Source organism: Microcoleus sp. MOSTC5, assembly GCF_036701825.1.
GTDB lineage: Bacteria > Cyanobacteriota > Cyanobacteriia > Cyanobacteriales > Microcoleaceae > Microcoleus > Microcoleus asticus.
The window spans coordinates 1-57,671 of the sequence record NZ_JAUBRK010000029.1 but is presented as its reverse complement, the minus strand read 5'-3'; the positions used below and the strand labels follow the sequence as shown (position 1 = coordinate 57,671).

At 45.8% G+C, this 57,671-nt stretch carries 42 protein-coding genes and 3 pseudogenes (1 of these 45 running past the window's edge); 16 read left to right on the top strand and 29 right to left on the bottom strand.

Annotated features, from left to right (window positions below; all coding sequences use genetic code 11):
• Window positions 1-40, bottom strand: the beginning of a protein-coding gene (locus tag QUA54_RS17505; RefSeq protein WP_333415615.1) for an NB-ARC domain-containing protein. 1,352 nt of this gene lie to the left of the window's left edge; only the first 40 of its 1,392 coding nucleotides appear in the window; its start codon is at window positions 38-40; its stop codon lies beyond the left edge, outside the window.
• Between the two features lie 250 nt (window positions 41-290).
• On the opposite strand from QUA54_RS17505, the gene QUA54_RS17500 reads away from it, so the two are divergent.
• Both QUA54_RS17500 and QUA54_RS17495 read left to right on the top strand, forming a co-directional pair.
• Entirely contained in the window at window positions 291-1,253 is a 963-nt protein-coding gene (locus QUA54_RS17500; RefSeq protein ID WP_333415614.1) for a GTPase, read from the top strand.
• Window positions 1,254-1,256: 3 nt separating this feature from the next.
• Entirely contained in the window at window positions 1,257-1,835 is a 579-nt protein-coding gene (locus QUA54_RS17495; RefSeq protein ID WP_333415613.1) for a GTPase, read from the top strand.
• Between the two features lie 134 nt (window positions 1,836-1,969).
• On the opposite strand, the gene QUA54_RS17490 is transcribed toward QUA54_RS17495, so the two are convergent.
• The gene (locus QUA54_RS17490; protein ID WP_333415612.1) at window positions 1,970-2,215 is read right to left on the bottom strand and encodes a Uma2 family endonuclease; all 246 of its coding nucleotides are present in this window, start codon (window positions 2,213-2,215) and stop codon (window positions 1,970-1,972) included.
• A 141-nt stretch (window positions 2,216-2,356) separates the two neighbouring features.
• Between QUA54_RS17490 and QUA54_RS17485 the strand changes: the two are divergent.
• A pseudogene (locus tag QUA54_RS17485) lies at window positions 2,357-2,463 on the top strand (transposase); the annotation flags it as partial.
• Between the two features lie 269 nt (window positions 2,464-2,732).
• Here the strand turns inward: QUA54_RS17485 and QUA54_RS17480 are convergent.
• Window positions 2,733-3,476, bottom strand: coding sequence for an SIMPL domain-containing protein (locus tag QUA54_RS17480; protein ID WP_333193148.1), 744 nt, complete (start codon window positions 3,474-3,476; stop codon window positions 2,733-2,735).
• 156 nt (window positions 3,477-3,632) lie between these two features.
• Between QUA54_RS17480 and QUA54_RS17475 the strand changes: the two genes are divergently transcribed.
• Window positions 3,633-4,016, top strand: coding sequence for a YkvA family protein (locus QUA54_RS17475; protein ID WP_333415611.1), 384 nt, complete (start codon window positions 3,633-3,635; stop codon window positions 4,014-4,016).
• Between the two features lie 208 nt (window positions 4,017-4,224).
• A complete protein-coding gene (gene pcrA, locus QUA54_RS17470; RefSeq protein WP_333415610.1) occupies window positions 4,225-6,591 on the top strand; it encodes a DNA helicase PcrA in 2,367 nt (788 codons plus the stop codon).
• 141 nt (window positions 6,592-6,732) lie between these two features.
• Here pcrA and QUA54_RS17465 read toward each other — a convergent pair whose 3' ends face one another.
• Complete coding sequence (locus QUA54_RS17465) at window positions 6,733-8,004, bottom strand: FGGY-family carbohydrate kinase (RefSeq protein WP_333415609.1); 1,272 nt, start codon at window positions 8,002-8,004, stop codon at window positions 6,733-6,735.
• 628 nt (window positions 8,005-8,632) lie between these two features.
• Between QUA54_RS17465 and QUA54_RS17460 the strand changes: the two genes are divergently transcribed.
• Window positions 8,633-9,040 carry a hypothetical protein gene (locus tag QUA54_RS17460; RefSeq protein WP_333415608.1) on the top strand — a complete coding sequence of 136 codons (408 nt, stop codon included), beginning with the start codon at window positions 8,633-8,635 and terminating at the stop codon, window positions 9,038-9,040.
• A 58-nt stretch (window positions 9,041-9,098) separates the two neighbouring features.
• Window positions 9,099-10,205, top strand: coding sequence for a hypothetical protein (locus QUA54_RS17455; protein ID WP_333415607.1), 1,107 nt, complete (start codon window positions 9,099-9,101; stop codon window positions 10,203-10,205).
• Between the two features lie 392 nt (window positions 10,206-10,597).
• Here QUA54_RS17455 and ilvB read toward each other — a convergent pair whose 3' ends face one another.
• Window positions 10,598-12,433, bottom strand: a complete 1,836-nt coding sequence (gene ilvB / locus QUA54_RS17450) for a biosynthetic-type acetolactate synthase large subunit (RefSeq protein WP_333415606.1) — start codon at window positions 12,431-12,433, stop codon at window positions 10,598-10,600.
• A gap of 592 nt (window positions 12,434-13,025) precedes the next feature.
• The gene (locus QUA54_RS17445; RefSeq protein WP_333415605.1) at window positions 13,026-14,324 is read right to left on the bottom strand and encodes an MFS transporter; all 1,299 of its coding nucleotides are present in this window, start codon (window positions 14,322-14,324) and stop codon (window positions 13,026-13,028) included.
• Window positions 14,325-14,675: 351 nt separating this feature from the next.
• Here QUA54_RS17445 and QUA54_RS17440 point away from each other — a divergent pair, with 351 nt between their 5' ends.
• Window positions 14,676-15,014, top strand: coding sequence for a P-II family nitrogen regulator (locus QUA54_RS17440; protein ID WP_006633346.1), 339 nt, complete (start codon window positions 14,676-14,678; stop codon window positions 15,012-15,014).
• Window positions 15,015-15,182: 168 nt separating this feature from the next.
• Here the strand turns inward: QUA54_RS17440 and rdgB are convergent, their stop codons facing one another.
• From rdgB to QUA54_RS17400, 8 genes are all read right to left on the bottom strand, one after another.
• The gene (rdgB, locus tag QUA54_RS17435) at window positions 15,183-15,770 is read right to left on the bottom strand and encodes an RdgB/HAM1 family non-canonical purine NTP pyrophosphatase (protein ID WP_333415604.1); all 588 of its coding nucleotides are present in this window, start codon (window positions 15,768-15,770) and stop codon (window positions 15,183-15,185) included.
• A gap of 15 nt (window positions 15,771-15,785) precedes the next feature.
• Entirely contained in the window at window positions 15,786-16,406 is a 621-nt protein-coding gene (locus tag QUA54_RS17430; protein WP_333415603.1) for a hypothetical protein, read from the bottom strand.
• 256 nt (window positions 16,407-16,662) lie between these two features.
• Complete coding sequence (locus tag QUA54_RS17425) at window positions 16,663-18,087, bottom strand: phosphoglucomutase/phosphomannomutase family protein (protein ID WP_333415602.1); 1,425 nt, start codon at window positions 18,085-18,087, stop codon at window positions 16,663-16,665.
• Window positions 18,088-18,359: 272 nt separating this feature from the next.
• A complete protein-coding gene (gene folE, locus QUA54_RS17420; protein WP_333415601.1) occupies window positions 18,360-19,094 on the bottom strand; it encodes a GTP cyclohydrolase I FolE in 735 nt (244 codons plus the stop codon).
• A 124-nt stretch (window positions 19,095-19,218) separates the two neighbouring features.
• Window positions 19,219-19,944 (bottom strand): SDR family oxidoreductase, encoded by a 726-nt coding sequence (locus QUA54_RS17415; protein ID WP_333202150.1) that lies wholly within the window; start codon window positions 19,942-19,944, stop codon window positions 19,219-19,221.
• 244 nt (window positions 19,945-20,188) lie between these two features.
• Complete coding sequence (gene accA / locus QUA54_RS17410; RefSeq protein WP_333202152.1) at window positions 20,189-21,169, bottom strand: acetyl-CoA carboxylase carboxyl transferase subunit alpha; 981 nt, start codon at window positions 21,167-21,169, stop codon at window positions 20,189-20,191.
• 540 nt (window positions 21,170-21,709) lie between these two features.
• The gene (locus QUA54_RS17405; protein ID WP_172191000.1) at window positions 21,710-22,732 is read right to left on the bottom strand and encodes a long-chain acyl-[acyl-carrier-protein] reductase; all 1,023 of its coding nucleotides are present in this window, start codon (window positions 22,730-22,732) and stop codon (window positions 21,710-21,712) included.
• A gap of 149 nt (window positions 22,733-22,881) precedes the next feature.
• The gene (locus tag QUA54_RS17400) at window positions 22,882-23,574 is read right to left on the bottom strand and encodes an aldehyde oxygenase (deformylating) (protein WP_172191002.1); all 693 of its coding nucleotides are present in this window, start codon (window positions 23,572-23,574) and stop codon (window positions 22,882-22,884) included.
• Between the two features lie 70 nt (window positions 23,575-23,644).
• Between QUA54_RS17400 and QUA54_RS17395 the strand changes: the two genes are divergently transcribed.
• Both QUA54_RS17395 and QUA54_RS17390 read left to right on the top strand, forming a co-directional pair.
• The gene (locus tag QUA54_RS17395) at window positions 23,645-23,836 is read left to right on the top strand and encodes a hypothetical protein (protein WP_333415600.1); all 192 of its coding nucleotides are present in this window, start codon (window positions 23,645-23,647) and stop codon (window positions 23,834-23,836) included.
• A gap of 231 nt (window positions 23,837-24,067) precedes the next feature.
• A complete protein-coding gene (locus QUA54_RS17390) occupies window positions 24,068-24,886 on the top strand; it encodes a carbohydrate ABC transporter permease (RefSeq protein ID WP_333415599.1) in 819 nt (272 codons plus the stop codon).
• Here QUA54_RS17390 and QUA54_RS17385 read toward each other — a convergent pair.
• A complete protein-coding gene (locus tag QUA54_RS17385) occupies window positions 24,876-25,010 on the bottom strand; it encodes a hypothetical protein (protein ID WP_333415598.1) in 135 nt (44 codons plus the stop codon). The two genes, QUA54_RS17390 and QUA54_RS17385, sit on opposite strands and share 11 nt — an antisense overlap.
• A gap of 218 nt (window positions 25,011-25,228) precedes the next feature.
• On the opposite strand from QUA54_RS17385, the gene QUA54_RS17380 reads away from it, so the two are divergent.
• Window positions 25,229-25,477 (top strand): transporter suffix domain-containing protein, encoded by a 249-nt coding sequence (locus QUA54_RS17380; protein ID WP_333202159.1) that lies wholly within the window; start codon window positions 25,229-25,231, stop codon window positions 25,475-25,477.
• A 60-nt stretch (window positions 25,478-25,537) separates the two neighbouring features.
• On the opposite strand, the gene QUA54_RS17375 is transcribed toward QUA54_RS17380, so the two are convergent.
• Window positions 25,538-26,566, bottom strand: a complete 1,029-nt coding sequence (locus tag QUA54_RS17375) for a hypothetical protein (RefSeq protein WP_333415597.1) — start codon at window positions 26,564-26,566, stop codon at window positions 25,538-25,540.
• A 91-nt stretch (window positions 26,567-26,657) separates the two neighbouring features.
• Between QUA54_RS17375 and QUA54_RS34490 the strand changes: the two are divergent.
• Window positions 26,658-26,807 (top strand): annotated as a pseudogene (locus QUA54_RS34490) (hypothetical protein); the annotation flags it as partial.
• A 54-nt stretch (window positions 26,808-26,861) separates the two neighbouring features.
• Here the strand turns inward: QUA54_RS34490 and QUA54_RS17365 are convergent.
• The 7 genes from QUA54_RS17365 to treZ all read right to left on the bottom strand — a co-directional run bounded on the left by QUA54_RS17365 (window position 26,862) and on the right by treZ (window position 42,359).
• Window positions 26,862-30,065, bottom strand: a complete 3,204-nt coding sequence (locus tag QUA54_RS17365) for an efflux RND transporter permease subunit (RefSeq protein WP_333415595.1) — start codon at window positions 30,063-30,065, stop codon at window positions 26,862-26,864.
• 205 nt (window positions 30,066-30,270) lie between these two features.
• Complete coding sequence (locus QUA54_RS17360) at window positions 30,271-32,058, bottom strand: efflux RND transporter periplasmic adaptor subunit (protein WP_333202171.1); 1,788 nt, start codon at window positions 32,056-32,058, stop codon at window positions 30,271-30,273.
• 277 nt (window positions 32,059-32,335) lie between these two features.
• Window positions 32,336-32,938 carry a PadR family transcriptional regulator gene (locus tag QUA54_RS17355; protein WP_172190133.1) on the bottom strand — a complete coding sequence of 201 codons (603 nt, stop codon included), beginning with the start codon at window positions 32,936-32,938 and terminating at the stop codon, window positions 32,336-32,338.
• A gap of 612 nt (window positions 32,939-33,550) precedes the next feature.
• Window positions 33,551-34,063: a DUF4112 domain-containing protein gene (locus tag QUA54_RS17350; RefSeq protein ID WP_333202173.1), complete on the bottom strand. Its 513-nt coding sequence runs from the start codon at window positions 34,061-34,063 to the stop codon at window positions 33,551-33,553.
• 197 nt (window positions 34,064-34,260) lie between these two features.
• Complete coding sequence (gene dnaK, locus QUA54_RS17345) at window positions 34,261-36,177, bottom strand: molecular chaperone DnaK (protein ID WP_172190135.1); 1,917 nt, start codon at window positions 36,175-36,177, stop codon at window positions 34,261-34,263.
• 1,315 nt (window positions 36,178-37,492) lie between these two features.
• Window positions 37,493-40,288: a malto-oligosyltrehalose synthase gene (gene treY, locus QUA54_RS17340; protein ID WP_333415594.1), complete on the bottom strand. Its 2,796-nt coding sequence runs from the start codon at window positions 40,286-40,288 to the stop codon at window positions 37,493-37,495.
• 241 nt (window positions 40,289-40,529) lie between these two features.
• Window positions 40,530-42,359, bottom strand: a complete 1,830-nt coding sequence (treZ, locus tag QUA54_RS17335; RefSeq protein ID WP_333415593.1) for a malto-oligosyltrehalose trehalohydrolase — start codon at window positions 42,357-42,359, stop codon at window positions 40,530-40,532.
• A 317-nt stretch (window positions 42,360-42,676) separates the two neighbouring features.
• Here treZ and QUA54_RS17330 point away from each other — a divergent pair, with 317 nt between their 5' ends.
• Both QUA54_RS17330 and QUA54_RS17325 read left to right on the top strand, forming a co-directional pair.
• The gene (locus QUA54_RS17330; RefSeq protein WP_333415592.1) at window positions 42,677-44,737 is read left to right on the top strand and encodes an amylo-alpha-1,6-glucosidase; all 2,061 of its coding nucleotides are present in this window, start codon (window positions 42,677-42,679) and stop codon (window positions 44,735-44,737) included.
• 35 nt (window positions 44,738-44,772) lie between these two features.
• Window positions 44,773-45,813, top strand: coding sequence for a glucokinase (locus QUA54_RS17325; protein ID WP_333415591.1), 1,041 nt, complete (start codon window positions 44,773-44,775; stop codon window positions 45,811-45,813).
• 303 nt (window positions 45,814-46,116) lie between these two features.
• Here QUA54_RS17325 and QUA54_RS17320 read toward each other — a convergent pair whose 3' ends face one another.
• From QUA54_RS17320 to QUA54_RS17300, 5 genes are all read right to left on the bottom strand, one after another.
• On the bottom strand, window positions 46,117-46,578 hold the full coding sequence (locus QUA54_RS17320; protein WP_333415590.1) for an EVE domain-containing protein: 462 nt from the start codon (window positions 46,576-46,578) through the stop codon (window positions 46,117-46,119).
• A complete protein-coding gene (locus QUA54_RS17315; protein ID WP_333415589.1) occupies window positions 46,575-48,935 on the bottom strand; it encodes an FHA domain-containing protein in 2,361 nt (786 codons plus the stop codon). Before QUA54_RS17315 ends, QUA54_RS17320 begins: the two co-directional genes overlap by 4 nt.
• A 77-nt stretch (window positions 48,936-49,012) precedes the next feature.
• The gene (locus tag QUA54_RS17310; RefSeq protein ID WP_333415588.1) at window positions 49,013-50,905 is read right to left on the bottom strand and encodes a P-loop domain-containing protein; all 1,893 of its coding nucleotides are present in this window, start codon (window positions 50,903-50,905) and stop codon (window positions 49,013-49,015) included.
• Window positions 50,906-51,083: 178 nt separating this feature from the next.
• Window positions 51,084-52,121, bottom strand: coding sequence for a M20/M25/M40 family metallo-hydrolase (locus tag QUA54_RS17305; protein ID WP_333415587.1), 1,038 nt, complete (start codon window positions 52,119-52,121; stop codon window positions 51,084-51,086).
• 365 nt (window positions 52,122-52,486) lie between these two features.
• Entirely contained in the window at window positions 52,487-53,065 is a 579-nt protein-coding gene (locus tag QUA54_RS17300; RefSeq protein ID WP_333192513.1) for a hypothetical protein, read from the bottom strand.
• A gap of 332 nt (window positions 53,066-53,397) precedes the next feature.
• On the opposite strand from QUA54_RS17300, the gene QUA54_RS17295 reads away from it, so the two are divergent.
• Complete coding sequence (locus QUA54_RS17295) at window positions 53,398-56,739, top strand: EAL domain-containing protein (RefSeq protein ID WP_333415586.1); 3,342 nt, start codon at window positions 53,398-53,400, stop codon at window positions 56,737-56,739.
• Window positions 56,740-56,790: 51 nt separating this feature from the next.
• A complete protein-coding gene (locus tag QUA54_RS17290; RefSeq protein WP_333415585.1) occupies window positions 56,791-57,135 on the top strand; it encodes a hypothetical protein in 345 nt (114 codons plus the stop codon).
• A 355-nt stretch (window positions 57,136-57,490) separates the two neighbouring features.
• Here QUA54_RS17290 and QUA54_RS17285 read toward each other — a convergent pair.
• A pseudogene (locus QUA54_RS17285) lies at window positions 57,491-57,671 on the bottom strand (transposase); the annotation flags it as partial.

Sequence of the window (57,671 nt, the reverse complement as noted above, 5' to 3'; positions counted from 1 at the left end):
CCAGGTCGTCGGCAAATCTCAAGACTTCTTTCACGTCCATTGGTCGGGTAGGTGTAGTGGTTTTGCTTATTTTATCAGACTTTTTATGACATTTTCTGATATCTATTACAAAATGTGACTTTCTTCGGTAGAGATCTTGTGTAACATTAATTACATTTGATTACACTTGAGCATAGACTCAAATGAAAAATTATGTATATGATATATTTACGGAATTAAAGGCTGTAATTTAATGGCGAGAATTGAATACCAGGTTGTTTATTTCGTTGGTCAATTAGGAGAATCAAGCTATGTCTGTATTCAATAGCAATGATGAAGAGCAAGCAAAAAAGTGGTTAGAAACTCTGAAGGAAAAACTGCAAGTAACGCCGGGCAAAAAATTCACTTTTCTATTGGTTGGTCGTACAGGAGTTGGAAAGTCAAGCACTGTAAATAGTTTGATGGGTAAAACAATTGCTGTAGTCGGTGACTATGAACCTTGTACAATGGATATTAAAAAGTATGAGAATAAACTCAATGGGATTAATTTCACTATAATTGATACTCCTGGCTTGTGCGATGATCTTGAGGAAGTTGGAAATGATTATGAATATTTAGAACGGATGCGTTCCGATGTCAGCCATGTTGACTCTATGTGGTTTGTCAGCCGTTTAGATGAAACAAGAGTTACTAATGACGAAAAACGAGGAATCAAACTGATTTCTGAGGCTTTAAATTCAAAAATGTGGGAACAAGCTGTTATTATATTTACTTTTGCAGGTGCAAAGAATGCCTCAGACTATCCGATTGCATTGGAGAAAAGGACGGAACTCATTCGGAAAGAGATCGCTAAATACACTGGGATTGGAATAGCAAATAACGTTCCGTCAGTTGCAGTTGATAACAAAAGTGAGAGAACTCCCGATGGACAAAAATGGTTAGGTGAACTTTATACGCAGATATATGCAAGAATTTCTGCTAAAGGTGCAGCACCATTTTTTATGGCAACTGTAGAGCGAGTCAAACGACCTGATAAGGAAAGAGAAGTTATAATAGAAAAAATTTATGAGCCAGCCCCAACATATACACCTATTGAGCTTAATGAGAGGCAGGCTGCAGTAGTCGCAAATAAGACTTCTGAGGTGCTAGGGCTTGCAGCGATGGGAGGAACTGTTGGGGCTACAATTGGCTCTATAGCTGGGCCTGTCGGTGCTGGTATCGGGGGTGCAATTGGTGCAGCAATAGGATTTTTAGGTGGGTTTTTCCGTTGGTAAACTATGCGTAAATTCCTGCTAGTGGGACGAACAGGTGTTGGCAAATCAAGTTTTATCAATGCCGCGTTTGGTAGTTACATTGCTGAGACTTCAGAGTATGAAGCTTGTACAAAAATTGTTGAGCATTATGCTTACAAAACTCCTCTAGGCGATGTGTCTCTTATCGATACACCTGGATTAGCCGAGGATGACGAAGCCTGTGATGAAGCCTACCTATCTTTAGTACGGACTAAAGTTAATTTAGCTCAGATTTATGCAACCATCTATGTGAGTAGGCTTAACGAAACTCGTTTTCGTCCAGACGAAAAGCGAACACTACGCCTTTTGACTAATCGACTTGGTGCATCTATTTGGAATCGCTCTATTCTTGTTTTAACGTTTGCTGCATCTATACCTAACGATCAACTAGAGATAGTTGCAGACAAAAGGAGTCAACAAATTTTTGAGTTTCTCCAAAATCTCACCAAACAACAGGATATTGACAAAATATTTCAAGGATTTGAGCAAACATGGTTAGTGGATAATATTGTAGAAAATTGGACATCGGATGGATTACCTATTCTCTCAGTATTAACAGGTTGATCTGTAATCGCTTCCTTTCGCCGTTAATGACACTTATCAAGTCCTTAGACAAGAAACTTGCGATTGAGTTTACCATAACCTCATCCCCAAGTGCGATCGCCCTTCCTGAACCGAGGTGCGATCGCACTTTCCATTTATCCCTTAGATCGCAGTTCATCAAATTCTGCTTCTGAATCTTCCTTAGTAAAAATTACCTCCTCATAAATAGCATCAATACCTGTGTGGAAATCTACGCTAGCCAAGTGTAGTTCGCTTCCTTGATTATAGGAATACAAAACCCACAAGCCTTCAGCATTAAGGCGAAAACACTCTACCCTCTGCCGTTTTTTGCTAATTAACACATACTCTTGAAGCGTTTCTAATTCTTGATAGTCAGCCAAATTATCGCCCCATCGAACCCTTCATTACCATTTGACAAAACCTCGACAATTAAACGAGGATATCTTTTAAAAGATTGAAATGCTTTGTCCCGTCAAAATTATTTCCTAAACAGTCAGAAGATAATTATTATATGGTTGTAAGAAATTATTTCGTACTTTTATCGTAGAACAACCAGTGGGTGGTCGAGGAAATTAATAATAAGCTGAAACTGATTAAACGTTCGGGTTATGGATTCAGAACTTTTTAAAACTTTCAATCCCGATGTTTACTGAAATGGCATTTTAGCTAAAACTTTAGCATATTATATACTGAAGAGCCAAAATTGTTAATGCTTTGATTGTTGTGGCTCTTCCGGGCGAAGATTCGGAAATATTTGTCTTGGAACGCGAACACTTGCTCGACTACTGGCAGAAGTGGTTAAAACGGCTAAAGTTTTTTGTAGACAAAGCTGCTTGATAATCGAGAAATAGTTAGGGTCAAGCTGAGGTCGCCAGTTCAACCCCTAACTATTTAATTTTAATATCCAATTTGCAAAGTCACAGAAGCTTCTACCTGCTGTTCTCCTCCCACCACTGGCGTTGTGGCATCAGCAGCAGCGCGAGCACCAGCAAGTTGCCGATACATAGGAGTAGGAGGCGGCGGGCTCGCACCGTTGACTTGAATGCCCAGAATCTCTCCCCGCTTCAGGTTGAGCGCGCTAAAGACTGCATCCGCTTGCACTTGAGCGTCTTGAGTTGCTTTTTTGAGTGCTTGTTTTTGAGCTTGTTCGATCGCACTGTCGGCGGCCACAAAGCTCACACCTTGAATTCGCGTTGCTCCCGCTTGCACTGCATCGTCGAGCAAAGTGCCAGCAGATTGAGTATTAAGGCGAAAACTGACGGTATTCGTAGCAATATACCCTGTTAGGCGCTGCTGGTTGTTTTCGTAGCTGTAAGTCGGGTTCAGGGTGATGCCGGTCGTTTCGAGTTTTTCCACTTGGCGCGATCGCAGCAATGCTACCACAGCGGACGATCGCCTCGCCGCTTCCTGCTGCACCTCGGCCGCCGTTTTCCCCTGCACCTCAACCCCCAAAGCAACTTGAGTTTGGGTTGTCGGAATTGCTTCCACACCCCGCCCAGTGACACTCAGCGTTCTCATCCGCTGTTCTTGAGCAGCCGCCGGATCTAATCCCGCGAAACTGACGAGAGTTAAGGTTAAACACAACGCTGTTAACAGACTGCGGAAATTAATGCGATCGCCACGTTGCAAATTTGAATTCATAAACTTGATGCTCCTCACATACGACAGATGCTATACTTTACCTTCTCACTGAAATTGCTAAATATCCGGCTTGTTACATTTTTAGCAACTAAAAAAATTATTAGTCATTAGTCATTAGTCATTAGTTATTAGTCATTAGTTATTAGTCATTATTATATGCAATCCTTAAAACAAGTTGCCCGCCGACTAAAAAAAGAGACTTACGCTGTTTATTTAGCCAGTATAGACCAGAGAGTACCTTGGTACGCCAGAATTTTAGCAGCCCTTACGGTTGCCTATGCTTTTAGCCCGATCGACTTAATTCCTGACTTCATACCGATTCTCGGTTATTTGGACGATTTGATAATTGTACCTGTGGGAATTTGGCTGGTACTGAAGATGATTCCGCCACAGGTTTTAGCCGAGTGTCGCCAAAAAGCAGCCGCCCAAATACAGCGAGGAAAACCGATAAATCGGGCTGCGGCTGCTGTAATTATTGCCATTTGGATGGGCTTGGGAATATTAACTGCCATGTGGCTGAAACAAATATTTAAACGTTAAAAAAATTACCTATCTAGTTATAGTGTCTGGTGCGCATTGCGCACCTTACCTTAAACAACTCGCTTAGCCCGAAAATATTTAAAGTTTCAATAATCACCGTTCTAGTTATAATATATAGTGCGCTAGGCGCACCTTACCTTAAAAAAACTCGCGGTATCGCATACCAAGTATTATTTACCCCTTAAAAAATTAAACTAACTTTCAAGCTATGACTCAAACCACTGATTTCCTCAGCCACCTCAACCCATCTCAGCGCCAAGCAGTCGCCCATTATAACGGGCCGCTGTTAGTAGTAGCGGGCGCTGGTTCGGGCAAAACCAGAGCTCTAACTTACCGAGTTGCTAACTTAGTTCGCACCCATCGAGTCGATCCTGAAAATATTCTGGCGGTGACATTTACAAATAAAGCCGCCAGGGAGATGAAAGAAAGAATTGAGAAATTGCTGGCAACTCAGCAAGCTGAAGCCGAATATGGCAAACCTTTGGTAGAGTTAGCCCCGAATGTGCAGACCAAATTGCGATCGCAAATTTACCAGAGAATTACCAAAAACATTTGGATGGGGACTTTTCACTCTTTGTGCGGCCGCATTCTCCGCTACGACATAGAGAAATATCAAGACGAAAAAGGCCGCCAGTGGAAAAAAAACTTTTCGATTTTTGACGAGTCAGACGCTCAAAGTCTCGTCAAACAAATCGTCACCAAAACGCTGAACCTCGACGATAAGAAATTCGATCCGCGAAAAGTCCGCTATATCATCAGCAACGCTAAAAACAAAGGCTTGTCGCCTCAAGAATACCAAGCAGCAGAACCGGATTATCGAGGTCGCGTGATTGCCGATGTTTACAGTCGCTACCAAGACGCTTTAGCAGCCAACAATGCCTTAGATTTTGACGATTTAATCCTTGTTCCCGTTAAACTTTTGAGCCAAAACGAGGAAGTATTAAGTTACTGGCATAAAAAGTTTTGCCATATTTTAGTTGACGAATACCAAGATACTAACCGCACTCAATACGATTTGATTCGGATGTTGGTGACAAATAACGCCGACCCGAAAAGCTTCGATAAATGGCAAAACCGCTCGATTTTTGTCGTGGGCGATGTCGATCAATCAATTTACAGCTTTCGCATGGCAGATTATACCATATTGCTGGAATTTCAAGAGGATTTCGGAGATGGTTTATCTGACGATAAAACTCAGACAATGGTAAAATTAGAGGAAAATTATCGATCGCGCGAAAACATCCTGCAAGTCGCGAACCACTTGATCGAACACAATACCGAACGCATCGAGAAAATTCTGCGCCCGACTCGCGAACCGGGAGCTCCGATTGTTGTCTGGCGCGCCGACAACGAATTAGAGGAAGCGGAATTTGTAGCAGGTCAAATTCATTCCTTAAAGCGCCAAAACTCCGAATACGAAAAGGGCAGTAACTTTGCGATTCTCTACCGCACAAACGCTCAATCTCGCTCCTTTGAAGAAGCATTAATGCGTTTAGACATTCCTTACAATATTGTCGGCGGGCTGAAGTTTTACGATCGCAAAGAAATCAAAGATATCCTAGCATACCTGCGGGCGCTAGCCAATCCCGACGATAGCGTCAGCCTCAAACGCATCATCAATACTCCCCGCCGCGGCATTGGCGATACCACATTTTCCAAAATAGAAGACGCTGCAACTCAGTTAGGCATTCCGTTGTGGGAAATCCTCAGCGATGAGTCTTCTGTCAATACTCTAGCAGGGCGATCGGCAAAAGCTATTATTAAGTTTGCCGAAATGATTCGTCGTTGGCAATCGCAAGTTGAAACCCTGCCGGCTTCGCAAATTGTCCAAGGAATTATCCAAGATTCAGGCTACATTGAAGATTTGAAAAATCAAGGAACCGATGAAGCCACAAACCGCATAGAAAACGTCATAGAATTGTACAATGCTGTGCTGCAATTTGAAGAACAAAACGAAGAACCGACGCTGACATCATTTTTAGCAAAAGCATCTTTAGCATCCGATTTAGATGACTTGCAGGAAGAAGATTCCCGCGTATCGCTGATGACGCTGCACTCCGCAAAAGGGTTAGAATTTCCCGTAGTATTTCTAGTCGGAATGGAACAGGGTTTATTTCCAAATTTCCGCAGTTTGGACGACCCGAAAGCGATCGAAGAAGAACGCCGTTTGTGCTACGTCGGCATCACTCGCGCCCAGGAATTGCTATTTCTCACCCACACTCGCGAACGCCGCCTTTGGGGAGGTTTCCGGGAACACTGCACCCCTTCGCTATTCTTAGGGGAATTGCCGCCACATTTGCTGGCCGGAAGTGCGAAGAAAACTAAAGCGGGGAAAACGGCTGCATCTAAGGGAAAAACTAATAATTCCGCAGCTAATTCCGGGAGTTCTCAAGCGGGAAACAATGGACAATCGGCGGATTGGCAAACGGGCGATCGGGTTTTTCATCATGCTTTTGGAGTGGGAGAAATTACGCACGTTTTAGGGGCGGGCGATAAAACTAATCTGGCAATTAAGTTTTCGGGTTTGGGCAGAAAAATCATCGATCCCAGAACAGCTAAGTTGCAGCGAGTTTAAGTGAAAATATCAGAGTTTGCCGCCGTTTCAACCGCCTCAACAAACAAGATGACTTCCATTCGCAAAGTATATTGCAAAGCATCTGCGTTAATCTGCATACATCTGCGGTTTCCCTATCCATCCAAGATTTATGCAATAAGTCTAATCTGTCATACCTCGCATTGCTAATAACGCCGTCCCATAAGCAGCCGCAGTATGAATTGGCGTTTCAACAGGGACTTTTAAATAACGCTTTCTAATCGCACTCCAAACAGAATTTTTTGCCCCGCCGCCGGCAGTATAAACTTTTGTCAAAGGAGTTGCACCCAATTCTTGCAATAATTGATATCCCCGCGCTTCAATCCGCGCTATGCTTTCTAGCAAACCGTGCAGAAATTCCACTGAATCAGTTGGACGCGGTTCGAGTCGGGGCGGTAAATTCGGGTCATTAATCGGAAAGCGATCGCCCTTTTTCAACAATGGGTAATAATCCAGCAAACTCTCTTGTTCTGGATCGATTTGTGTGCTATAATTGTCCAACTCAGCATCAGTAAAAAAGTGTCGCAGCACCGCACCTCCGGTATTAGAAGCACCTCCAACTAACCACAAATCGCCTAATTTATGACTGTAAATCCCGTATCTAGAATCATCTACGCGGGTATGACTTAACAGTTTGACTGCTAGTGTAGAACCGAGAGAAGTTACTGCTTCCCCTGGTAAATTGACACCGCTTGCTAAAAATGCGGCAATGCTATCGGTTGTACCAGCACAAATCATACAATCGCGGGGAAAACCAAAGCGATCGCCCACTTGAACCCTCACTTCCCCCACAGGCGTGCCCGGTGCAACAACTTGCGGCAATTCAGGAGTTGCAGCGCCCGCAATTCCCTCTATCAGCCAATTCGGATAGCACAAAGTATCAACATCGAAACCGAGTTTCAAAGCATTGTGATAGTCGCTAATTCCCAATTTTCCATGCAGCAGAAATGCCAGCCAGTCAGCTTGATGCAGGAAAACCGTAGGGGCGGTTTCCTCTCGAAAGTCTTGCCACCACAGGAGTTTAGCCAGACTGGATGTCGCGCTTAATACTGTGTGGTTATCCGGCGCGATCGCCCGCAACCTCTCTGTCACCGCTGCACCGCGCCCATCATTGTATAAAATCGGTTCGCATACTGGTATACCGTCGGTACCGCACAGCATGACAGTGGAGGATGTGCCGTCAAGGGCGATCGCCCTTACCTGATTGCGGATTGTTGGGGGAATTTGCTCGATTGACTCCCACAGCGCCTTTTGCCACACTGAGGGCAATTCAGGCTGTTGTTGCCCGTTGTTGGCAAAAGTATATTCAGTCTCACAATGTATTGTACCCTGGGAGTCTATGACAGTCGATCGCGCGCCAGTCGTGCCGAAATCTATTCCCAAATAAAGATTCATTTGCCACTCCTGCGAATTTTCCTATTTTGAGTAAACCACAAATTTTATTTGCGTCTTATGGTTGTTTCTAACTCAGCTTCTTCTGCGACAATATCAGGATTTATCTGCTCTTTGGCTTATTATTTAAATAATGGATAATTGTCTAAGGTGCGATCGCTAAGTCTGAGAAGTTTTAGGTTTTCTACAGATTCCATCATAAGCTCTATTGGCGTTGCTGATTTAAAGTAGGAAAAGCTAAATATACAAGTCGTAGAAACCAGTATCCACAAAGCTTGTGAATTTTCAAATTATTTTTTTATCCCCTGATTAAGAAACACCGGGATTTGTTCTGATGCCAAATCTTTGGCAATAGCTTTGAATGAACGGCATCGGCAAGATTATTTGAAGTGGAGGCAGCGGGTAATAAAGATTCGGTTTTTCGCGCTAGTTGGCTTAGTCGAGTCCATAGATAAGCGCGAGAGGTATATTGATCAGTTTTAGTTACAGGTACAGGTTCGTTGGAGTTAGCTCAAGCTAGAGCTTGAGCTACTTAAATCTAAAGTTTAATTAAATGTTAGCAACTAAACTTGGCAAGTCAATTAGACTAACTCTGTCAGTAGCGTATCGGAGCAGTTAAATGTCCCCTTGGGTGAAAAATGATCCAAATTCAGGCGGAGTTAAAATCCCTCCAGCCGTTCAACAACAGGTAAAGCAGCGTGTTCTCGATTATGCAGCAGCTAACTACGCTGGCAAGTACACTCGCCTAGAGCTCCGCTTTCGCAGTCAGTTTTGTTACATTGATGCCTATAAAGAACCTGATTGCCCTCCAGATTTTCCACCCAAAGACTTTCCCGTATCTCGCGAGGAATATTTAGAACGAATGCGAAATAGCCCCATTCACTTGTGTCGGCTGCGCTACTTTGGCGATGCAGAATCTTGGAGTCTGGGGTTTTACACCTACAGCAATGAAAAATATGAGCTTTGTATGTTCAAAAATGGCAGTTTCTACGGTACTCCTGAACAAGCTTTTGCCATTTCTGCCATGTATTTGCAGTAACCAAAAATGACCCTCTGAGGTCGAAAAACTGTGAGTTTCCCTCTTACCATGTATTTTTATGAGCGAATATCAATACTACGAGTTTCAAACCATCGACAGACCGTTGACTAAAGCGGAACAACAAGCAGTCAGCCTACTCTCTAGTCGCGTACAACTAAGTTCTACTAAAGCGATATTTACTTATAGCTATGGAGATTTTCGAGGCGACCCAAAAGACCTATTAGTCCAATACTTCGATGCCATGTTTTACATGGCTAATTGGGGAACATTACAACTAATGTTTCGTTTTCCCAAAGGTCTGATTGATGTTGAACGGATGCAGAAATATTGCATTGAAGATCTGATTGCTGTTTCGGAAATTAATAATTTTGTCATTTTAGAAATTTCTCTGGAGGACGAAGAAGGTTTTGGGTGGATAGAGGGAGAAGGAAATCTATCCTCTTTGATAGGTTTGCGCCAGGAAATTTTGCAGGGAGATTATCGTTTACTTTATCTGGCTTGGCTGAAAGCGATTAGCTATCTTGATATTGATGAACTCAATGAAGAAGAGTTAGAGCCACCTGTTCCTCCTGGATTGGGTAAGTTATCTTCATCGTTAGAGGCTTTTATAGATGCTTTTGAATTGAATGAGCATCTGCTAAATGTGGCAACAATTGCGAGTGGTGCTAAACCTTCTATTTCAGAAAATAGCCTAAAAGCAGCTATAAAAAAACTCGCTCGTTCTGAAAGCGATACCTTTTTACTGCGGTTAGCCAAAGGAGAAGCTAATCTGTCCTTTGAATTGCGTAAAAGATTATCCCAAATGATGGAAGTTATGCAAGATGTAAGTATAGGAGAACGAACAATTACACAGCTTTTAGAAAGCGCTGAACAGGAACAAAAACAGAGCGATCGCAAAAAAGAACAGGCAACTGAAGCTTTACGAGTCAGAGAATTGGAAGCTTTGGCTATGCGAGAAACGGCTGCTTGGGAAGATGTAGAGGCTTTTATTCAAAAAGGAACTTCTAAATCTTACGATGAAGTAGTGCCGTTACTTTTAAAACTCCGAGACTTAGCGGATTATCAAAACCAACAAGCTAATTTTTCAACACGGCTGAAACAACTTCATGCTCAATATAGTAGTCGCACTGGATTAAAAAGACGTTTACTTGAGGCGAATTTATAATCGACTTGAAAGGGAAAGGTAATTCAATTGTATTGACAGTCTGCGGTCTAAGGATGTGCTCGCAGATTTATTCAGGTGACGATCGCACTCAACGACTACGATCGCCAACGTATTGAGTTTATCGTTAAGCAACACTGCCAAAGACAAAATATTGGGCGTTGCTTAATCAGGGTATGAAAAAAATAAGTTAAAAATCCAGAAGCTTTGTGGATACTGGTTTCTATGACTTGCATATTTAGCCTTTCATACCGTAAATTAGTAACGCCGAACAGCAGAGCCGGGTAAGGACATCGCATTGCCCAAAGCGTGTCAACTTAACCCGAAAAACCGCTTAACCCGAAAGATCGGCAGGGTTTCAACCCCTGCCAAACCAGGCATTGCCGTGTCTCTACTTAAACTTTTGTCCCGCACTCAGGACAAAAGTTATTCGTCGAAACATTCTTAGCGCCGCAACTCGGACAATAAACCAACTCCGCAGAGTGCAACTTGCTACGATCGGGCAAACCAACCATTTGAGCGTTGCTCTTGCCAGGAACTACCATCGGATAGCAGTTTTCGTCCCTCGTCACCTTCACGTTCATTAGCACCGGGCCTTCATGAGCGAGCATTTGCCCGATCGCGTCTTTGAGTTCCTCCGGCCGCGAAACCAGCATCCCCTTGACGCCATAAGCTTCAGCCAGCATCACAAAATCCGGCATCCCCACAGTCATATTCGACGACGAATAACGCTCCCCGTAGAACGCCTGCTGCCACTGCCGCACCATTCCCTGCCAGCCGTTATTTACAATCACAACCTTGACATTAATGCCGTATTGTGCTAATGTTCCCAACTCTTGAATATTCATTTGGATGCTAGCATCGCCAGCAATGCAAATCACTTGCTCGTGCGGCAGCGCCATTTTAGCGCCCATCGCCGCCGGCAGCCCGTAACCCATCGTGCCCAAACCAGCGCTCGAAATCCAGCGGCGCGGCCCGTTGTTCAAGAATTGAGCCGACCACATTTGATGTTGACCGACATCTGTTGTGTAGTAAGCATCCGGCGCTTGAGTCGCCAACTCCGAAATCACCTCTTGCGGAGCCAAAATGTCTGGGTAATGAGGCACAACTAACGGATAGTCCTGTTTCCACCGATCGATCCTGTGCAGCCATTCCGCAGTCTGTCCGGCCTTCCCGGAAACTCCAGTCTCCCGACAGCGGCGCAGCAAATCGATCAAAACTTGCCGGACATCTCCGACAATCGGCACATCAGGGCCGCGAGTTTTGCCCACTTCGGCCGGGTCGATATCGATGTGAATCACCTTAGCGCGCGCGGCAAACTCGTCTAATTTGCCCGTCACGCGATCGTCAAACCTCGCCCCCACAGCAATCAGCAAATCGCACTCGGTAACGGCAAAATTAGCGTAAGCAGTGCCGTGCATCCCCAGCATTTTCACCGACAAAGGATGGTTTTCGTCAAAGGCACCTTTGCCCATCAGCGTTGTCGTCACCGGCAATTGGAAAAGTTCGGCCAGTTCCTTAATTTCTTCGTGGGCTGCCGCCGCGATCGCCCCGCCGCCCACATAAAGCAAAGGACGCTTTGCTTCCTTCAGCAAATAGATTGCTTGATTAATTTGCCGAGGATTTCCCTTCACCGTCGGCCGGTAGCCCGGAATTCTCACCGATCCGGGTTCCACCGGCAGATAGTCAAATTCTTCTAAACCTACATCCTTGGGCACATCAACCAACACCGGCCCCGGCCGCCCTGTACTCGCGATGTGGAAAGCTTCAGCCACAATTCGCGCCATATCTCTCGGGTCGCGCACTACATAAGAATGCTTGACAATTGGCAGGGTAATCCCGTAAATATCTGTTTCCTGAAACGCATCAGTGCCGATCGCCGGACGGGGAACCTGACCGGTAATAATTACCATCGGGATCGAATCCATGTGGGCCGTCGCAATCCCCGTCACCAAATTAGTTGCGCCCGGGCCCGAAGTAGCGAAACAAACCCCAACTTGTCCGGTAGCGCGGGCGTAGCCGTCCGCCGCGTGAGCGGCGCCTTGCTCGTGGCGCACCAGAATATGTTTGATAGCGCCAGTTTCTTCAGCGCGGTAGAGTTCGTCGTAAAGCGGCAGAATTGCGCCGCCGGGATAACCAAAAATATGCTTGACGCCGTGGCGGATCAAGCTGTCAATCAGAGCAAATCCACCAGTTGCACGCTTGATGGCCACTTTAGTTTTTAGTTGCACAATTTCCTTCCTTAAACTAATTATGATTTTTAATGAAAGCTTTTATACTACTTTAATCTCAATTAATGAAACTATGAAAATTTAAGTGGTGAGATTTTACTAAAGATTTCGCGATCGGACATTTATTGCCAGGCCCAGAATTTGTGGAACAGCAGAGCCAGAAAAGAAACAGAGGAAATCGCGGCTTGTCTGCCGGTTGACCGCGATATGACGCTTGCTTGTATAGCATTAGTTTCGATCGGCATTAGACAAGAAAAACTATAGTTTGTTTGCAATGCCAGAAAGTCCTAACCGTCAGGGCGGTTGCTATGTTAGAGATCGATCGCAAAAAGAAAGCCCTCGAACCTCTTCCCATTGGTGTCAACAATCGCCTAAAACCCTTGATAAATCTCGTTTAGACGCCAGTCTCGATCCCCCTCGCATTCCCGTTTAGAAGGGGGAGGAAATAGAATAGTCCGGTTCCACCCAACTCTCAGGGGATCTGGACAATCATCGTCAAACAGTAGATCCGTACTACATTTGACGTTAAGTTGACACCCATCCCCTCTTCTATCTTCCTTCTTCCTTCTCCCTTCTTCCCTGTTCCCAAAATTCACATTGCATCCTGCAAGACTTTGCGAGTATGTTTCCAAGCTGCCATGCCCATCACTGAGACCAAAAAGCCCAAACTCAGCAACACGATCCGCAAGCCGAGGTCATCCGAACCCACTGCTTTGCTGACAGCATCAGTCAGCGGGCCGGTCAGTGCTAAAGGCAAGCTGAGAGCAATATTAATCGCATTGTTTTCCAAGCCAAAGACTTTTCCCCGCATAGATTCTGGAGTCTTCTCTTGAATCAGGGCTTGCATCGGGCCGTTAATTAAGGAAGCGCCAAAACCGAACAGAGCGCTCAATGCGAATCCCACCCACAACACTCTGGCAAAGGCAAACATTGCCAAAACAAAACCCATCATCAAAAAACCAATTAACGGCAAAGGTTTGTTGTACAAGCGACCGCCCCAGTGACCCAAAAAAGCCGCGCCGAAGACCATTCCGACTCCCGCAGCAGCCAGCAAAAAGCCAAATTGAGTTTCTTTGAGACCTATTTTGCCTGAAAGCGCGATCGCCAGCACCTGAAGCGCTGCAAACACCGAATACAAAATCGTCAACTGCACCATCGCGTTGCTGATCAGGTGATTGTGTTTCAAATAGCGCAAACCTTCTTTGAGGTCTTGCCAAGGATGGACGTTTTTGCCACTGCTGCCGAAATGACTTTCTTTGATCCGCATGGCATAGATCAAACCTGCCGATATCAGGTACAACCCGCCCAGCAAAAACTCTTGAGAAGCTGCTCCAAAGCTGTGTTTGACCCAACTAAACAGCGGTTCGCCGATCGTCATCCCGACAATAATGCCGCCCATTGTGGACGAGGCGAACAGCGCATTTGCTGACATCAGTCCCTCTCGCCCCACGGCCAGGGGGATTGCCGCCTGCTCTGCCGGAGCAAAAAATTGCGTTACGGTAGAAACCAAAAACGTCATCGTCAATAAAACCACAAAAGCTTTGGGCAAAAACGGCAAAGCTACAATCAATACGGCTCGAATCACGTTGCAGCCGATGAGCATTTGCTTTTTGGAGAAGCGGTCTACGACGATACCGGCCGCCGAACCAAATACGATCGCCGGCAGCGTGTAGGCGATCATCACTGCTGACAGCATAGAATTTTCCGAATGCTGCCAAGAAACAGGCCAGGGTCGGTAGTCGCCTGTTTTCAGCAGAATAATCAGCAATACGTAAAAGATTTTATCCGCCACTTGGGCCAATAACTGGCCCGTCCACAAGGCGAGGAAGGGGCGATTTCTCAGTAGGGCATCAAGCCCGCTGCGGTCAGGGGGAGGGCTGGCTGGGTGCATAAGAATAGTTTAACTGACCGCCTCTAGCAATTATCGTTTTCAGCAATACGTGCAAATCTCACATAGCGTAATGTGGAAACTCGGAAAACTCCTGTCTCCTGCGTTCTTTTTCTGTTTTAGCAGATCCGCAGCTCCGGGCTTGGGTCTTTTTCACTCTACCGCGATCGGCCCGAACCGAGAGCCCGCGCCCCGGCAAATGCGAGAATATTGTTAAAGATTGGCATAAATATCATCGCGAGTACAAAATAAGGTAGTATATTTTACAAAATACTTAATACTAGCAGTGATATTAAAAGATGTCACGCGATTTAAGTAATATAACGAAGGTACTAACTGTTAGGAGTGAGAAACTTGAAAAAGGTTGAAGCTATTATTCGCCCCTTTAAACTAGACGAAGTGAAAATCGCACTCGTCAATGCTGGTATTGTGGGGATGACTGTTTCTGAAGTTAGAGGTTTTGGCCGTCAGAAGGGCATGACTGAACGCTATCGCGGTTCTGAGTACACCGTCGAGTTCCTGCAAAAGCTCAAGGTCGAGATTGTTGTGGAAAACGATCAGGTTGACATGGTGGTTGATAAAATTATCGCTGCTTCCCGCACGGGCGAGATTGGCGACGGCAAGATTTTCATCTCTCCTGTAGAACAAATTATTCGGATTCGGACTGGGGAAAAGAACTTGGAGGCTATCTAAGATACTGGGGCATTGGGCATTGGGCATTGGTAATTGGTAATTGGTAATTGGTAATTATTCATTGGTAACTGGTCATTGCCAACGAAAAACCTCTTTCCTGTTTAGTTCTGATACCTAAGTGTCAATATCCAATGCCACAGTTACCCCCTGTTTTGGCTTTTTTCCTGATTAGGAGTTGACAATGTTAGCCATTTGTGGTATTAAAGCCTGGAAGGCTCGGCCGCGGTGAGAGTGCGATCGCTTGATATCGGGTGTCATTTCTGCAAAAGTCTGTTGCTGTGCGGGTACGTAGAAAATGGGGTCATATCCGAAACCTCCGGTACCGCGAGGAGTGTGCAGGATTTCGCCCCGACAAATTCCTTCGACTTGCAAAACAATTGTACCGTCGGGACGGGCGATCGCGAGCGCGCCAACAAATTGTGCTTGTCGGTTTTGTTCGCTTCCCAATTCTTTGAGAAGTCGAGATATCCTGTCAGCATCGGTTTTCCCGTAGCGCCCCGAGTAAATCCCAGGTCTACCGTCGAGTGCATCTACCATTAAACCAGAATCATCGGCGATCGACCATTGGCTGGTTGCTTTTGCCACTTCAGAGGCCTTCAAGCAAGCATTAGCAATAAAAGTTTCGCCTGTTTCCTCGATTTCCAACTCTTCCGGTTTAAGCTGCAATTCCCATCCCAAATCCTGAAGATAAACTTGCATTTCCTTGATTTTACCCGGATTGCCGGTAGCTACAACTAGCAATTTGCGATCGGTCATTATTTCTCTTAAAACTTACGGCTCCATATTAACAAAAGATTGGGAAAATGGTTGCAACAAAATTCCCAAAATCTTATCAACATCTTGAATATAGTATTCAATCAGATCGATATAAACAATAGTTTCCTCCAAAATTAAGAATTTCCAGTTAGTACCCGTCGTCACCGCGCCGTAAATGCGATCGACCTCAGTGTCTTGGTTTTGATTGAAACATTGAGCCGCTACCATTGCGGCTACGCATTGACCCAAACCGCCAATGATATCTTCCTTTTTTGCCTCAAAAATTGTTATAACCGGAGCACTGATGAACAATTGTTCTGAAGATCCGCTAATAATATAATCGCAAAATCCTTGCAAACCTCTTTCTGGATCGACAGTAAAATCCTTACCGGAAAAAAGAGAAACTCGTTTGTTTAACAATCGCCGAACTTCTGCTAATATCGGGGCAATCAAAAATTCTGAGCGAGCTTTTTCTGTGGAAATAAAAGTGGCTAGCGGTACATAATCAATCAGGATTGTTGTTAAAATTTCCGAGGGTGAAACTGGTTTTGTCTCGGCAAATAAATTGCGACTTTCATCTAAGGTTAATCCAAAATCTTTTTTGACTCTCGCAAGACTGAAATCGCTGTATGCCATTTGCTTTTATCCTAAAATTTACCTTACATAGCAATAGTATTTCATTGGTGAGGAAAAGTTTTTTTACGAACCGCGAAGACGCGAAGGAAGAGAAGAGAAAGAGTTCACAATTGATGGGAGGATGGCTACGGCAATACGATTTTATTTATGAAGAAGATTTTTTTAACCGCAGAGGGCGCAGAGGACACTGAGAAAGAGATATTTGAGATCAATTTATCCGCGTTTGTCTGCGTTTATCTGCGGTGGAAAACTCCGATTAATTATGCGCCCAAGCTTTTGCCCAGTTTAAGTTTTGCATAACTTCTTTCAATGTCGCCGCTTCTGAATACAGCCTCAACACCGGTTCTGTTCCGCTAAACCGAATTAACAGCCAACTTCCGTCAGACAAACGGAATTTATATCCGTCAACTTTGTTGCAATCTACAACTGCTTTGCCGGCGATTTCTGTTAAAGGTTGATTTTGCAGCAGCGACAGCAAACGCGACCTTTCTTCCATGTTTGCTAAGTGCAAGTCGATTCTGTCATAAGCTGAAGTAAAGCTGGTTTCTTGTTGCAGTCGGCTGTAAATCTCGCTTAAGTCTTCCCCAGATTTGACAACTGCTTCTAATAAGTACAGCGCTGACAGCAAAGCATCTCGTTCGGGAATGTGCGTACCGTAGCCAATTCCCCCCGATTCTTCGCCGCCGACTAAGACTTGGGTGGTTAACATTCGATCGGCTATATACTTGTAACCGATCGGCGTTTCAAATAAAGGCAAGTCGTACAGCTTGGCAATTTTGGGAATTATGTCTGAACCGCTGACTGTTTTGATGACTTCCCCGGTCAATCCGCGCCGTTTTGCTAAATGTTCGATTAATATGGGAACTAGGATTTGTGAACTGAGAAAGTTGCCGCTAGAGTCAACGGCTGCAATTCGATCGCTATCTCCGTCAAATACAAATCCGATCGACAAACCAGAACTTTTTCGCTGGTGAGTTCGCATCACGCGGAATAACTGTGACAGGTAGCGCGGCAAAGGTTCGGGTGCACCGCCGCCAAACAGCGGATCTCGATCGCTGTTGACTTCATGTACCGGAACTTCTAAAATTTGAGCTAATCCTCCGGCTGCGGCACCGTGCATTACATCTACAAATACTGTAATTTTGCCGCTGGCGATCGCTTCTTTAATCGCCTCAATATCTACCATTTCCCGCAAGGTTTTGCAGTAAGCCGGCCAAGGATTGAAATTCTCCAATTTGCCGGGAGTTGCTGAAAGTGCCGCCGGATTTTCGAGTTTTTCTTCTATCTGTTGAGTAACTTCGGGCGAAACTGAACCGCCAAATCCGCCCTTGACTTTTAACCCTAAATATGCACCGGGATTGTGGCTGGCTGTCAGGACGATCGCGCCCAAAGCATTTAATTGTTTGGCAGCTAAACTGAAAGCTGGAGTAGGGGCGTAGGATTCGCTCAGCAGCACGTCAAATCCTGCGTTTTGGACGGCAATAGCCGCTGTTTTGGCAAATTCTTCAGCCAAAAATCGGCGGTCGTGACCGACAATTACGGTACCGCTGCTGCCATCGCTGCCGCCGGTTTGTGCGAGCACTTGTGCAGCTAGGGGAGCTACTAACGCCACGCGATCGAATGTAAAATCGTCAGCAATGATGCCGCGCCAGCCATCTGTACCGAATTTAATAGGATTCATTTAGTCACAAGTCATGAGTCACCCGTCTATTTTATGGGTTTATCAGTCGATCGTCATCGGATTTTAGATTTTAGATTTTAGATTTTAGATTATGGAATTGCTCCCACAGCCTTTACTCTGGCTGTTGAGTGTTGACTGTTAGCTGCTGACTGTTGGCTGTCATTAGCCTTGCTTGATAGATTATGTTGGGTTTCGTCCCTCAACCCAACCTACTAATTACTGTTAACTGCCAAATGCCAACTGCCAACTGTCAACTGTCAACTGTCAACTGATTAAAAGAATGCCGATGGGTGCCGGATCAAATTCAGGAATTCTTCGCGAGTTTTCTGTTCCTCTTGAAACACGCCCAACATGGCACTCGTAACCGTCCAAGCACCGGGTTTTTGCACACCCCGCATCGTCATGCACATATGGCTGGCTTCCATTACTACAGCCACTCCCTTCGGTTCCAATATTGTCTGAACTGCTTCGGCAATTTGGCGCGTCAAACGTTCTTGCACCTGCAACCGGCGGCTGTACATCTCGGCAATTCTGGCTAATTTGCTCAGTCCCACTACTTTTTGGTTGGGAATGTAAGCGATGTGAACTCGACCCATAAACGGCAGCATATGGTGTTCGCACATACTGAATACGCTGATGTCTCGCACCAGTACCATTTCGTTGTGACCTTCGTCAAAGATAGCGCCGTTGAGGAGTTCTTCGAGGGATTGACTGTAGCCGCTGGTGAGAAACCGCATTGCTTCTGCTACCCGCTTTGGGGTTTTGAGCAATCCTTCGCGTTCGGGATCTTCTCCTACTCCCAGCAGCATTGTCCGAACGGCGGCCATCATTTCTTCCTGGCCTACTTCTGAGGGTACGGGTACGTTGGATTCTTGACCGTTCGAGGAATTGCGATCTGGTCGAGTGGGGATGCGCGGGGTGTTGTTGTCTGCGGTTTCTGAAAGTTTCATGCTGTCAGTCGAGGTTGAGTTCGAGCCATTGGAATCGGTGGAAGATGCAATTGTCATAAAAAGTTGATGTGAGGGTGAATCGATTTTCGATTTTCGATTTTCGATTTTCGATAGGGGGATATAGCTAGAGATTCAAAGATTGTTGAATTCGAGAAAAATCCAGCAGTCTCAAATCTCAAGTTCACAAAACTCCTGCGTTGGACATGAGGGTAATTTCTTCAATTACTGCACTTGCTGGCAACTGAACTGCGTGCAGAATTGATTGGGCGACGATTTCTGGCGTTAACATGGCGGTGCGATCGAAGTCGGATTGCACGGTGTTTGTGTCCCACATGGGAGTGTTGACAGAACCCGGACAGATTGCTGTTACCCGAATTCCGCGAGCCCGTTCTTCGGCGGCTAATGTTTTAGACAAAGCCATGAGACCGAATTTGCTGACGCAGTAGGGTCCCCAGTTGGGGAAGGTTTGGATGCCGGCGATCGAGGAAACGTTGATGATGATTCCCGATCCGCGATCGCGCATCGACGGCAAAACTCCTAGAATGCACTGCCAAACGCTAGTAAGATTGAGGTCTAGAACGTTCTGCCAGTCGGCTAGGGAGGTTTCCGTCAAGGAGCCGGTGTAGCCCATACCCGCGCTGTTGACCAGGATATCTACGGCACCCAATTGAGCTGCGATCGCGCTGATGCTGCTTTGCACTTGCTCAATTTTTGCCAAGTCTAAGGGATAAGCTTCTGCTTTCACTCCGACTTCTCGGGCTGCTGCGGCAACGGCTTCTAAGTTTTCCGACTCTCGGCTAACTAAGGCCAGATTTATGCCCTCGGCGGCGAACGCTAGAGCCGTCGCTTTGCCAATACCGCTGCTGGCTCCGGTAATCAGAGCCTGCTTTGTTGTTGGATGGTTCATTCAGTGTCCTAATACTTTCGCTCGGCAAATCCCTCAAGCGTTGCAGCTTTCTTCGGCAAATTAGAAAGCTGTCTGCTGCGGGTGAGTACAGTTAATTATGAGATCAACATTAAGAACTGTTAAGCCGGTGTCACCTGAGAAATTATAACACTGCTGACTGATCCGCAGAATAGTTGAGTTATCAGTTATGAGTTTGAAGTTAAAAGATTTTTAACTCATAAGTGATAACTGTGAATCGATCGGCTCAAGCAGAAATTTCTGTGAATACACCGATGTCGCGAAACTTTTGATACCGGAGCTGGCGCCGCTGCTGACCCGTAAGCTGTGTCAGTTCTGCTAGGTTTTCCAACAAAGCTTGTTTGAGTATGGATGCAGCTTTGAGGGGATTCGAGTGAGCGCCGCCGACCGGCTCGGGTACTATTTGATCGAGAACGCCAAGGTTTTTCAAATCCCAGGAAGTGATTTTAAGGGCTTCTGCGGCTAAGTTAGCTTTGCCAGAGTCTTTCCAGAGAATGGCCGCACAAGCTTCGGGGGTGGCGACAGTGTAGACGGAATGTTCCAACATCAACAGCCGCTCGCCGACGCCGATGCCCAAGGCGCCTCCGGAACCGCCTTCGCCGATGACGGTACAAATAATGGGAACGTCGAGGCGAAACATTTCTCGGAGGTTACAGGCGATCGCCTCTCCCTGTCCTAGCTGTTCTGCTTCTAAGCCCGCCCAAGCTCCCGGAGTGTCGATAAACGTGAAAATTGGCATTCCGAAGCGATCGGCGTGTTCCATCAACCGCAGGGCTTTGCGGTAGCCGCCGGGAGCCGCCATGCCGAAGTTGCGGGCGATATTGTCTTTAGTGTCGCGCCCTTTTTGATGGCCGATTATGACTGTGGGAAGCCCGTCTATGCGGGCAATTCCGCCGACGAGGGCCGGGTCGTCTCCGCCGCGCCGATCGCCGTGAAGCTCGATCCACTCGTCGCTAATTGCCTGAATGTAATCGAGGGTACTCGGGCGGCGCGGGTGACGGGCGAGTTGCAGACGCTGCATGGGGGACAAGCTGCTGAAAATCTCTTGTCGCAGTTGGGTTGAGCGAGCTTCGAGTTTGCGAATTTCGTCGGTGACATCGACGCTGTTTTCTTCGGCGAGTTGGCGAATCTGGTGAATTCGGGTTTCGAGTTCGGCCAGGGGCTTTTCAAAATCTAAGAGTAGTGGTTTGCGGTCTGGGTTTGCCACGCTGATAATTTCTATAGGGTTTTAAGGTTTTGTCGATCGACTATTTCCAGATCCTACCCTGTCAGGTGATGCTGAAAAAGAGGGGAAATTTGGAAATTTGGAAGTTTTGAATTATCCTTTGCTTAGTAATCTTGTTGAAAGCCAGAGGCTTGAGCCTCATTTTTTGCTACACTATTTTTGCTTGCTTCTGAGTTTTACGCGCATACTTCCCCGCGCCCCTAGACCCTCACAGCCACAAAAAACCTAACCCTGCTGAACTGTTCCAAAGTAAAAAAAGCGACACCCGCGCGATCGATCTCACCTCTACGGAAGCTTTAACAGCCCTGTCTGTATTAGCTGTTTTCGGCGACAATCAAATATCATAAAAAAGACCAACTCTTGTCGCGAATCCCCTGGGCTGGTTGATAACTACACACAACTTTTATTTTCGTCGTGCGATCGGACATAATGTTAACGGTTAACTGTTAAGTCTCTAAAAAAAAGTTACTGGTTATTATCAGAAAAACTTTCCTCAATAACCAATAACCGCAACAAATCACATCAAAATGACATTAAAGGTCGGAAACCGTGTTTAACTGAAATCTCGCCGATTTGCTCCATCTTTTCGACAGTAATTTGATTCCGTCCCCAAGAAAAATTGGTATACAATTTTTCAAATTCCAGCAGCATTGATTCGGCAAAACAGGCAAACAACTGTCGGCCCGGTACATCCATATTTACAATCTTCATAATTTTCCACTCAATATCGAGGGAATGCTCCACAATGCCGCCATTGAGTACGTAAATTTCCGGATGCTGAACCTGAGTTGCCAGATTTTTCGGATAGCCACCGTCAATCAATAAACATGGTTGCTTCAATGTCTTGGGGTCAATTTCTACTCCCTTTGGCATACTGGCTACCCACACTACAATATCCGCTTGGGGCAGGGCTTCTTCCAAATCCAAGATTTTGCCTCGCCCCAATTCCGATTGCAAATCTTGCAATCGTTCTTTGTCGCGGGCAATGAGCAACAATTCTGCTACATTTGTTTTAAGATTGAGCCAGCGACACACCGCACTCCCAATATCCCCAGTAGCACCGCAAACCGCTACAGTGGCTTTTGAAAGTTCAATTCCCAATTTTGGGGCTGCTTCTTCTACTTGACGGCAGAGGATGTAAGCCGTGTGAGTGTTACCAGTGGTGAAGCGTTCAAACTCCAACTTGAGATTGCGAATTTGCTTAATTTGCTGCAAGTTGAAAGTCTCAAAAATGATTGAAGAAAAGCCGCCTAAAGCAGTGATGTTAATCCCGTTTTTTTGAGCGTGTGCCATCGCATTAAGGATTTTGCGAGTGGCTGCTTTAATCCGGCGAGTGGCTAGCATTTCTGGCAGAAAACAGGACTCGACATAGCGACCTTCTATTTTTTGTCCAGTGATGCTTGTTACCGTGATATGATCGACTATTTGAGGCGGTGCGCTGCACCAAAAATCGAGACCTTGATCGGCATATTCTGGATAGCCCAGCTCGTTAGCTACTGATTGGGCGTGTTCTAAGCTGGTTAAGTGACCGATTAGACCAAACATTAAGTTGTCAAATGAAGGAAGATTGAAGATTGAAGATTGAAAATGGAAGAGGGAAGATGGGAAGATTAAAAATTTATATTTTAAAATGAGGTATCCCATTTTTCATTTTTAATTTTTAATTTTTTTCCCATTCCTTATTTCCTAATTAACTAGGCTGCTAAGCCTTGTGCTGACATCCGCATGATATCGCGGTTGTTAAAGCCTATGTTGCCTAGGGCTTCGCCGTAGGCAATCATAAAGTCTTCGATTAAAGCGTCTTTTTCCATTCCTAAAACGCGGGCATCGTCTGCGACAGCGTTTAGCAGTCTCCAGATGATGGGCAGGTTTTGACGGTTGGCGGCTTCTAGTTCGGCTTTGGATTCCTCAAAGTGAGCTTGCAGCCAGACTTCCCCAAAGTTGAGGTGGCTGTATTCTTCTTTGACGACGCCTTCGGTGATTTTGCGAGCAAAGTCATCGGCGACGGGGATGTAGATGTTGTAAGCTGCGATCGCAAAACACTCGATAATTAGCGATTGGATCAGCAAGCAAGTTACAATCTGACCTTGAGCAGCGGCCGTTTGGAAGTTTCTGTGCAGTTCCGAAAAGAACTCCTTGGCAAATGCCATGTCCGGCGTGACTTTGAGATTCTTGCCGCAAGCTTGGAAGCCTTTCATGTGGCGGTTCTCCATCTTGGACAAGCCAACTAACTCTGCTTTTTTGTCAGCCAACAGTTCGGCCAGTGTCAGGTAATTATCGTGAGCTTCTTGTTCGCCTTCAATCACAATGGCGTTGATGCGGCTGTAAGCATCTTTGTAAGTTTCGGTTTGAAAGTCAATTGTTGGGCTGGCCTCAAGCTGGGGCATAGATATGTAGTCTCCTCATATAAGCTTGTGGGATGTTTGGAAACCCCTTTAAAATTGGGGGTCAGTGACAGTGCACTTTACCTTTTTTGAACGCACCCCATCTAAATCAGAGATTATAGCTGAGGATTATTTCGACAAAGAACTTTTCTTTGACGCTCCGGGAAAAACTGGCGTCCTCAGCGTGTTTGGCGGACTTTTGCCGTCGAACACTCCAGAAAGACTATCGCTAGAATGCTATCTATTTACTAATTACTTGAATTAGTCGTTAGTCGATCTTTTGCCCGGAAATAGATGATAGAAATACGGTCTATGTCTCCACCTTTCAGGGTTTTACAGTACCAACTCTATCTATAACATTATATCCTAACCACAACTTCCTCCCTAGGTACTCCTTCTTTCCCTCTACGACTATTATGTTGTGGTATGGGAATCTGGGAGGCGATCGGGTTGGAGAACCTCACAGGCTTATTATTTTAGGTTAATTCACAAATTTATGGGTAAATCCTTTGACAGGTCTCAAGCGCTGGAATTGCTGAGTTTTATTTTGTTGCTGGCGGGGGCTGCGCTGGTGCTGCTGCCGCTGGCTGCTGTATTTTTGGTTTCAATATCACCATCTGGTGTGGGTGTCAAGACCACAGGCCTGACTTTTGCGAACTATCAGGAGGCTTGGCGACGGGGCAATTTTTTGTTGGCATTCCTTAATTCTACTCTAGTGGCGCTGGCAGTGACGGGTTTTCAGGTTGTGACTTCTGCTTTGGCCGGTTATGCTTTGGCCAGGCTGAAGTTTCGGGGGCGACAGGCCTTAGTTTTGGGGGTTTTGGCGACGCTGGTAATTCCGTTTCAGCTTTTGGTGATTCCGATTTTCTTGGTTTTGAAGTGGGGTCATCTGCTGAATACTTACGGGGCGCTGATTTTGCCTACGGCGGCTAACGGTTTTGGGATTTTTCTGCTGCGCCAGTATTTTATGACTGTTCCGGTGGAGTTGGAGGAGGCGGCAATGCTGGATGGGGCTAACCGCTGGCAGGTTTTGTGGCAGGTGATGTTACCTTTGGCCCGCCCTGCTTTGGTGACGCTGTTTTTGTTTACGTTTATCGGGGAGTGGAATGATTTGTTTAAGCCGCTGGTGTTTACGACGCGGCCCGAGTTGCGGACTGTGCAGTTGGTTCTGGCAGAATTTCAGGAACAGTTTACTAGCAGTTGGCAGTTGTTGATGGCGGCGGTGGTAATTGGAACTGTACCGGTGGTGTTGCTGTTTTTGGCCGGTCAACGACAGTTTATACGGGGGATTGCGGCGACGGGGATTAAGAATTGAGTTGAAAATGCTTGGCAATTAAGTTTGTAGTCATTTGTGGAACCATTCTCAAGAACAGGCAAGATGCCTGTTCCACAAATACTAAATATTCTTGAGGAACAGGCATCTTGCCTGTTGCTGACATTGGTTCCAGATGTGAGTTTGTAGTTACTGGGCGATTGAAATCGCTACTATAGCAATCCTAAATCATTTGTGAATTTCTTACTCCCTCCCCTTGGTAAGGGGAAAGTTGGGGTGGGGTAAAACATTTACGACTCCTGCAAGGATTGCTATATACAAACGAAGTTTACTTTAAGTGGACTAAGATATAAAGGGGATATTAAAGCTGTATTATGTGAATCTATGCAGAAGCTCGGTTTGTTTTTATTTATCGTATCTTTTGTACCATGGTTAGCAGTCTTATTTGTTGTGCCATTCCTGCCGCTGGACATTACCCAAAAAACTACTTTATCTGTCGTTTTGGCTGTTGGGGCAGAAGTTTGTTTTTGGATTAGCGTGCTGCTGTTGGGGAAAGAAGTAGTTACCAAATATCGGCGTTATTTGAATCCCCGCTATCTTTGGAAAAAAATTAGAAATTTTAACCGTAGATGAACAGGGCTAGACGCCGATAATGAGCCTGGAAGTTAGTGTTTATCTGCGGTCAAGGTTGAGCTATTCGCTGAAAATTTGCAAGCGAATAGAGCGTTCTCCGTCTCCAAAATCCACTTCAATCTTTTCTCCCGAAAGACTGTCTAAGCATCCCAAAAGCAACCGCAAATTCGGTGTGCTTGCTCCTGTATCCACGTACAATCTATCTGCCAAACTGCCTAAGCGTTTCCAAATGGTGTAGAGTTTGACTACTGTTTGTTCTAGCTGTGCGGCTTGTTTTACAACGTCGGCGGTGGTTCCCAAACAGCCGACTCGCAAAGATTCTTCTAAGGCCATTTCCATGTCTAAATGAGACTGATTGAGAGCTTGCACTTGGGCGGCGGCGTCGAGATATTTTGATAAGTTTTTGGCGTCGGAAGTTAGCTGTTTGACAGTATCTACGTCGGGATTTTCTGCTACTTCTTTTTGAATTTCGCTTTGGTGAGATGGGGAGAGTTTCTCCATTTCTTTGACTAAAGGAGCGAGGTAGCGGGAAGGTAAAGAACCAGTAGATGCTTTTTCTTTGACTTCTTCGGGCAATAAATCTGAGTTCATTGCCATCCATTCGTCGGAGAGTTGTTTGACTTCGCGGCGGGTGATGCGATCGCCATTTGCTGCTGCATCTGTTACCATTTGCTGGACTTCGGGAGATGCTTTGGCCGTTTCTACAAAGGCTCTTTTGCTGAAGTTTCTAATGGAATTTGGGTCTAAATCTCCTTGCTGGATCAGAGTATCGGCACTATTAGCTAATTCTATCAAAGAATAGGCTTGACTTTTGCCAATTTCTCTTTCTTTGAGCCAGTTCAAAAACCCTGTGCCGCGTCCTTCGCCGCCTTTTTTTTCTCTGTCTCTAACTGTTCGGAGAATGCGTCCCCGCCAAATGTCGGTCTGCAAGTCGAAGCGATCGCACACTTTCCAGGCATTGTCAACCTGATTTTCAAAATCAAAGTCTGGTAGTTGTTCGTCTTCGGGGTCTGGCAATTGGAAATTGATATCGGTAAAGCCGTTGAGGGCTTCTGCAAGTTCTGCGGGATTTAGGGGGACTTCAGCCATTAGGAAAAAATTGTGTAGTGCAACAGCCGGTTTAAGTGGGAATTTGCACGGGTTGACAGTTGAGACGCTACCTGTAGTAGTAAGTGGGGCAATGCTCACCCTACTAATAGAGTTTTTGTGCAAGTCATATTATTATTGCACGATGGAGGGCGATCGGGCGATCGCTACCTGCACAAAAAATATTCCCCGAGAGTGGCCCCACAGCGTCACCACAATACAAAAGTGGGTGACACAGATAGTCGGGTATTTTGAAGAAAGAGCCACTAACGGGATAGTTGAAGGAACTAATTACCAACTACAACGGCGATACTTTATCGCGTTCAATCTCCTCGTGAGGAGTTGTTTTCCCGTTCAAAATTGTGCCATCCTCGGGCGGATTTTGCGGGCGATCGCGCTTTTTAAAGCGATCGCGAGCCGAGACAACCACCACATAAAGAACCGGCACCATAAACAAACTCAAGAAAGTAGAAACAACCATCCCCCCCGCGATCGCATTTCCTAGCGATCGGCGGCTGGCTGCACCCGCACCTTCTGGGTTAACTAGAGGAGCAATACCCAAAATGAAAGCCAGAGAAGTCATCAAAATCGGTCGTAAACGCTCTTGAGAAGCCTCAACTGCCGCCTTAGCAATTGGATATCCCCGCTCCCGTAACTGGTTCGCAAACTCCACGATTAAAATCGCATTTTTACTAGCCAATCCAATCAACATCACTAAACCAATCTGGCAATAAACATCATTCGCCAAACCCCGCAACGACTGAGCTAAAAGCGCTCCTAAAATCGCCAGAGGCACCGATAGCAAAATAATGAATGGATCGACATAATTTTCATACTGCGCAGCCAACACCAAGAACACAAAAATCAGCCCCAAACCGAAAATAATCGGTGCTTGACCGCCGGACTCAATTTCTTCTAAAGAACTCCCCGACCATTCATAGCCAAAACCCGAGGGCAAAACTTCAGCCGACACCTTTTCCATCGATTTTAGCGCCTGTCCAGAACTCGCTCCCGGAGCCGGAGAGCCAGTAATTTCAATTGACCTATATAAATTGTAGTGGTTAACAGTTTGTGCTCCCACCACCGGAGTTATCTTCACCAAATTGCTCAAAGAAACCATTTCATTCTTTCCAGAACGCACATACAATTTCCCAATATCTTCAGGGTTATCACGAAACTGTTTGTCCGCCTGGACATAAACCCGGTAATTGCGCTGCTGGAGGTTAAAATCGTTCACATACTGAGCACCCAGAGCCGTTTGTAGCGTACTGAAAACATCATTAACAGAAATATCCAAAGCCTTAGCCCGATTGCGGTCAACTTCCACAATTAACTGAGGCGTATTCGCAGCAAACGTACTAAATACCGCCTGTAATCCGGGCGTCTGATTCGCCTGCTTCAAAATCCCGCCCATCGCCTCAACCAGAGCATCTAAACCGCTGTTACCTTTGCGGTCTTGCAATTGAAATTGGAAGCCTCCAAATTGACCTAAACCCTGAATAGCTGGCGGATTCACCGGGAAAATTCTAGCTTCTGGAATCGCCCCAAATCTACCCCGCAACTTATTAATAATCCCTTGTACAGTTTGATCTTCTCCGTGACGTTCATCCCAGGCTTTAAGTGTAGTAAATATAATGCCTTGATTAGAAGTGCTACCGCTAAAACCAAATCCACCCACTGAAAAAGTTCCGACAACTTCAGGAAGTTTTAGGATTTCTTCTTCTACTTGATCCATTACTTTCTGAGTGTATTGCAGCGAAACACCTTGGGGCCCTTGAATAATTGTCAGAAAATAGCCCTGATCTTCTTCCGGGATAAATGCTGTGGGGACTGATAAATAAAGCCAAGCTGTTACTCCCAGAGAAGCGATGAACACGAGGGTGACAATAGTCTTAATCCCTGTGAGAAATATTAAGGATTTGCGATATTGCCGCTGTACCCAATCGAGAACTCCATTAAACTTGTCAAAAACCCAACCTAGCGGGCCCCCAAACTTCTGACCTCGACGCAATAATATAGCTGAAAGTGAGGGCGTAAGAGTAATTGCAATAAAGGTAGAAAGCAATACTGAAAAAGCAATTGTCAGCGCAAATTGTTTGTAAAGCGCTCCTGTCGTTCCGGGAAAAAATGCCACTGGCACGAACACTGCCATCAACACTAAAGAAGTCGCAATTACAGCGCTAAAAAGCTCCCGCATAGACTCAAAAGCCGCTTCGCGGGCATTCATACCTTGGCGGATCAGGCGGTCAATATTTTCTACTACAATGATAGCGTCATCAACCACTAATCCCGTCGCTAATGTCAGACCAAACAGAGATAAACTGTTAATCGTAAATCCGAAAACTTTGATAAAGGCAAACGTCCCGATCAAAGAAATTGGAATTGTGACGGTAGGAATAATAGTTGTGCGCCAGTCTTGCAAGAAAACAAAAATCACTATCACCACTAGCAAGACTGCTTCAAATAATGTCTTGACTACTTCTGCCATCGACTCTTCTACAAACAAAGTCGTGTCCAGCGCTACTCTATGGATCAACCCCGGAGGAAAACCAACCGCTAGTTTTTCCATTTCGGTTTTGACGGCGTGGGCAACATTCAAAGCATTACTTCCAGGCAGTTGGTAAATCCCTAAACCTACTGCATCATTGCCTCGAAATCGCAGAAATGAGCTGTAATTCTCTGCCCCTAGTTCTGCTCTCCCCACATCTTTTAATTTAACTAACGTTCCATTTGTCTCTGTTTTGAGGACGATTTCTTCAAATTCTGCTGGTTCTTTCAGGCGACTTTCAGCACGCAAGTCAATTTGATACATTTGCCCCTGTGGAGCAGGTTCTTGGCCAACTCTCCCAGCACCAACTTGCAAGTTTTGTTCGTTAAGAGCGCTCGTTACATCTTGCATTGTGAGACTGCGAGCTGCTAATTTATTGGGGTCTATCCATAAACGCATTGCATAGCGGCGTTCCCCAAAAATTCGTACCTCGCCCACACCTTTTACCCGTTTTAAGGCATCTGCCAAATATAGGTCAGCGTAGTTGCTTAAAAATATGGTGTCGTATTCTTTATTTTCTGTAAATAAGCCGATCGCTAATAGGAGACTTGTAGATTGTTTTGTAACTCTAACTCCTGTGCGCTGTACGGCATCTGGTAGTTGTGGTTGAGCAACTGCAACTCGATTTTGAACATCGACGGCGGCGATATCTTTGTTGCGTGACGGGTCAAAGGTAGCTGTGATGGTGCTGGTGCCATCGTTACTACTACTGGAAGTTAGATATTTGAGTCCTTCAACACCGTTGATTTGCCTTTCTAGGATGTTCGTAACAGCATTTTCGACAATTTCAGCACTCGCCCCGCTATAGTTAGCTGTGACGTTGATTTGGGTGGGGCTGATGTCGGGGAATCGCTCGATAGGCAGGCTCGGAATGCTAATTGCGCCTACCAAGATAATAATTAAGGCGCAGACGCTAGCAAAGACTGGTCGTTTAATAAAGAAATCTGCAAACATTATTTGGGTAATGGGTAGTTGTTAGTTGATAATTCGTAATTTCTAATTCCTAATCTCTGGTGCCTAATTAGACTTACGTCAAAAATTAAAATTTCCCCTTTTTTAAGAGCTGAGCAATCAAGTAGTTTCACATACATAAGGTACGCTGTTGCGCTTCAGCGCTCTTCAGAGGCGAATTAAGAGCGCTGAAGCGCAACTACATACCTTATTTTTTGCTTTCTACTGGTAATTTTTCCCCGGCTCCTTTCCCTTCCTCTTGAGCCATAATCGGAGCGCCGTCAGTCAGGTTAAGGATGCCTGCGGTAATAATTTTTTCCCCGGCTTGCAAACCTTCGATAACTTGATAATTATTCCCCTCAATGGCTCCCAATTTCACGGGCTTTTGTCGGGCTACTAAAGGAGGCATTCCAGGTTTTGGCTGTTCCGGCCTTTGAGCTGTGAAGACAAAAGTTTGCCCACCTAAGCGAGTGACTGCTGTTACTGGAACTAAAATTCCGGGGTTCTGTTTCCAGATGACTTTAGCTTTTACAAACTGGAGATTAAGCAGTTCGCCGCTGGGGTTGGGAAAGGTGGCTTTAGCTAAAATTGTTTGGGAATTGGCGCTGACGTTCGGGGAGATAAAACTGATTTGACCTTGGGCGATCGCCTTACCTTGAGCGTCGAGCATTTGTACTGGCAACCCTAAGCGTAATTGAGGCATCCGTTCCAAAGGAATTGATAACCGCAAGTCTAGCAATTGGTTCTCAGTCAGGGTGGCAATGGCATCACCTTTTTGCAAGTTATCACCTACTTTCACTGGTATGTCGCCAATGACTCCCGCGAAGGGCGCGATGACAGCAGTTTCTTGCAGTTGTACTTCAAAGCCGCGCACTTGAGCGGCGGCCTCGGCAACTTGCGCTTCAGCTTGATCGAGCTGTTCTTGGCGCGTACCGTTGGCTAACTCGGCTAATCTGCTCCTGGCTTGTGCGACTTCTGCTTCGGCTTTGGCTATTTCCTCTGGACGCGAACCGTTTTGCAATTGCCGCAAAGCTTGCCGCTGCTGTTGCAAAGCTGCTGTCCGGCGCTCTATCTCGGCTTGTCTGTTTTTTTGCCGCTGCTGGAACCGCCTTTGAGCTTCTCGGAGATTGGCTTTGGCGGTGCCTTCTTTTTGGGTGTATTCCTCGAGGGTGTTGGCGGATTCTGCCCCTTCTCGTGCCAATGCCTGATATCTGGCAAGCTGCTGGCTGGCTAACTTTGCTTCGGCTGTGCTTGCCTCTATTTGCGCTCTGGCTTGGGCGATGTCTTCTAAGAGGCTACCTGTTTGGGCGTCGGCGAGGTCGGCTTCAGCTTGGGAAACGCGGGCTTGGGCTTGACCAATTTCTTCTGGCCGACTGCCCGATCGCAGTTGGGCTAGGTTGGCTTGGGCTTGGGCGACTTGGGCTTGAGCTTGGGCGATTTCTTCGGGCCTAGTTCCTGCTTGCAATTCTGCTAAGTGCGATTGAGCGCGAATCAGGTTGGCTTGGGATTGCCTCAAGTCAGCTTGGGCGCTGTCGCTTTTTATGCGGGCGATGGGTTGCCCTTGGTTTATGAAGTCCCCGGATTTGACAAAAATCTCCGTGACTAGCCCTTCTGCTTCGGGTTTGATTTCTACCGAACGCTTGGCTTCTAAGCTGCTGACAAATTCCGAGGAATCTTGGACTGAGCTGGTTTGTACGGCTGCAAGCTTGACTGGTATGCCTTGGGGTTGGGCTGCTGCTGCCGGTTGCTGCGCGCGATTATGACCCGATTGCCACGAGTACCAGCCGAAAGCTGCTGCGCCTGTGACGATCGCGATCGCGGCAATTAGGGGCCAGCGCGATCGCGGTTTAGCGACAGGTTCGGGGCTATCGGCAACGGGGGCCAAATCCTGCGGTCGATCGCTGTCTGCTTCTGCATCGGTTGGGTGAAGTTCCGGTGTGGCAGATTTTTGCTCTTCAGCTTCAACCACGGATTCTGGGGATTTAGAATAACTCATTGGCAGCACCACTTAGATTTTTTTTTAACGTCTGACTTACTGAGACTTTGGCGGGATCTTTGATTCCCTCGGCGCCCCCCTCAAACAGGGGGGAATTTGGAAAGCTCTTTTAAAAGGGATGGAATCTGGAAAGTCCCTTTTTAATGGGGTTAGGGTTTGTGCTTGGCTTTAGTCCGATCGCAGTTAGTCAAGCCGGGGGTGATTATTTTTAGGAAAGTTGTTTTTTATCTTTCAAAAGTTACGCTTTCCATGGAAGATAAGACATCCTTCTTATGGCTTACCTGAGTGGGTGAGTTAGAAGGATTTTTCCCTGGGAGTCGCCGGATTCAGCGGAGGTTGGGGAGTCACGCACTCCTGCGATCGCGCTTTTTTCCTTGGCTAGTTGCTCGGTTAACCACTCTATGTCTGACGCCAGCACTGACTTGCAGCGATCGCGAGAGGCGAATTGATAGTCGTCGGTTAGTGGATATTCGCTCTTGAGGCTTTCGATGTAGTCTTGCCGGGTGTAACAGGCTCGCAAGCGGTGTTCCAACAATTTCATCCGTTCTTCCGGTTCTAAGTCGCCAAAAAAGAAAAACTTGATTTGGAACCGGGAACCGCTGTTAACCCAGCTTTCTTGAGGGTGTTCGAGCATTTTTTCCCTCCAGAGTTCGCGCCCTTTGGCGGTAATTCCGTAGATTTTGCGCGGACAGCCCGCATCTCCGGCTTCTTCGGCAATTACCGAAATCTCCCCTCGCTCTTCCAAGCGCTTCAGCAAGGGGTAAATCGCTCCGTAGTTGACGCTGATGCAACTGCTCATAAACAGCTCCAGTTGTTGCTTTAGCCGATAGCCGTGCAGGGGTTGCCACTGTAGCAGCCCAAGGGCTGATAATTCAAGCATTTATATCAAATTGATATTATAGTCTGCATTATATCACTATATTATCGGACTCAAGGGCGATCGCGTAAATAGCTAATTTAAAAGAAACTCAAGAATAAGATACACATTTAATAATATTTGTCAATACTCTTAAGATATATTTTTTAGGTCAAGAGAGGGCGATCGCTTTATATTATAGAACCCATTTGAAATCTAAGAAGTGCCGATCCACCTCGATTTCGGTCAGAGGAACGGCAGCATCTCACTTTTGACACAAGTCAGATGCTGCTTGGTCTTTGATGTCTCCGAAGTGCTTTAATAGACTCTGCTCAATAAGTCCGATTTCTGGCACATATCTCTTCTGAGTAAGAGCACCAGAACTTTTCTTGGCATGGGTTGGTTGAATTTTAAAACCCTGAGAAATTTTAGTATTACTTGAGATTCTTTAGAACACCTAACAGTTTTTTCCTAGCTCATAGTTAGAAATTATTTGTCAAGCATAAATTATCCTAAATCCCGATGTTTTTACTGGTCAGTCATCCTACTAAAACTTAATTGTTTAAGTACAATTTATACCAGATGAGATCGACCTGACACAGATAGAGTAATTTCTCTTTATCCTAAAACCAAAACTCAACGCCCTGTAATCACTTGAAATAACCACCCAAAAAGCATCACGCTCAAGAAAATTACACCTCCGACAATTAACATCAAACCCAACAGCAACGCCGCCACAAATAGCCAATCGGCTTTTTTCCCAGGTTCGGGGGAACCTAAATGAGCATCCAGCAATTCTATATTTTTGACATTAGCTTTCCAAGTAACATCCAACAAGTCTCCGGCCACTGGTACCGTGCCGGCGACTGTATCAAATACGATGTTAGCAGCCATTTTTACTAAAGTCTCTTGAGGCACTCCCATTTGAGCGGATTTGAAGACAACATAGCCTGCAAAGATTGAACTGATAAAATCGCCGCCGCCCGGTATAAGTCCCAATATCGGATCGAGTCCGATGCGGTATTTTGTGCCGGGAATCGGAATTGCATTGTCTAGTAAATGGCTGACCCGGCGGAGTCGGCGCAAGGATGCTACATGAGATGGACTGGGAGTATTGGGGGAGGAATTTTGTAGAGGAGAACGTGACATTTAATTGCTCTCGATTGCGATATTACTGCTAGTTTATGATATTTATTGAAGCATATTCAAGTTTTTTCACTATGCCTCAAGCAGATTTTTACTGACTTTGGGCGATCGGCTTTGGTTTGTTTTTGAATGCACAGAAACCCGGTTTCTGTTCAAAACCGGGTTTCTTGCTTCTAGCTGGAGGCTTTTAATTTAGCCTTTTATTTGTTGCCTTCAGTGAAGTCGGCGTCAATCACGTCGTCGCCGCCGCCAGTGGGGCCGCCGTCTCCATAGCCACCAGGGCCGCCAGGGCCGCCAGGGCCGTCAGTCGGGCCGCCTGCTTGCTGGTACAGGTTGCTGCTGACAGCGTAGAACGCTTGCTGCAACTCGGTTGTCAAGGTTTTGATGCGATCGTCATCTTCACTCTCGATCGCATCGCGCAAGTCTTTGATCAACCCTTCAACCTTAGTCTTGTCAGCAGCGGGAACTTTATCACCCAATTCTGCCAACTGCTTCTCAATTTGATAGGCTAAAGAATCGCCTTGGTTTTTGCGATCGATCTTTTCGCGACGTTCCTTGTCAGCAGAAGCATTCGATTCGGCTTCCTTCACCATGCGATCGACTTCATTGCTGGGCAAAGTAGAAGCACCAGTAATGCTAATCGATTGTTCCTTGCCAGTACCTTTATCCTTAGCAGCTACATTCAAAATACCGTTAGCATCGATATCGAAAGTAACTTCAATTTGAGGTACGCCACGGGGGGCTGGAGGAACTCCATCTAAGCGGAAGGTTCCCAAATCCTTGTTATCATTGGCCATTTCCCGTTCGCCTTGCAAAACGTGAATTTCCACGTTTGTTTGGCCGTCTACAGCAGTCGAGAAAGTTTCCGACTTCTTGGTAGGAATTGTGGTGTTGCGGGGAATGATTTTGGTCATCACGCCGCCCAAGGTTTCGACGCCAAGAGAGAGCGGGGTAACGTCGAGCAACAAGATGTCTTTGACTTCGCCGGAGAGCACGCCGGCTTGAATTGCTGCACCAACTGCGACCACTTCGTCCGGGTTTACCGTTTGGTTGGGGTCTTTGCCGAGGATTTTTTTGACCAGTTCTTGCACCGCCGGAATACGTGTAGAACCGCCCACTAAGACGACTTCATTAATTGCAGATTTGTCTAATTTGGCGTCCCGGATCGCATTTTCTACGGGGATGCGAGAGCGATCGATCAAATCTGAGCAGAGTTCTTCAAATTTGCCCCGCGTCAAAGTTGTGTCCAAGTGTTTTGGCCCGTCTTGAGTCGCGGTAATAAACGGCAGGTTGATTTCTGCTTGGGTAACGCTCGAAAGTTCAATCTTGGCTTTTTCTGCTGCTTCCGTCAGGCGTTGCAGTGCTTGTTTGTCTTTGCGGAGGTCAATTCCTTCGGCTCTTTGGAATTCATTAGCGATGAAATCGACGATTTTTTTGTCGAAGTCGTCACCGCCGAGGTGAGTGTCTCCAGAAGTTGCTAGCACTTCAAATACGCCGTCGCCCACTTCTAGAATAGATACGTCGAAAGTACCGCCACCTAAGTCAAATACGAGGATGGTTTCGTTGCTCTTTTTATCTAATCCGTAAGCTAAAGCGGCCGCTGTAGGTTCGTTAATAATCCGCAGCACTTCAATCCCGGCAATTTTACCAGCGTCTTTCGTAGCTTGGCGCTGGGAGTCGTTGAAGTAAGCAGGAACAGTAATTACCGCTTGGGTAACTGTTTCGCCGAGGTATTTACTGGCGTCTTCTACCAGTTTGCGGAGAACTTGTGCAGAAATTTCTTCTGGGGCAAATTGCTTGCCGCGGGCGGGACAGTCTAGTTTAAGGCTGTTGCCGACTTTGAGGACTTTGTATGAAACTTCAGTGGTTTCGTGGGTTACTTCATCAACCCGACGCCCGATAAACCGTTTTACTGAGTAAAAGGTGTTTTCGGCATTCATCACGGCTTGACGCTTGGCGATTTGTCCGACAAGTTGATCGCCATTTTTAGCATATGCTACTACGGAAGGTGTGGTGCGACCCCCTTCGGCGTTGGCTATGACGGTGGGTTTGCCGCCTTCCATAACTGCGACGCAGGAGTTTGTCGTACCTAAGTCAATTCCAACTACTTTTCCCATAGGGGTGTTCCGGCTCCAATTTCTACAAAATTTTGGTGTTCTATCTGTGCGATAGTCTGGTTATTCAGGACTGCGATTTTACCTCGCGGTTTACGGGTACTGAGTCCTGCTTTAATACAGTCTTCGATAGGGTGCTTATCTCTATACTGCGGGCGGTAGACCTTGCGATGAAGGGGTATTTACCGAACCTGTTGAGGGACGGTTGCATCCGTGAGGCTTGCACCGCTACAGCTTTCGACTGCTTTTGTTTACTCTTCCTAATGTACGGGGTGCGAGCGATTCGGGTATTGTGGCAAACCGTATACGTTGTGTTGTATTTGCCGTCTTATGTGTATAAATTTTGTTGGGCTGGTTCGGACGATCGCTCGATGGCTGCACAATAAAAGTAAAATTTATCAGTTAGAGTCATGAGTTAGAGAGCTACCAATTTGCTGCGTGTTTAATTTTACTCATCAGAATAAAGAGTGAAAAATGAGTATCAAGAGACTCCAAGAAACCGCACTTTTTGTAAAATTCTTGAGCTGGTTCGTCTATAACATCTATTCTGATGGCCTAAATTTCCATATTTTGGGATAAATTCAGTGCATTCTCGAAGGCATGACGTAGTAAGCGCTTTCCCAAGCCTCTAGCTTGCATCGATCGACTGCCTTGCCTATTTCGCAACCAGCATAGCAGGAGGGGATAGTTGGGGATATTGTCTCGCAACAAGTTAGCTGCTAGCTGGGTGCGGTCAAGTAAATTAGCGCTGCAAGCATAATAGCCTGCTATTGTCTAGTTATTTTCACCTGCTAAACCTACAAAAGTTCTAGCAGTACCGAGGCGATGCTTCTGCTTTGCATATCGTTTGAGAGAGGCATCTAATTTTGTATTTCCCGAATTTAATGGGTTTTTTCTAAGAGTGATCGTACTTCGGTTTATATCTTCTACACGGTTAATAGCTTAATTCACTCGCTTTACTGTTGTGTTTAATAATCTGCCAATAATGCGAGGAATCCTTCAGACGTTGCTGGCGGGTGTTCGATGACTGACAGTAAAAAGGCTCGATCGCGATCGGACAGTGCAGCAGGCGTATTATTATAAGCTGCTAAGCGGTCGATCGTAGCATCTGCTTCGGCAATGAATTCGTCTCGGAAAAATAGGTAAGCCCACCAAGAAACTCTGGTTTCGGTACTGATTCCGGTTTAGACGAGCGATCGCATTTTGCTATTCATCGCGCCACTCAAATTGCTTTGCTGCTATTTTTATAACTAAAAAAGCGACAGGTCAAAACCTGCCGCTAGCTGTATAAAGTCCGCCCTGGCAGACTATTTAAGTGCTATTTTTTACCGATCAGCAGAGCCCCGGGAAAGTAACTCAGAGCTTCACTAATTGCCAACGTACCGTTACTTTCTACCGCCTGATTTGTAATCGCATCTTTCCAAACCGACGGCATTTCCTCGGACAACTTCAAATTAGTATCTTTCCAGACTTCTTTGCCGATCGGCATTTCTTCCGGTTTGACAATTCCCGCCAAAAACCGGGGAGCAATGACAATAACGGTAGTATCTTCAAAGCTTCTGGCAAAGGCAACAACATTATCTTTAAACGTGCCAACTGCTTGCAGCGGCAGATAGTCGCCTGATTGAAAAACTTGCAAGTATTTTTTTCTCGCTTCTAGCGCTCTTGCCGTCAAAAACAACTTAATTCTAGCGTCTTCTCGCGTAGCAATCAAATCTTCAACCAGTTGCAAAATATCCGTCTGAGCTTGCTCTTTAATTTCCCGCAAAACCTCGATTCTGCGCTCAAAGTCAACGGGACGGCGGTTATCGGGATCGACGTGGCTTAAATCCCAGAATTCCGTCCCTTGATAAATGTCGGGAACGCCCGGAGCCGTGATTTTCAGCAGCGTTTGAGATAAAGAATTAAAAATTCCGTAAAGAGCTACTTTTTTCCAGAAAGGTGTAAATTTCTGGAGAAACTGATTTTGTTCGGAAGGTTCGAGAACGCTATCGACAAAGGTCATAAAACCAGTTTCGTAGTCGTTATCCGGTCTCAGCCAAGCCGTATAAACTTTGGCTTCGCGGACAGCTTTAATGACATAATCTTTCAGGCGATCGACATAATCAGTGTTTTCAATTCCCTCAAAAGGAAAACTGCCTAGCAGAGTTTGGTACAGGAAGTATTCGTCATTAGTATCGGGAACCATTCGATTCACAAAGTTGACTTTCTTAGAAGAGTTTACCTCTCTCCAAGACCTGACTTGCTGTTCCCATTCATCGGGAATTTCTGACAAAACGTTTATTCTGGCTCGCACATCTTCGCCGCGTTTGGTATCGTGGGTAGCTGTAGCATTCATTTTGTGCGGCCAAGCGGCTTGCTGCTGTTGGTTGAACTCGTGAAAATCTACTAGCGGAACGCCGAACTGACTGGGGTTTCCTCCGACTTCGTTGAGGGATAAAAGCCGATAGTAGACGTATAAAAGCGTGTCTTCAACGCCTTTTGCCATTAATGGGCCTGTCAACTGCTGGAGTTTCATGACAAAGTGCCGGCGCTGCTCTTTTTGTTCTGTTGTTAGGGTTTCTTCTTCTTCCAGCAAGAGCACTGTTTCGATAAATTTAAGTTCCTTGAGGAGTCGCGGTACTTGTTCTTTGGCGTGGGCGATCGCATATTTTACGTAAGTGCGATCGGACTCTCTCAAACCGTCTTGATTGATGTAAGTTCGGTAGACTGGAAAAATTGTTAAAACAGCCGCCAGTGCTTTTTCCAAACCGGGACGAGTAAAGTCGTTTCCCTGTCTGGATTGACCGGAGATATTTTTCAATAATTGAGCCAGATTGTCTACATCTCCAGCCAAATTTTTCTCAACAATCAGCCCTTTTTTATCTAAAAACAACTGTTCGTAGGGAACATTCAAGCGAGTAAATCTCTGATATATTTCGCTAAATTGCTGTTCGCGATCGCACCGACAGAAAACGCCGTTTACGTAGTTCAAAAAGTCGTAGCCGCTCGTTCCCTCAATCGGCCAATATGAAGGCAAATCTTCTTCGTGTTCCAGAATCTTTTCAACAGTGATGTAAGTGTCTCCGGTTCTCTCCCGGAGGCGTTTCAAATATTCTGTGGGGTCGTACAGTCCGTCGATGTGGTCGATTCTCAATCCGGTAAACTTTCCCTCTTCAACTAGGTCGAAGATCAAAGCGTGGTTTTTGTGAAAAACTTTAATCTCTTCAACTTTTACCGAAATCAGTTCGTTGACTGTAAAAAACCTTCGGTAGTTAATTTCTTCGGCCCCCACTTTCCAGAAGGCCAGACGGTAAAACTGCTCGGAAAGCAAATCGTCCAGCAAATTAAAACTTTCGGCATTCCCCTTTTCTCCGTTAAAAACTTTGATATTTTCATCTATAAATTCCTGCACCAGGGGATTTTGATTGTACAGTTCCCACAGCAGTCCTTTGACAAAAGCTATCTGATCGTATCTGGCTTTACCTTTAGTTTCTGAAGGTGTATTTTTAATCAAATAAAGAATTCCCAAAAACTTGATAAAATCTGGATGGCGTCGACCTAATTCTCTGGCTAAATGCCCCAAGTTATGACTGATAAATTTAGCATAAGATTCAATTTTTACTGGCAATTGTAAGCTATAATAATTGATAGTCAGCCCAATTTCGCTGTATTTGAGTTGAATCTCGCCATTTTCCAGACACTCTCCATAAAAATTCCCCAGCAACGGAGCCAGCACTCGACCTCTGAGATGTTCGTAAGCGTGATTCCATTCAATATCGAAGTAATCGAAATAGTCGGAATCCGGCCCGTGTTCCAATACGTCTAACAGCAGCAAGTTTTGAGTATCGTAAGCCATGTGGTTCGGGACAATATCTTGCAGCCATCCCATGTTCCGTTTATTGATTTCGTATGTGAGCGCTTCAAAGTTTTCTGATGTTCCCAATTCGGGATTGAGCTGATTTGAGTCCACGACATCGTATCCGTGACTGCTGCCTTTTCTGGCTTTAAATATTGGTGAAGCGTAAATGTCGGTAATTCCTAATTCTTCCAGATAGCTAAGAATTTGTTTGGCTGCTTCAAAGTTAAAACCTGCATGAAATTGAATCCGATAAGTTGTTGTGGGAATTCTCATCTTAATTTTACTCCTAATTAGTTAGTTGGTGGGATTTGTTGTGTTAAATTAGAAAGAGTAGGTTGGGTGGAGAACGAACTCTCCGTTTCACTCCGCCCAACGTCATTAACTGGAGATTTTAGTGAGATTTGATATTTGAAATTTGAGATTTTGGCTCCCATCTAAAATCTCAAATCCCCAATCTAAAATCAGTTGTTGGGTTGAGCGGCAGCGAACCCTAAACTTCGCTCCGCCCAACCTACTATTTCTGTATTATTTCGTAGAGTGCAAAACTCTGGGGTTTAACAGTCAATTCTTGCTGTGAATTTATCTTTTCAGGTAAGCTAGAACCTGAACCCATCCATTTTTCATCAGCAGAGTCTAAAATTTTGTTCCAGTTGCCTTGGGGCAGTGCAGCCGTAAAAGCTACCTCTTGCCTGTTGAAGTTTAGAATGCAGAATATCTGGCTGTCATCTGTCCAGCGACGTAGAAATAAGATTTTTTCCGCTTCCATGCTGGACACTTCTAGACTGTTTTTGTCTAGTTTTTTAAGGGCCGGTATTGTCCGCCGCAGTTGAATCAAATGTTGGTGCCATTCCCAGAGGATTTTGTGTTTGCCTTCTGTTTGTTTTTCCCAGTTTAACTTGCACTTTTGGAAACTATCAGGACTCTGGGGATCTTGAAACTCGCCTCGCCCTTCAAAGATTTTAAACTCTTGTTGTTTGTCTTTGCGGATAGCTTCAATTAAGTTAGCGTCTGAGTGGGAAACAAAGTAGAGAAAGGGGGCTTCTTCTCCGTATTCTTCTCCCATAAAAAAGAAGGGAATGTAGGGAGAAATCAAGACTGTGCCTGCGGCGAGTTTCAATCCTTCAAAGTCAACTATTTTCGAGAGTCGGTCTCCCAAAATTCGGTTGCCGATTTGGTCGTGGGTTTGGGAAAATACCACAAATTTATGGCCCGGTTCATCTTTGACAGAATTGCCGTGTTTCCGTTTTCTGTGGGGGGCGTACTGGCCGGAGTAAACAAAGCTTTCTTTGAAGGATTTTTCTAAGTGTTCGCACTTGCCGAAATCTTGGTAGTATCGGTCGTCTTCTCCGGTGAGCAAGGTGTGCAGTGCGTGGTGGAAATCATCGCACCATTGGGCGTCTAATCCGAAGCCCCCCAGTTCTTTGGGACGTACAGTGCGGACATCGTTTAAGTCGCTTTCGGCTATTAAGTAAAGTTGCCGTCCTAGTTCTTGGGAAATATCGGCTGTGGCATCGGATAGTTCTTGTAAAAAAGGTCTTGCACCTACTTCAAATATTGCTTGAATTGCATCTAATCTCAGGGCATCGATGTGATAGTCTCGAAACCAGTATAGAGCGTTTTCAATAAAGTAGTTACGCACGCCGTCGCTGTAGGCGTCGTCGAAGTTGAGGGGATCTCCCCAAATCGATCCGTATTTTGAGGTAAAGTAGGGGCCGAAGTCCCTGAGATAGTTTCCTTCGGGGCCGAGGTGGTTGTAAACTACATCGAGAATTACTGAAATCCCGTGTTCGTGGCAGGCGTTGACGAGTTTTTTGAAGCCTTCGGGACCGCCGTAGGAGTTTTGGACGGCGTAGGGATATACGCCGTCGTATCCCCAGTTTCGCTCGCCGGGGAATTGGGATACTGGCATTATTTCGATGGCGTTGATTCCCAATTCTTTAAGTTGTTTGAGTTGGGGAATTATTGCTTCAAATGTTCCGGTTTGGGTGAATGTGCCGACGTGCAGTTCGTAGATAATCATTTCGGCTAGCGGCACGCCTTTCCAATTTGGATCGGTCCAAGTAAAAACGTTTTGATCTATTACTTGCGACGGGGCGTGTACGCCTTGAGGTTGATATTTTGAGGCTGGGTCTGGTCGGTCGGTTTTTCCTTCGATTTGGTAGGTATAAAGGGTTCCTGGTTCAATGTCTGTAGCTGTGGTTTGCCAATAACCTTCTGCAGTTTGTTGCATGGGTATCAGGCGTTTTTTTGGGGAAACTATTTGGACTGCTATTTGTTTGATGGTGGGCGCCCAAAGGGTAAATTCACATTGGTTGTTGCCGAGGTAATTTGCTCCTATCTTCACTTTGAGCTGTTCTCCTTATAAAATAGGTTGGTGGTTCGATCGCCCGACGCGCTATCAAATGCTTGGCCCTTAACGTTCAGCGCCTGTTTAGAAGGTAATATTACTTAATATAACAAACAACTAACTTTAGACAGAGCCATCAAGGGTTAGAATTGTGTATTAGGCAAAAGTAGCTGTTGGTTATGTCTAAATTAGAGCATGAATCTGCACGGGGGCGATCGCCAAATTAACGACCTGCAAAGGCTAATATTTCTGGTTGATATCATGTCGAAAATCTACCTAAAGGTAGGTCAAAAATCAGCGCGAGTGTGGATTTTATGGTTATGGCTTTTGGACGGGAAATCTGCTGCAATCTCGACTCGGCGGAGTCTCGGGAGTGGTTGGTCACAAACGGGATCGGCGGTTATGCTAGCGGGACGATCGCAAATCTCCTCACCCGCCGCTATCACGGCTTGCTGGTAGCAGCCCTCAAACCCCCGCTGGGACGGACTTTGATGCTCGCCAAGCTAGACGAGACGGCTGTGTATAACGATCGCCCCTATCCGCTTTATACAAACCGCTGGGCCGACGGTACGATCGGACCCCACGGCTACAAATATGTCGAAAGCTTTCACCTCGAAGGCACGACGCCAGTTTGGAGGTTTGCTCTTGCTGACGCTATCGTAGAAAAGCGGATTTGGATGCAGCAAAGTGCTAACACAACATATATTCAATACCGCTTGCACCGCGCCTCAAAACCGATCGCCCTCGCTGTCAAAGCCCTAATCAACTATCGCGACTACCACCACACGACGAGCGCCGGCGACTGGCAGATGAGCCTAGAAACCTTGGAAAGCGGGGTTTGCGTGACGGCTTTTCCCAAGTCTGCACCCCTGTACCTGCTGACGGATGCCGAACCAGAGGCACAATTTCGCGTCTCTACGCCCTTATACAATTGGTACTACGGATTTGACTTGGCAGCAGAAAAGCGGCGCGGATTGGACTGCTGCGAGGATCACTTGCACGCGGCGACTTTTCACATGACGATCGCACCGGGAAGTTCTCTCACATTGATAGCCAGCACCGAGAAAAATCCAGAACTCAACGGCGGTAAAGCTTTAGAAGTGCGCCACACTTATGACCAACAACTGCTGCACAACTGGTCCAAAGTGAGCGAATCTCCCGACTGGATCAATACCTTAGTGCTAGCCGCCGACCAATTTATCGTCAGCCGCCCGCTAGCGGAGGAACCCGAAGGCAAAACGATCATCGCCGGATATCCCTGGTTCAGCGACTACGGGCGCGACACGACGATCGCCCTGCCAGGCCTCACAATCTGTACCGGGCGATGGGAAATTGCGCGCTCGATTTTGCGGACATTTGCGCGGTATGTCGATCGGGGGATGCTGCCGAACCGCTTCCCGGATGCGGGCGGCGCACCGGAATACAACACCGCAGACGCCACTCTGTGGTACTTTGAGGCAATTCGCGCTTATATCGATGCCACGGGGGACGACGAACTTTTGAGCGAGCTCTGGCCGACCTTATGTGAGATAGTTGATTGGCACGTACAGGGAACTCGGTATAACATCCGCCTCGATCCTGATGACGGTTTAATCTACGCGGGCGAGAAGGGTGTGCAACTGACTTGGATGGACGCGAAAATCGGCGATTGGGTGGTGACGCCTCGGATTGGTAAGCCGATCGAACTCAGCGCGCTTTGGTACAATGCTATACAAGCTATGGCAAGTTTTGCTCGAAAACTGGGCAAGCCTCACAATGAATACGAGCAATTGGGCGATCGAACGGCCGCCGGATTCCCTCGCTTCTGGAACGCCTCAACCGGTTACTGTTACGACGTTCTCGACGGCCCCGACGGACACGATAGCTCCCTGCGGCCCAACCAAATATTCGCCGTATCCCTGCCCCTAAACTCGATTTCTCCTCACTCCGCCAACTCCTTGTCAGCGGGGATGCGCCAGGAAACCCGCTATACACCGTTACTGACGCCCATCCAGCGTGGCGGCGTTGTGGACGGCTGCGCTCAACAGCTTCTGACTTCTGTCGGCCTCCGCAGCCTCTCGCCGCAGCACCCGCAGTATCGCGGCGCATACGGAGGCGACCAATTGCAGCGCGACAGCGCCTACCACCAGGGTACAGCTTGGGGCTGGCTGATTGGCCCGTTTGTCTTGGCGCACTTGCACGTATACAAAGACCCAGCACAAGCTCGCGAATTCCTCGAACCGATGGCACATCATATAATGGCCGGCGGAGTTGGCAGTCTGAGCGAAATTTTTGAGGGCGACGCCCCCCACTCGCCCCGAGGCTGCACGGCTCAAGCTTGGACTGTGGCTGAGGTGCTGCGTGCTTGGTTGGCAATTAATACTGTGGGTGTTTAAATGGGGAATGTTATGTTTGGTGGAAAAAGAGATTTATGGCATTATTATTAGCGGGCGATATTGGCGGAACTAAGACAATTTTACGCTTGGTGGAAAGGACTGTTAAGGGTGAAATGAATGCTCTTTACGAGTTTCGCTATCCGAGCGGGGAGTTCCCTGATTTAGTACCGATGGTGCAGCAGTTTTTGACGGAAGCTGCTATTAAGTTGAATTTTGCACCTGAACCTGAAAAAGCTTGTTTTGCGATCGCAGGGCCAGTGGTTAACAACACTGCAAAACTGACTAATTTGCCTTGGAGGCTGGATGCGAAGCGTCTGGAACAAGAATTAGGAATATCCCGCGTCAGTTTAATTAATGATTTTGTTGCGGTTGGCTACGGCGTGTGGGGTTTAGACGAGCGAGATTTGCACATTTTGCAAGTAGGAAAACCCCGCCAACACGATCCAATTGCTGTTATTGGTGCGGGGACTGGTTTGGGAAATTGTTTTGCAATTCCCGAGGCAAATGGCATCAGGGTTTTTTCTTCGGAAGGGGGACACGGTGACTTTTCTCCTCGTTCGGAGTTGGAGTTTCAATTGCTGAAATATTTGTTAGCAAAACACGACATTCAAAGAATATCCATCGAGCGTGTAGTTTCGGGACAAGGGATTGTTTCAATTTACCAGTTTTTGCGGGACAGAAAGTTTGCTCCTGAATCGCCGGAGGTAGGGGAAGTTATCAAAAAATGGGAGTCAGAAATCGGTAAAAGCGAGAAGAGTGTCGATCCGGGGGCGACAATTGCGCAGGCGGCACTCAAAAAGTGCGATCGGCTTTCCGAACAAACAATGCAAATGTTTGTAGAAGCTTACGGCGCTGTGGCGGGAAATCTGGCTGTGACACTGTTACCTTACGGCGGTTTGTACGTAGCTGGCGGCATTGCTGCTAAGATTTTGCCGCTGATTCTAGAAGGGGGTTTTATGCGGGCTTTTACCCACAAAGGCCGGATGGATTCGCTGTTAGAAATGATGCCTGTTCGTCTTGTTTTGAATGATAATGTAGGGTTAATTGGAGCCGCAGTTTGTGCGGCAGGTCTTTAGGATAATTTTAAATAGTTTGGGCGGGCAAGATGCCCACCCCACAAGCAATTTGTACCACAGGCATCTTGCCTGTGGTATTAATTCCGGTTGCACTCAGACATGATAGGCAAGGACGGACACGGCAGTGCCGTTTCCCTACCCCAAAATAATCATGAGCACGACCTTAGAGATGTAACCATCGCCAGATTAATTGTAGGGAAACGGCACTGCCGTTTCCTGACTGTGGGTAATATCAAATCTGTTGGCATCGGAATTATTCATCTCTCTTTTTTCTGACTCTGTGCTCTCTGCGTTCTCTGTGGTTTAATCATTAGATTCTCTAATCTTCAAAATCTTCTGGGCTGCACCTTCAGATACCGGCATCACCGATAACCGAGTGCCTTTCCTGACCACCCAAATCTCATCAGCACTAAACTTTTGTTTCAGTAAATCCAAAGATATTAATTTAGCAAATTCCTCAACAAACTCAACTCTCACAGTTTGCCAGCGAGGTGCATCAAACTGCGATTTACGATCGTAATATTCGCTATTTATATCGAACTGAGTCGGGTCAGCAATCCCAGTCTCAACGACGCGCACCAACCCGACAATTCCTGGAGTTTTAGTATTAGAATGGTAAAAAAATACTAAATCTCCCCGACTCATTTCTCGCATAAAATTGCGCGCTTGATAGTTCCGAACGCCGTCCCAAGTACAAGTGCGATCGCCCTTCAAGTCCGCAATACTGTAAACATCCGGTTCCGACTTCATCAGCCAGTAATTCATAAAATATCTTTCCGCTTCTGCAACCACAGAGTCAACATCAAATAAACAAAAATATGCACGCACAAAATACCCCAGTTTAAACCCAAGTTCTCCCACGTTGGATCGTAAACCGGAGTAGGCTCAAAGGGCTGAGGAAGCGTACTCCCATCCGGTAATGTAGTAGGTGCGGGAACCATCGCATTCACATTAACTAAAGAGCCGTAAGCACCCACAGACCAGCGGCTTAACATCAGCCAAGAAAACTTGCTCGCCGCACCTTCCATCTTAAACAAAACTCCCGAAAAAATAATCTGAGGCAGCAATAATAGAGGCAAAGCGCTGTTAGCTTGAGAGCTATTTTTAACAATCGCGGAAACGACTAATCCGAGACTTATGCAGCTCATTAAAGTTAGGAATGTGGTAATACTTGCTCCCACAGGCCAGGAAATAAAACTCGGTTCGGGGGATTTAAAGGCACTCAGAATAACTCCTACCATTAACAGCGTTTGCAATACTGCCAAACCAGAAAGTATGAAAAACTTTGAACCCAAATAAGCAAACAATCCTAAATTTACCAAACGTTCGCGCAAATAAATAGCAGATTCTTTAACAATTTCTTGGAGAGAAGTTGCCAGTCCCACCCAAATAGCCGCGCAGGTAAATACAAACAAAACTCTGAGCGCCAAAGGTGCTAAAGTTGCCTCCGGCGCTCCAATTAACGGGTCTTTGTCTCTGACGGCCAACCGCAGCAAACTAATGCCGATCGGCGCTGTTAAAAGAGCTAAACTCAAGTTAACTAAGTCCCGCGAAATAAGCTGAAAATAGCGCTGGGCGAGCAAAAGGAGTTGTTTGACAAAAGATACAGATTTTGGCACAGAAGGTGCAGAGGGTGTTTGTCCACCGGGGTTGCCGATGCTGAAGTGGTTGACAATATAGCGCTGATAGTAGGGAGATTTATTAAACTTTTCCGCCCAGATTAAAACGTTGTTTTCTCCTGTTTCTAATTCGTTGTAAATGTCTGCAAAATCGCCAGTTTTGACATCGAAAAAATCGAGCGCTTCCCTAGGCGGGCCGAAGTAACAGAGGCGTCCGCCGCGACCCATAAAAACGATCCGATCGCACATCGTGATATTTGCCGTCGCGTGAGTCACCAGAATCACCGTCCGGCCTTGATTTGCCAACTTTCGCAGCAGTTGCATCATCTTCTTATCCAAACCCGGATCTAGTCCTGAAGTCGGTTCGTCTAAAAAGAAAAGTTTCGGGTCTGCTAACAGTTCAACTCCGATGCTGACCCGCTTCCGCTGTCCGCCGCTAAGCTGTTTTACCAAAGCCTTGCGGCGGTGAGTCATTTCAATATCTTCTAAAGTTTTTGCGACTACCTGATTGACATCTGTATCGGGAGGTAATCGCAATTTAGCTGCATAACTCAAGACTTCTTCTACTGTTAAATCTGCGTGAACAATATCATCTTGAGGCACGTAACCAATTTGATTGCGGTAAATATTGAAATTTTGGCGCAGGTTGTCGCCGTTGAGAAACACAGCGCCGTTAGTAGTTTTTTCGATGCCTAAAAGCGTCCGCATTAAAGTAGATTTTCCCGCACCGCTACCGCCGACTAAAGCCACAAACTGCCCCGGTTCGATCGCTAATTTTATCCCATCCAAACGCTTTGGAATCACCAGACTGTCAGCATCCAAACGAATTTGATTGCCGGAGTCTTGCATCTCCAACTCACCGCTGCGGTAAGTTAGAGTAAACGGGCCGATCCGAATTGCATCTCCATCGGACAATTGTACGGAATTTGTGACTCGCTGACCGTTCACAAAAACCCCGTTAACGCTGTGGTCTCGCAAAATATAATTGCCGCGACTGTCTTGGTCAACTGTGGCGTGGCGTCTAGAAACAAGCGGCGCATCTAATTGCAGCGAAGCGTTTGGATCGCGACCCAACAAAACCGACCGATTCTTAAGAAGAATTGACTGCTTGCTAGGGATAGCAACCTGATTCGCCAGCGGATTAAAATAAGTCAGCAAAACTTGATTTTGAGGATCTAGACCGATTTTAATTTCTGTACCGTCTTTCAGACAATAACCGTCATTGGGAGTGATGCGAGTGCGATCGACAAATAAGCCATTAGTGCTAGGCCGCTGCCCGTCACCGTCGTAAATCCAGTAATTATTCCCAATTTGGCGCAAAACACCGTGAACCCCGGAAACTGCCCGCCAAGCATCGGGAATGACTAAATCAGCACGAGTGCGATCGCGCCCCAATACGTGCTGCTGCTGTTTTAACTCTAACTGTAAAACCTCCCCTTGATTGCTTAATACTAAATACGGTCGATCGCTTAAAGCAGTCAGTTGTCCTATATTGCCTGTCATACTTCAATCGCGGTTTTTGCACTCACTTTTGTCAGCATATCAAAAGTAGGACAACAATACACTTATATTAAGGAAGTCTACTTAGCAACAACCGACAAACTGCGAAGCCGATTAATTGCCGCCGCCAATTCAAACCGTCGAAACATGGAAAAATCCCCTTCAGGAAAAGGCGATAAAATATCCATCCCCTGCGCGTCAATATCTGCCATCACCAAATCTATGATTTCCGACAAAGTGCGTTTCCCGTCCGTGTATTGCTGCTTAGCATAAACCATTGCTGCTGCGATCGCCCTTAACTGTCCGCTGTCCACAATTTGCTCAACAGCACCCAAATCAATCTCCTCAGTTCCGAAAGCCAATTCATCAACATCCCGCACCTTCACCCGCACATCTCGCCGTCCCCGACTCGGATCTAAACTAGCAGGAATCGGCACTCTTTGAGTAATCTCACCAAAATTTTCTCCCCCTTCAGCAGCACGGCTAATCGAGTAATTATTAGCAATCTCTTTAGCTTTTTCAGTCACGTTATCTGCTTGAAAATTATCCATTGCAATCACAGTATCTGCCACATCAAAATAATCTCCGCTTCCCCCCATTACTAAAATAGTCGATACGCCATAATCCGCATACAATTGTCTCACTTTATCAATAAACGGCGTAATCGGTTCCTTATTCTTAGCGATGAGTTCTTGCATTCGGCGATCGCGAATCATGAAATTCGTCGCCGCCGTATCCTCATCCACCAATAAAACAGGCACTAAATCCCCTCCTGAAATAGCGACTAATTCCGTCTCTAAAACAAAAAACTGAGCTTCTTCCTTCTTCCCTCTTCCTTCTTCCCTCTTCCTTCTTCCTTCTTCCTTCTTCCCTCTTCCTTCTTCCCTCTTCCCTCTTCCTTCTTCCTTCTTCCTTCTCCCCACTTCCAAAGCCTCAATAATATTAGCAGCTTGCGATGTACTACCGCTCGCATTTTTAGTATAAAATTGTGCAGTATCTCTACCTTGCGGCAAGTGGTTAATAAAAGGCGAAATATCAACTCCCGCCACACTTCTCCCATCTTCCGCCCTAATTTTAACCGCCGCCGGATTAGTCACCACAAATTCCCTACCATCTCCCGGAATTCGGTTGTAAACTCCCAACTCGATCGCCCTGAGTAAAGTAGATTTGCCGTGATAGCCGCCGCCAACAATCAAAGTAATGCCAGCGGGAATACCCATACCGGAAATCAAACCGCGATTCGGACAATTAAAGTCAACTTTTAACGACGGCGGCGACTGAAAAGCCACAGCATTATTTAACAAAGGGCGATCGTCAACACCCGTGCGGCGGGGCAAAATAGAACCGTCAGCAACAAACGCAACTAATCCTTTTTCAGCTAACTGTTTCCGCAGCCAGTCAGCATCTTCTACAGTTTCAACATGACGGCGACATTCAGCAGCATTTAAGTTAGCATACTTCAGAGATTTGCTGACAATTTCCGGGATATCTTCGCACAGCATTTCAGCAGCTTGTCGCCCTAAAATACTGCGTCCACTCGCTGGAAGTCCGACGGCAAATCGCAGTTCAACTCCTCCTAAATCTTCAAGATAGGATGTATTTGAGGAAATGATAAATGCGGAAGTTCGTTCTAAAACTTCTTGTCCGAAGCGAGTCACTGCAATCATACCACTTTTTCCTGTGCCGCGTTTGCTGCTGATGCTGTAGGCTGCTTTGTCAAACTGGCGAGTTAGGTAATCTCTGAGGGCTATTTCTCGACTGCGAGAGTTGAAAAGTTGACAAGGAATTTGAGCAATGTTGGGGGGAACTCTGACTCTAAATTTACTGGGAGAAGCAAACGGATCTCCCTGCACGTAATCAATAATTAATGTGAATTCAGAAAATTCGTAGTTACCTTGAATGTCTTTGTAGGCTTTGTAACCTCGATTATCTAGTTGCAATAAATGCCGTTGCAGTGTTTCTTTGTTAATCATTTGTTATTGGTTATTTGTTATTAATTAATTTGTTATTAGTTATTTTAGCTGTTTCCTAGGCTCTGCCTGGGAACCGATGTCCATAGGCTCTGCCTCGCTTGCTTTGAGTGGGAAAATCGGAGGCAGAGCCTCCGGAGCAGCGTTACCAGGCAGAGCTTGGTAAGAAGTAGATTACCAATTAGCGAACTTCCAATAATTTAGCAGTAGCATTAACAACAATTTGAGCAGAACCGGCGAAAAAAGGTCGATCGATAGTTGCTAATGTATCGCTAGATTGGTGATAGTGGGGCGATCGCAAATTTGCAGTATCCGTCACCAACACAGCACCAATTCCTTTATACCAGAAAGGCGCGTGGTCGCTCCGCAAAACATCGGGAGTCAGCAACCCTTTCAGGGGAACCGGCAGCGCCACCACGGGCGGCAAATCGGCTTTTCCCGACTCCGCAAAACTTTTCAACAGCAGCGGATGTTCCGCATCCCCAATCACAGCGATAAACTCGCCTTTGTCGGGAGATTTTACCCCCGATGCTTCTAGAAAAGGTTGCGCTGTCAATCCTTCGGGATATTGCTGGCATCCGGGCGTGCGGCACGCATAACCTACCATATCGAGGACGATCGCTCCCTGCAAATTTTTTAACCGCGCCTCGCTACCGGTGAATGCTAAACTGCCTAAAAGTCCGATTTCTTCCCTGTCGAAAAATGCTACTTGCAAGGTCCGAGGCGTGGGGCGGGAACCCAGCAATCTTGCTACTTCTAAAACTACAGCAACTCCCGTCGCATTGTCGTCAGCGCCTGGGGAGTTTGGCACAGTATCGTAGTGTGCTGCGACTAAAATTGCACCCGCGTTTGAGTCAGTTCCTTTTCTCTCAGCGAAAACGTTGATTCCGCGAGCGAACCGCTGCAAATCAGGGGAAAATCCTAATGTTTGCAGTTGTTGGGAAATGTAGTCTCTAGTAAAAGAGCGAGATCGTTCTCCATCGCGTTCTCCAGCTAAAGTATCGACGTGTTTCCACAACCGGGACTGGTCAATTGGGGGCAAAGAAAAAGCATCTTTTTCAGCAGGAGGCGGTAAGGGAGAAGGATTTTGGGAAGTGTGGATATTGCGATCGATCGAAACTTCGGGTACAGCCGACAACCGTTGCCACGAGTGAGAACCCCAACCCGCAGCCGTCACCGCAACCAGAATAAATAGCGCTATCCAAATCAATTGTTTCATCAGTAAGTCTATTTGAGATTTTAGACAAAGCTTACGCACTCCTCACTCTCATAAACCGCGTTTTTTAGAGGGAGTCCGGGCTGCAACGAAGTTTTTTCGTACAACCCAGTTGATGCGTCCAGGACTGTTAGATTTTATATTTTATATTGACACCCTAGTTAAAAATAAACCTGTTTCAAAAAATGAGACTCAATATTTTTAACATTAGCTACAGCTAAGGCAGAACCAGGTTGTATACTTTTTGATTGCCAGATAATAACCTAGGTAAAAACCTTTGAATTTCGCCGTCGAATATCTTGCTTATTGGAGCCTGCGACGGCGACATCCAACCCTACTAATTTACCTTTAAAATTCACAGTTTAACACTACTTTTTTTCCCACTCAATCTCCTTGTTTTCCAATATCAACCCGCTGCTGCTGGGGAAAGCATAAGGAATAGTTTTTGCAGAAAATTCAACTATTTGAGTGGGTTGTTGAAACCACTCGGAATAACTGGGATTGAGTTGATCGTACAGTGCTTTTAAAGCTTGGATCTCTGCCTCTAGCTGCGCTGCTGCTTGATTGATTCTGCGAGCTTGTGCTTGCAATCGTTTTTCCCCAGTTTGAACGTGGTTTTCTACTTCTTGCCAGTGCTGTCCAGCCAGCAAGTTTTCTAATTCACCTTGTTTGTAATTGAGTACAGCCTGTTTTTGTTGCAATTGCTTTTCAATAATTTTAGTCTCTCGGTCAATCTCCTGGATTTGCTGCAACCACTGCTCCCCAAAAGCAGCATTTTGCTGGTGGAACTCGGCAATGGCCTCAGGAGTATTATTCTTGGGAAAACTGACTGCCACTCGGCATTCAGAGCGCTGTACGCTAAGTTGGTCCCGCGACTCTTGCAGGGCGGCAACTTCTGCTTGCAGCGCGCGGACTTCTTTTTGGAGTTCTGGGATCGTCTGACTCATTGGTTCAATTAGTGGGTGTCTGCATCGATTTTAAGCTAATTGTTTATTTTTATAACCAATCCCAGCCGCCTCCTTGGAGGAATTATCTAATTTTAGCGCGCTTAGGGCCGGTGTCTGAGCATAATGGCTGAGAATTTGTGGCACAATGGCTGATGACACATTTTAACTTAAGATTAAAATGATAATTATTTACGAACACCAATATTTGGTTGTAAAATCAAATTCAGCCCATAACGTTGGATATGTTTTGTTGTTTACCTCAAGTTAAGAGCGAGTGTGTTCAGGTTTTTTACAGCGCAAAAGCATCTATTTAACATTAGGAACAGGAGCAAATGAAAATTAGATATCGATTAATTTTGGCATCTTTAACTGCTGCTATTTTTGGTGTGGAATGTTGCATTAATGCAAAAATATTGCTGGCAAGTGTAGGGGATAGAGACGGCCGCACTCTAGGAGAAAGTTTGGTTGAGCCTGAGAAATTTAGCTATTTGCGATCGGCATCTGGCCCTCCTGCTTCTGTAAGCGCCGACTTATTTTTAGGTAAATTATCCCGCATAGAACCAGTAATTTTACCCAGCAACAATTTTATCCAATCTGAGGAAATACCTGAAAAAGAGCGTAGTTTTAAGTTAAAAATAATCGCTTATCTGGCTGTTATTTCTGTAGTAATCTCCTTATTAATCAGGACGAATAGAGTAAATATCTTATCCACAGCGATCGGGTTAATCAAAACGAAGTCTGAAACAGGGAAGGACAAGTTACCAGAAGGAGAAAAAGTGTTGCCTCCAAAAAAAGAACAGGATATCTGGGATACTATTACCACAATGACCCAAGATTTGCAGCAAACTGCTGAATATGCCCTCGATATTTGCGAGGAAATGAACGTCTCGATAATTGCGACCACCCCGAGCGGTCATATTCTGTCGTTAAACCAAGCTACCTGTAAACTTTTGGGATACTCTAAAAAAGAGTTGTTAGGCAAACCAATAGCCGAACTTTTTAATAAAACTGAATTACCTACGCCCGATTTAGAATCAACAAATTTAACAACCGCAAGTTCTGTCTGTAACATAGAAAAAGTCTATTTTTCCAAACATGGAAAAAAAATAATTGTACTGCTTTCTATTTCCACTATTCGCAACGGCAAAGGCGAGGTCAGCGGCCAGTTGTACATAGCACAAGATCTTACCGACAGCAAGCGGGCTGAAAGAAATTTGCGGCGCAGTGAAAAAAAGTTTCGGCAACTGATAGAAACTGTTAATGCAGCAGCATTGATCTATCACGGCAGACAGTTGCGCTATGTCAATTCTCAGACAGAAGCTCTGACTGGATATACTCGCAAAGAATTGCTAGGGTTGGATTTATACGACTTAATTCATCTAGATTTTATAGAAATAGTTAAAAACTGGGGTAAATGCAGCCAGCCACCAGCAAGCGCCGGCTCAAAATATGAAATAAAAATTCTCACGAAAACAGGAGAAGCCCGCTGGATTGAAGCAACTGTAGATATTATCAAATTTGAGAGAAAAACTTCAATATTAATTACAGCGTTTGACATCAGCGATCGCAAGTTAGCAAAGTTAGAACTAGAAACATCTATTTCCTTGCTTCAGGCAACCATTGAATCAACAGCAGACGGCATTCTGGCGGTTGACGGCCAAGGAAAAGTTGTCAGCTTTAACCGTAAATTTGCCCAAATGTGGCGGTTGCCAGATTTCCTGCTCGATTTGAGAGATAACAACCAAATTTTGGGTTTCGGAATCAACCAGTTAAAATACCCGGAAATCTTTCTCAACCGCGCTAAAGAATTGTCCGATCGCCCGGCAGCAGAAAGTTTCGATATCATCGAATTTAAAGATGGCAGAATCTTGGAACGCTACTCGCTGCCACAGCGCACGGGAGGCGAAATTACTGGTCGAGTATTTAGCTTTCGGGATGTAACGGAACGCGTGCAATCCGAAGACAAGCTGCGCAAAAGCGAAGAACGCTTTCACCTGCTGACGCGGGCGACAAATGATGCAGTATGGGATTTTGATTTGTTAAAAAATGAGTATTGGTTGAGTAAAGAGTTTGAAAACGTTTTTGGATATAAACTCAACGAAACTCAGACGATAGAATTAGAATCCTGGTGGCTAAATATTCATTCTGAAGAACGAGAAAAAGTGATGTTAAGCTTCAATGAAGCAATGAACTCAGACGCTCAATGTTGGTCAGAGGAATACAGCTTCCACCGTGCAGGCGGGGGATATGTTTTTGTGCTCGATCGCGGGTATATCATCCGCAATGAAAGTGGCAAAGCAGTAAGGGCGATCGGCACGATGATGGACATCACTCAGCGCAAGCAAGCTGAAGAAATTATCCGCTATCAAGCTGTTTACGACCAACTCACCGGTTTACCGAACCGGATACTTTTTAACGAGCGCCTGCTGGCGTCATTAAAAAAAGCTAAAACAACAAAAAAAATGCTAGCTGTGATGTTTTTAGACTTGGACAGGTTCAAAAAGATTAATGATACACTAGGTCACGCTGCGGGCGATCGCCTGTTAGAAGGTTTTGCCGGACGCATCAGCGACACTTTGCGATCGACTGACACGGTTGCCCGCTGGGGAGGCGACGAATTTACCGTACTGCTTCCCGACATCAATTGCTTAGAAGATGCAGTTAAAACAGCTCAAAGAATACTCAACAATTTAAAGCCAGCATTTAAACTAGAAGAACAGGCGTTTCATGTCAGCAGCAGCATCGGCATAGCCCTTTATCCAGATGACGGTGAAGATGCCGAAACTTTAGTCAAAAATGCCGATGCCGCCTTGTACCGCGCTAAAGAAAAGGGAAGAAATAACTATCAGTTATATACTTCAACAATTAATCCCCAAGGCAGCCAGTTGCTAACTATAGAACACAGGCTGCACGAGGCTCTAGAAAAGGGAGAATTCGAGGTTTTCTACCAGCCAAAAGTCAACATCACTACTTGGAAAATTCAGGGTATGGAAGCCCTGCTGCGCTGGCAACATCCAGAATTAGGTTTAGTTACTCCCGCTACATTTATTCCGATCGCCGAAGAGAACGGACTAATTGTATCCATTGGGGAATGGGTGCTGCAAACTGCCTGCACTCAAAATAAAGCTTGGCAGGATGCTTTGCAGCCAAATTTGCGGGTAGCAGTCAACGTTTCGGCTCGGCAGTTCCAGCAATTTAATTTATTAGAAATGGTAGCGAACTGCTTGGAAAAAACTGGTTTAGCACCCCAGTATTTAGAGTTAGAAATTACTGAGACTACAGCAATGCAAGATGTGGATTATACCACAACAGTTCTGAGGGAGTTGCAGAATATGGGAGTGCAGATTGCGCTGGACGATTTCGGCACGGGTTATTGTTCTTTAAATTATCTCAAAAAGTTTCCCTTGAATATCTTAAAAATAGACAGGTCGTTTGTCAGCGAACTGACGACCGATCCGTGCGAACGGGCGATCGCCAATGCTGTAGCGACCCTGGGGCGAGATTTGAACTTGAGTGTGGTAGCCGAAGGAGTAGAAACTAAAGAGCAGTTGGAGTGTTTGCGATCGCTCCACTGTCAAGAAATTCAGGGTTATTATTTCAGCCCTGCACTATCAGCCAATGATGCTAGCAAGCTATTGGTAAATTCTCAGTTGCGACAAGTAAAAACTGCATGAGACTTATCGGTGAGGGCGATCGGGATTTAAGATTATTGAATGTTTAATTTTATGTATGAAAGTATATTAATTGCGCGAGTAAAGGAGAGTGTCACGATCCAAATCAACCTGCGAAAACTAACTTTCGAGGAATACCTCAGCTATGAAGACAATACCGACAACCGCTACGAATTGATTGATGGAAAGTTAATCGCGCGGCCGCCAGAATTAGAACCCAATACCGCCATTGCCAACTATTTATTTTGGGTGCTAGTTAATGTTGGCATCCCCTGGCGGCTCATCAAAACGCATAACTGCGAAATCCAGGTTCCTGTCTTGCGGGGCGATGCAGCTAACCCCTATCTCGACTTGGTAATTCTCACCGCAGAGCACATCCCCCTGACGGCAACAGGCTGACTTTCACCCTCAATATACCTGCCCCTAAGTTGGTAGTTAAGGTCGTCAGTCCCGGCAGAGTCGGAAACGGGACTACGATCCTCTTCGAGGGCTTCGCCAACGCAAACGAGCTCAGTCCTCCGCCTGTGGCATCCCGGAGTATTGGATTGTTGACCCCTTTCTCTCACAAGCGTTAAATAGGTGAAAATCCAAGCAAACAAATTAACGCCAAGCTCGATAAATTATCCTAAGAAAGCCGATTTGACTGAGTTTCATCAGCAAGCAATTGGGATGCTGATTCCCGTCTTGCCATCAGCCACCGTCTGCGTTTCCAATTCACCAAACCAGTGATTAATAACAATAGTTCGGACAGTTTTTAAGCAGCCAGAGTACCATAAGACAAGACTGAAGGAAGGTTAGGGTGATTTAAAATCAAATCCGGGTCTAAATCTAACTTATCAATAAAGGTAGAAAGTAGAGGCTTATTGAATTCCAGACGTTTATAAGAAGCCATAGAAAACACAAAAGACTTGGCAGATGAATGACAACTAGAAAGT

Coding starts and splice junctions, on each gene's coding strand:
- QUA54_RS17455 (WP_333415607.1), top strand. CDS start 9,099: ATGAGCGAATATCAATACTACGAGTTTCAAACCATCGACAGACCGTTG.
- QUA54_RS17380 (WP_333202159.1), top strand. CDS start 25,229: ATGCAGAAGCTCGGTTTGTTTTTATTTATCGTATCTTTTGTACCATGG.
- QUA54_RS17400 (WP_172191002.1), bottom strand. CDS start 23,574: ATGCCCCAGCTTGAGGCCAGCCCAACAATTGACTTTCAAACCGAAACT.
- rdgB (WP_333415604.1), bottom strand. CDS start 15,770: ATGACCGATCGCAAATTGCTAGTTGTAGCTACCGGCAATCCGGGTAAA.
- QUA54_RS17465 (WP_333415609.1), bottom strand. CDS start 8,004: ATGAATCTTTATTTGGGAATAGATTTCGGCACGACTGGCGCGCGATCG.
- QUA54_RS17415 (WP_333202150.1), bottom strand. CDS start 19,944: ATGAACCATCCAACAACAAAGCAGGCTCTGATTACCGGAGCCAGCAGC.
- QUA54_RS17475 (WP_333415611.1), top strand. CDS start 3,633: ATGCAATCCTTAAAACAAGTTGCCCGCCGACTAAAAAAAGAGACTTAC.
- QUA54_RS17350 (WP_333202173.1), bottom strand. CDS start 34,063: ATGTCACGTTCTCCTCTACAAAATTCCTCCCCCAATACTCCCAGTCCA.
- QUA54_RS17305 (WP_333415587.1), bottom strand. CDS start 52,121: ATGAAACAATTGATTTGGATAGCGCTATTTATTCTGGTTGCGGTGACG.
- QUA54_RS17355 (WP_172190133.1), bottom strand. CDS start 32,938: ATGCTTGAATTATCAGCCCTTGGGCTGCTACAGTGGCAACCCCTGCAC.
- dnaK (WP_172190135.1), bottom strand. CDS start 36,177: ATGGGAAAAGTAGTTGGAATTGACTTAGGTACGACAAACTCCTGCGTC.
- QUA54_RS17365 (WP_333415595.1), bottom strand. CDS start 30,065: ATGTTTGCAGATTTCTTTATTAAACGACCAGTCTTTGCTAGCGTCTGC.
- QUA54_RS17360 (WP_333202171.1), bottom strand. CDS start 32,058: ATGAGTTATTCTAAATCCCCAGAATCCGTGGTTGAAGCTGAAGAGCAA.
- treY (WP_333415594.1), bottom strand. CDS start 40,288: ATGAGAATTCCCACAACAACTTATCGGATTCAATTTCATGCAGGTTTT.
- QUA54_RS17430 (WP_333415603.1), bottom strand. CDS start 16,406: ATGGCATACAGCGATTTCAGTCTTGCGAGAGTCAAAAAAGATTTTGGA.
- QUA54_RS17325 (WP_333415591.1), top strand. CDS start 44,773: ATGGCATTATTATTAGCGGGCGATATTGGCGGAACTAAGACAATTTTA.
- QUA54_RS17385 (WP_333415598.1), bottom strand. CDS start 25,010: ATGTCAGCAACAGGCAAGATGCCTGTTCCTCAAGAATATTTAGTATTT.
- QUA54_RS17425 (WP_333415602.1), bottom strand. CDS start 18,087: ATGAATCCTATTAAATTCGGTACAGATGGCTGGCGCGGCATCATTGCT.
- QUA54_RS17405 (WP_172191000.1), bottom strand. CDS start 22,732: ATGTTTGGTCTAATCGGTCACTTAACCAGCTTAGAACACGCCCAATCA.
- QUA54_RS17480 (WP_333193148.1), bottom strand. CDS start 3,476: ATGAATTCAAATTTGCAACGTGGCGATCGCATTAATTTCCGCAGTCTG.
- folE (WP_333415601.1), bottom strand. CDS start 19,094: ATGACAATTGCATCTTCCACCGATTCCAATGGCTCGAACTCAACCTCG.
- QUA54_RS17330 (WP_333415592.1), top strand. CDS start 42,677: ATGGTTATGGCTTTTGGACGGGAAATCTGCTGCAATCTCGACTCGGCG.
- pcrA (WP_333415610.1), top strand. CDS start 4,225: ATGACTCAAACCACTGATTTCCTCAGCCACCTCAACCCATCTCAGCGC.
- QUA54_RS17300 (WP_333192513.1), bottom strand. CDS start 53,065: ATGAGTCAGACGATCCCAGAACTCCAAAAAGAAGTCCGCGCGCTGCAA.
- QUA54_RS17295 (WP_333415586.1), top strand. CDS start 53,398: ATGAAAATTAGATATCGATTAATTTTGGCATCTTTAACTGCTGCTATT.
- QUA54_RS17375 (WP_333415597.1), bottom strand. CDS start 26,566: ATGGCTGAAGTCCCCCTAAATCCCGCAGAACTTGCAGAAGCCCTCAAC.
- QUA54_RS17390 (WP_333415599.1), top strand. CDS start 24,068: ATGGGTAAATCCTTTGACAGGTCTCAAGCGCTGGAATTGCTGAGTTTT.
- QUA54_RS17290 (WP_333415585.1), top strand. CDS start 56,791: ATGTATGAAAGTATATTAATTGCGCGAGTAAAGGAGAGTGTCACGATC.
- QUA54_RS17315 (WP_333415589.1), bottom strand. CDS start 48,935: ATGACAGGCAATATAGGACAACTGACTGCTTTAAGCGATCGACCGTAT.
- QUA54_RS17310 (WP_333415588.1), bottom strand. CDS start 50,905: ATGATTAACAAAGAAACACTGCAACGGCATTTATTGCAACTAGATAAT.
- QUA54_RS17500 (WP_333415614.1), top strand. CDS start 291: ATGTCTGTATTCAATAGCAATGATGAAGAGCAAGCAAAAAAGTGGTTA.
- QUA54_RS17445 (WP_333415605.1), bottom strand. CDS start 14,324: ATGCACCCAGCCAGCCCTCCCCCTGACCGCAGCGGGCTTGATGCCCTA.
- QUA54_RS17495 (WP_333415613.1), top strand. CDS start 1,257: ATGCGTAAATTCCTGCTAGTGGGACGAACAGGTGTTGGCAAATCAAGT.
- QUA54_RS17320 (WP_333415590.1), bottom strand. CDS start 46,578: ATGAATTACTGGCTGATGAAGTCGGAACCGGATGTTTACAGTATTGCG.